The following is a 55,701-nucleotide window of genomic DNA, read 5'->3' as shown; positions in this document are numbered from 1 at the left end:
AGCCGCGCTGCTCGTTCATTTTCCCGTCGATCATCGATCGCTCGCCGCTGGTGGTGGCCGTATCGTCCAGCGGCCAGGCGCCGGTGCTGGCGCGACTGCTGCGCGAAAAGCTGGAGGCGTTATTGCCCGCCAGTTTGGGGCAGATGGCGCAGGTAGCGGGCCGCTGGCGCGGCCAGGTCAAACAGCGGTTGGCTTCGATCGGCGAACGTCGCCGTTTCTGGGAGAAAACCTTAGGCGGCCGTTTCGCCACGCTGGTGGCCAACGGCCAGACGGCGCAGGCGGAACGGCAGCTGGAGCAGGATTTACACCGCTTCGCCGCAGGCGATGAAGGCGCACAGGGCGAGATCGCCCTGGTGGGCGCCGGGCCGGGCGACGTGGGGCTGTTGACCCTGCGCGGGCTGCAGCTGATGCAGCAGGCGGACGTGGTGCTGTATGACCATCTGGTCAGCGGCGAGATCCTCGATCTGGTGCGGCGCGACGCCGAGCGCATCTGCGTGGGCAAGCGCGCCGGCGCGCACTCGGTGATCCAGGAAGAGACCAACCGGCTGCTGGTGGAGCTGGCGCAGCAGGGCAAACGGGTGGTGCGCCTCAAGGGCGGCGATCCATTCATCTTTGGCCGCGGCGGCGAAGAGCTGCAGGTGGCCGCCGCCGCCGGCATTCCGTTCCAGGTGGTGCCGGGCGTCACGGCCGCCGCGGGGGCGACCGCCTACGCCGGCATTCCGCTGACGCATCGCGACCATGCGCAGAGCGTGACTTTTATCACCGGCCACTGCCGCCCGGACGGCGATGGCCTGGACTGGGCCTATCTGGCCCGGGCGCGGCAAACGCTGGCTATCTACATGGGCACCATGAAGGCGGCGGACATCAGCCAGCGGCTGATCGCCCACGGCCGCGACGCTGCGACGCCGGTGGCGGTGATCAGCCGCGGCACGCGCGCCGATCAGCAGGTGCAGATCGGCACGCTGGAACAACTGGAATATCTGGCCCAACGGGCGCCGTTACCGGCGCTGCTGGTGATCGGCGAAGTGGTGGAACTGCACCACCAAATCGCCTGGTTCGGGCATCAATCGCAGACGGAAGGGGCCGTGCGCCCGGCCGTCGTGAATTTGGCATAGGCAAGGCTTTTAAGGACCTGTTATGGACGAAAAACGACTCACTCATTTGCGGCAATTGGAGGCGGAGAGTATCCATATCATCCGTGAAGTCGCCGCTGAATTCGCCAACCCGGTAATGCTGTATTCCATTGGCAAGGACTCTTCCGTGATGCTGCATTTGGCGCGCAAGGCGTTCTTCCCCGGCACGCTGCCGTTCCCGCTGCTGCACGTCGATACCGGCTGGAAGTTCCGTGAAATGTACGAATTCCGCGATCGCACTGCGAAGGAGTACGGCTTTGAGCTGCTGGTGCATAAAAACCCGGAAGGGGTGGCGATGGGCATCAACCCGTTCGTGCACGGCAGCGCCAAGCATACCGACATCATGAAGACCGAGGGCCTGAAACAGGCGTTGAACAAGTACGGTTTTGACGCCGCCTTCGGCGGTGCGCGGCGCGATGAGGAGAAATCACGCGCCAAAGAGCGCATCTACTCGTTCCGCGATCGCTTCCACCGCTGGGATCCGAAAAATCAGCGGCCGGAGCTGTGGCACAACTACAACGGCCAGATCAACAAAGGGGAGAGCATCCGCGTCTTCCCGCTGTCGAACTGGACCGAGCTGGATATCTGGCAGTACATCTTCCTGGAGAAGATCGACATCGTGCCGCTGTACCTGGCGAAACCGCGCCCGGTGGTGGAGCGCGACGGCATGCTGATGATGGTGGACGACGATCGCATCGATCTGCAGCCGGGTGAAGTGATCAGCCAGCGCATGGTGCGTTTCCGCACTCTGGGGTGCTGGCCGCTGACCGGCGCGGTGGATTCGCAGGCGCAAACCCTGCCGGAGATCATCGAAGAGATGCTGGTCTCCACCACCAGCGAACGCCAGGGGCGGATGATCGATCGCGATCAGTCCGGCTCGATGGAGCTGAAAAAGCGTCAAGGGTATTTCTAAGGAGCCGCCGGATGAACAACGCAATTGCACAACAAATCGCTGACCAGGGCGGCGTCGAGTCCTATCTGCACGCGCAGCAGCACAAGAGCCTGCTGCGCTTTCTGACCTGCGGCAGCGTCGACGACGGCAAAAGCACCCTGATCGGCCGCCTGCTGCACGATACCCGCCAGATCTACGAGGATCAGCTGTCAACGCTGCACAGCGACAGCAAACGCATCGGTACTCAGGGCGAAAAGCTCGATCTGGCGCTGCTGGTGGACGGCCTGCAGGCCGAGCGCGAGCAGGGCATCACCATCGACGTGGCCTATCGCTATTTCTCGACCGAAAAACGTAAATTTATCATCGCCGATACCCCGGGGCACGAGCAGTACACCCGCAACATGGCCACCGGCGCCTCGACCTGCGATCTGGCGATCCTGTTGATCGACGCGCGCAAAGGGGTGTTGGATCAGACTCGCCGCCACAGCTTTATCGCGACCCTGCTGGGCATTCGTCATCTGGTGGTTGCGGTAAACAAAATGGATCTGGTGGACTATCAGGAAGCGGTGTTCGAGCAGTTCAAACAGGATTACCTGACCTTCGCCCAGCAGCTGCCTGGCGATCTGGACATCAAGTTCGTGCCGCTGTCGGCGCTTGACGGCGACAACGTGGCGAGCGAAAGCGCCCATATGCCGTGGTACAGCGGCCCGACGCTGCTGGAAGTGCTGGAGAGCGTCGACGTGATCAGCGAGCGAGAAAACCAGCCGCTGCGCTTCCCGGTGCAGTACGTCAACCGCCCGAACCTCGATTTCCGCGGCTATGCCGGCACGCTGTCCGCCGGCGTAGTGCGGGTGGGGCAACGCATCAAAGTGCTGCCTTCCGGCGTGGAGTCCAGCGTGGCGCGTATCGTGACCTTCGACGGCGATCTGCAAGAAGCGGTGCCGGGCGAGGCGATTACGCTGGTGCTGAAAGATGAAGTGGACATCAGCCGCGGCGATTTGCTGGTCGACGCCGGCGAAAGTCTGCAGGCGGCGCAGAGCGCGCGGGTGGACGTGGTATGGATGGCCGAGCAGCCGCTGGTGCCGGGCCAGAGCTACGACATCAAGATCGCCGGCAAAAAGACCCGCGCCCGCGTGGAGAGCATTCGCCATCAGGTGGAGATAAACACGCTGGCGCAACACCCGGCCGACACATTGCCGCTCAACGGCATCGGGTTGGTGGAGCTGACCTTCGACGAACCGCTGGTGCTGGACAGCTATCAGAGCAATCACGACACCGGCGGGCTGATCTTCATCGATCGCATGAGCAACGTGACGGTTGGCGCCGGTCTGGTGCGTGAAACGCTGCAGGATGCCTCGGTGGCGCGCGGCGAATTCAGCGCCTTCGAGCTGGAGCTGAATGCGCTGGTGCGCAAGCACTTCCCGCATTGGGGCGCACGCGATCTGCTCGGTGGCCGATAAGGTGGCCGCTGAACTGAGGGCGACCGGGCCGGACGATGAGAACGTGGTTTGGCATCCGCATGCGGTGACGCGTGCGGATCGCGAAGCGCGCAACGGCCACCGCGGCGCGGTGCTGTGGTTTACCGGGCTGTCCGGCTCGGGCAAATCCACCGTCGCCGGCGCGCTGGAGCAGGCGCTGCATGGGCTTGGCGTCAGCACCTATCTGCTGGACGGCGATAACGTGCGCCACGGTCTGTGCCGCGATCTCGGTTTTTCCGACGAGGATCGGCGCGAGAACATCCGCCGGGTGGGGGAAGTGGCCAAGCTGATGGTGGATGCCGGGCTGGTGGTGCTGACCGCATTCATTTCGCCGCACCGCGCCGAGCGGCAAATGGTGCGCGAGATGCTCGGCGACGATCGCTTTATCGAGGTGTTCGTCGACACGCCGTTGGCGATCTGCGAGGCGCGCGATCCGAAAGGGTTGTATAAAAAAGCGCGTGCCGGCGAGCTGCGCAATTTCACCGGTATCGACGCGGTTTATGAGGCGCCGCAGCAGCCGGAAATCCACCTCGACGGCCAACAATTGGTAACAAATTTGATTGCGCAATTGTTAGACGTGTTGCGTGGTCAGGCTATTATCAAACCCTGAATTCAAAAAAAGCGTGTGGCGTTTTTCGCCATGCGCTTTTTACTCTAAGCCGCCGCAGAGCGAGCCGAATAACCAGGGATCACTATGCAAAATGTCACGCCTATCTTGATCGACTCCAAGCAGTCAAAACAGGAGAGAGAGGAGCCTTCTTATTCTTTCCTGGGCGGCGTCAGCGGCTTTGTTTTCTACTGGCTGGCGTTCGCGTTGCCGTTTCTGGTTTACGGTTCCAACACGCTGTTTTTCCTGCTCTATACCTGGCCGTTCTTCCTGGCGCTGATGCCGCTGTCGGTGCTGATCGGCATCACCCTCAGCATGCTGTTGCGCGGCCGTCTGATCCTGACGCTGCTGCTGACCGGCGCGATCGTGCTGTGCCTGTTCTGGCTGGTGTTCAGCTTTCTGACCGGGTGGTGAGAGAGCGGGCACCGATGCCGGCGCCCGAAGGATTGCAAAGCCGTGTCGAAGGTTACAAAACTTTGCTCAGAAACGCCTGAGTGCGCGGATTGGCCGGCTGGCTGAAGATCTGCTGCGGCGCACCATCCTCCTGAATGATCCCCTGATCGATAAACAGCACCCGGTCGGCCACCTCGCGGGCAAAGCCCATCTCATGCGTCACCACCACCATGGTCATGCCCTCGTGGGCCAGTGATTTCATCACCGCCAACACTTCGCCCACCAGCTCAGGATCGAGCGCGGAGGTCGGCTCGTCGAACAGCATGATCTTCGGCTCCATCGCCAGCGCGCGGGCGATCGCTACCCGCTGCTGCTGGCCGCCGGACAGGCTGTTGGGGTAGGCGTCGATCTTGTCGAGCAGGCCGACCTTGAGCAGCAGCTGTTCTGCTTGCGCGATGGCTTCGGCGCGCGGCTGTTTCTTCACGCTCATTGGCGCCATGATGATATTTTCCAACACCGTCATGTGCGGGAACAGATTGAAACGCTGGAACACCATGCCCACGCTTTCCCGCATCTTATTCAGGTCGGTTTTTTGATCGTGGACGGCGAAACCGTTGACCTCGATCTCGCCGCCGGAGAGCGTTTCCAGCGCATTGATGCAGCGCAGGAAGGTGCTTTTGCCCGAGCCGGAAGGGCCGATGACGCACACCACTTCGTTGGCGGCGATCTGGCAAGAAATGCCGCGCAGCACGTGGCTTTCGCCGAACTGTTTTTGCAGGTTATGTACGCGAATCACTTTTACCGAACCTCTTTTCCATATGCTGCACCAGCAGCGAGAGCAGGAAGGTGATGACCCAATAGACCAGCGAAATGGTCAGATAGGGCTCCCAGTAGGTGGCGTAGGCGCCGGAGACGGTACGGGCGGCATAGGCCAGATCCGCCAGGCCGATGGCGGAGGCCAGCGACGAATCCTTGACGATGGCGATGGCGTTGTTGCCCAGCGGTGGCAGCATGCGGCGGAAGGCCTGCGGCAGGATCACCTGGCGCATGGTCTTGCCAAAGCTCATGCCCAGCGAGCGTGAGGCTTCCATCTGGCCACGGTCGATAGACTGGATCCCGGCGCGGAAGATTTCCGACACATAGGCACCGGCGTTGAGTGTGATCGCCACCACGCAGGAGAGAAAGGCGCCGTAGTCGGCGCGCAGCGCGCGAGCGAAATCGACGCTCATCAGACCGCTGGTGACCAGCAGGCCGTCGCGCGGATTGATGAACAACGGCACCAGCGCGAAGTGCACCACCATGATCTGCACGAACAGTGGCGTGCCGCGAAAGGCGCTGATGTAGATGCGTACCGGCCACTGAACGCCGTAATGCAGGATGGGTTTCCAGATGCCGTGCGGCGCCTGCGCCAAACGGCCCAGCCCGAGGATCAAGCCCCAGGTGGTGCCCAGCAGCACGCAGATAATGGTGCATTTGATGGTCATCCAGGCGCCTTCCATAAACAGCGGCGCGTATTCCTGGATGATCTCCCAGCGGAAGTTCAAGGGGTATTCCTTCTTGGTAGGCTGAACGGTGGTGCGCCGGCGGCCTGGTGGGCGCCGGCGACAGGGGATTATTCCGCCGGCAGCGTCGGTACGTTGCTGTCGAACCAGGTTTGGTAGATCTTGGCGTAGGTGCCGTCGGCGACGATTTTCTTCAGGCCGGCGTTGATCTTGTTGCGCAGCTCATCGTTGCCTTTGGCGACGGCGATGCCGAAATACTGGCGCTCGAACTTGGCGTCGGGCACCAGCTTGAAGGCTTTCTCAGGGTGGGTCTTGATATAGAACTTGGCCACGCCGACGTCGCCGACCGCCGCGCCGATGCCGTCTTCATACAGCTCCTGCAGCATCAGCGGGGTATTGTCGAAGCGCTTGATGGCGGTGCTGTTCTTGCCCAGCACGTCGGACACCACGATGTCGCCGGTGCTGGAGTTCACCACGCCGACCTTCAGCGCTTTCAGCGCGGCGATGGAGTCCACCTTCGAGTCTTGCGGCACCACGATGGCCTGCTCAGCCGGGAAGTAAGGCGCAGAGAAATCAACCATCTGCTTGCGCTTATCGGTGATGGTAATGCCGGAAATGATGATATCGCGATCGCCGGAGTTCAGCGTGGCGAAGATCCCTTCCCACGGCGTATTGATCAGTTTGATTTGGAAGCCTTCGGCCTTGGCCACTGCCTTGATGATGTCGATGTCGAAGCCTTCCAGCTGCTTTTGGCTGTTTTCAAATTCGAATGGCCGATAGGTGCCGCCGGAGCCGACGACGTAGGTTGGTTCAGCCGCCAACGCAGCGATGGAGAAGGTGGCGGCCAGGCAGGCGCCGATCAGAACTAAACGTTTTAACATCGCGATCCCCGATAATGAATGGTTATATATTGGAATTATTTATGCAATATGAGTGCATAAAAATAAGCCTCAATGAATGAAAGTGCAACCGCTGTATGACGATTATTCTCTCTATGGTGTTAAATATTCACTTTTTGCTTTGCTGTGGCGTAAGCGATGTGTCAGGAAGCGGTGATGCAGTGATTCTTGCTGCATAATGGAGGTAGGATAGAGTGTGTCTCATTGGAAAACGCGGCGCGTGCGCCGAACCAAAGGGGCGTTTTTTGCCGCTTTCGCAGTGGAATTAGGCGATAAACACGGGAACCCTTCATCCGTATTCTGAATTTGGCGTTGAAATGCCGCTCTCAGTGTGGAGTCCAACGAGAAGTTGTGGGATGATTGGTCGGTTTTTCAGGGGGCGGAGATGGGAAAACTTACGCTGCTATTGCTGGCATTGCTCGGTTGGTTACAGTATTCACTGTGGCTGGGCAAAAATGGTATTCACGATTACGTGCGGGTCAATGAAGACGTTGCGGTCCAGCAGGGCAACAACGCCAAGTTGAAAGCGCGTAACGATCAGCTGTTTGCCGAAATCGATGATTTGAACGGCGGACAGGAAGCGATCGAAGAGCGTGCGCGTAATGAGCTGGGCATGATCAAGCCCGGTGAGACTTTCTATCGTCTGGTTCCTGACCAATCCAGGCGCAACGCGGCGTCTTCTTCGCAAAACAACGCACAAAAATAACGCATGAATCACTCCGCAGGTACCTTTCCCTCGGTGATTGCCGTCCTGCCCGCTGCCGGTATCGGCAGCCGCATGCAGGCGGAATGCCCGAAGCAATATTTAACCATCGGCCGGCACAGCATCGTCGAACACGCTATCCATGCCCTGTTGCGCCACCCGCGCATTGAACGGGTGATCGTGGCGATCGGCCCGGAAGATCGTCAGTTCGAACGGCTGCCCATCGCTCAGGATCCGCGGGTGACCGTCACCGAGGGCGGCAAACAGCGCGCCGATTCGGTGATGGCCGGGTTGAAACTGGCGGGTGATGCGGACTGGGTGTTGGTGCACGACGCCGCGCGCCCCTGCCTGCACGCCGACGATCTCGAGCGCCTGCTGGCGATCACCGCACACAGCAAGGTGGGCGGCATTCTCGCCGCGCCGGTGCGCGACACCATGAAGCGCGCCGAACCCGGCCGCGACACCATCGCCCACACCGTTGAACGGCAGGATCTGTGGCATGCGCTGACGCCGCAGCTGTTTCCGCTGCCGCTGCTCAAGCAGTGCCTGCAGCGCGCGCTGGATGAAGGCGCGAACGTCACCGACGAAGCCTCGGCGCTGGAACATTGCGGCTATCATCCGCAGCTGATCGCCGGCCGGGCGGACAACATTAAAGTAACGCGGCCGGAGGATTTGGCGCTGGCGGCGTTCTATTTGACCCAGTTAGACAATTAAGGAGCGCATCATGCGTATCGGTCACGGTTTTGATGTACATAAATTCGGCGGCGAAGGCCCGTTGGTGATCGGCGGTGTTCGCATCCCTTACGACAAAGGCTTGCTGGCCCACTCCGACGGTGACGTCGCGCTGCATGCCGCCACCGACGCCCTGCTGGGGGCGGCGGCGCTGGGCGATATCGGCAAACTGTTCCCCGATACCGATCCGGCCTTCAAAGGCGCCGACAGCCGCGAGCTGCTGCGCGAAGCCTGGAAACGCATCCGCGCCAAAGGTTACCGCCTCGGTAACCTCGATATCACCATCATCGCTCAGGCGCCGAAAATGGCGCCGCACATCCCGCAGATGCGCGTCTTCCTGGCGGAAGACCTGCAGTGCCATATGGATGACGTCAACGTGAAGGCCACCACCACCGAACAGCTCGGTTTCACCGGGCGCGGCGAGGGCATCGCCTGCGAAGCGGTCGCCTTGCTGATCAAGGAATAACCGCATGGATATGGCGAATCTGACCTGGCTGCATGGCCGGCCGCAGAGTTCCGGGGTGTTGAAAGCCAATCCGGAAGATTTTGTGGTGGTCGAAGATCTGGGCTTTGCGCCGGACGGTGAAGGTGAGCACGTGCTGGTAAATATCCGTAAAAACGGCTGCAATACCCAGTTCGTGGCCGACTATCTGGCGCGCTTCGCCGGTATTCACGCCCGTTCTGTCAGCTATGCCGGTTTGAAGGATCGCCACGCGGTGACCGAACAGTGGTTCTGCCTGCATATGCCGGGTAAGGACACGCCGGATTTCTCCCGATTTACGCTGGAAGGCTGCGAGGTGCTCTCGTTCGCCCGCCACCTGCGCAAAATGCGCATCGGCAATCTGAAGGGCAACCACTTTACGCTGGTGCTGCGCCAGATTTCCGATCGGCAGGACGTGGAACGTCGCCTGCAGGCCATCGCCGCGCAGGGCGTGCCAAACTATTTCGGCAGCCAACGCTTCGGCCGCGGCGGCAACAACCTGGTGATGGCGTGCCGCTGGGCGAACGACGAAATTCGTGTCAAAGAGCGCAGTAAGCGCAGCTTCTACCTGTCCGCCAGCCGCAGCGCGCTGTTCAATCTGATCGCGAGCCAACGCCTGGCTGACGGGCTGCAGCGCACCGTGCTGGAAGGGGATGCCCTGCAGCTGAGTGGGCGCGGCAGCTGGTTCGTCGCCAAAGCCGATGAGCTGGAGACGCTTCAACAGCGTTTGGATGCCGGTGAACTGGTTGTCACCGCGGCATTGCCGGGCGACGGCGAACCGGGCACTGTCGGCGACGCGTTGGCGTTTGAACAACGATGCCTGGCGGAGCAGCCGGAATTGATTACGCTTTTAAAGCGCGAGCGTGTTGAACCCGCTCGTCGGGCCCTGCTGTTGCAGCCGCAAAATTTGCAGTGGAACTGGTGGGATGACGTTACCGTGGAACTGCGCTTCTGGCTGCCGGCGGGCAGCTTTGCTACCAGCGTGGTTCGCGAGATCATGCAGCAGGATAACAGTGATGCGGATATTGCTGAGTAACGATGACGGCGTCAGCGCCCCGGGCATTCAGGTGCTGGCGGCGGCGCTGCGGGAATTCGCCGAAGTGCAGGTCGTGGCGCCGGATCGTAACCGCAGCGGCTCTTCCAATGCTTTAACGCTGGAGTCGCCGTTGCGCACGCAGACGCTGGCCAACGGGGATATTGCGGTGTTGCAAGGGACGCCGACCGACTGCGTTTACCTTGGCGTCAACGCATTGATGCGCCCGGCACCCGATATCGTGGTATCCGGCATTAACGCCGGGCCGAATTTGGGCGATGACGTTATCTATTCCGGCACCGTCGCGGCGGCGATGGAGGGCCGGCACCTGGGGTTGCCTGCCTTGGCGGTGTCGCTGAACGGCCACCGGCACTACGCGACCGCCGCCGCCATTACCTGCCGCATCCTGCGCGCGCTGCAGCGCGAACCGCTACGTACCGGAAAAATTCTGAATATTAACGTGCCGGATCTGCCGCTGGCTGAGATCAAAGGCCTGCGCGTTACCCGCTGCGGCAGCCGCCATCCCGCCGACAAGGTCTTCTGCCAGCAGGATCCGCGCGGACAAAATATCTACTGGATCGGGCCGCCTGGTGATAAATTTGATGCCGGGCCGGATACCGACTTTGCGGCGGTGGAACAAGGCTATGTGGCGATAACGCCGCTGCAGGTGGATTTAACCGCCTACGCGGCGCAAGAAGTCGTGAAAACATGGTTAACCAAGGCAGAGGTTAGCGGGGAATGGTGAATAAGCGCATGCAAACATTGCTGACGCAGCTGCGGCAGCAGGGGATCCGAGACGAAAAGCTGCTGCGGGCGATCGAAGCGGTGCCGCGCGAGCGTTTTGTCGATGAAGCGCTGGATCATAAGGCCTACGAAAACACCGCATTGCCGATCGGTTCCGGTCAGACCATTTCCCAGCCTTATATGGTGGCGCGGATGACCGAGCTGCTGAATCTGAAACCTACCTCAAGGGTGCTGGAGATCGGTACTGGTTCCGGTTATCAAACCGCTATCCTGGCGCACCTGGTGCAACACGTTTGTTCCGTCGAACGCATCAAGGGGCTGCAGTGGCAGGCCAAGCGCCGCCTGAAACAGCTCGATCTTCACAATGTTTCCACCCGCCATGGCGACGGCTGGCTGGGTTGGGCGTCGCGCGGCCCGTTCGATGCGATCATCGTCACTGCCGCGCCGCCGGAGATCCCGCAGGCACTGGTGGAGCAGCTGGACGACGGCGGCATTTTGGTGTTGCCGGTGGGCGAGCAGGCCCAAACCCTCAAACGCATTCAGCGTCATGGCAACGATTTCGTTGTCGATGCGGTAGAGGCGGTGCGCTTTGTGCCGTTGGTGAAAGGCGAATTGGCCTAGCGATTGTCTGAATTTTCGACCGTCTGCAAAATCTGTTGCACTTTCATCATGGCCGGATAAGGTTTTCTCGTTCCAATCAGGCTAATTTTCACTAGAATTGGCCTTTCTACGTAGTTGTCTTATGGTGCGGCAACGCCAATGTGGTTAGCATTGGCGCGCGTTTTGATGCTCCGGCGCGAGATGACCTGGCGTTCAGGGATCGGCCGGCGGCGCCTTTACATCGCAGAAACTGGGAAGTGGCAAAAGCTCGGCTACGATGTAAAGGGTATTTTGGATATATCACTGATATTGCTGTCATGGGGGAAGCATGAGCACGGGAAGCCCAATGATTACGTTACGCCGGGTAGCGGTGTGTACGATGGTAAGTTTGTGGTTGGCGGGTTGTACGAATACGGCCTCGACGTCGGCTCCTATCAGCAGCGTGGGGGGCGGCGGTGCCGCTCCATCCGGCAATAATAATGGCGGAGTGCAGCAGGCCAGCCCAGAGGGCCGCATTGTCTATAACCGCAGTTATAACGCCATCCCTAAAGGGAGCTACAGCGGCGGCGAAACTTATACGGTCAAGCGCGGCGACACGCTGTTTTATATCGCCTGGATCACCGGCAATGATTTCCGCGATCTGGCGCAGCGCAACAATATTCCCGAGCCATACAGCCTGAATGTTGGCCAAACCATTCAGCTTGGTAATGGTTCTGCCAACGGCGGCGGCGGCATGTTGGCGACGACAGATGCGACCAAAGGCGGTGTTCCGAAGCCACCTTCCAGCTCCCAGATCCAGACGGCAACGGTTGATTCTCAATCAACTAACGCGTATTCTGAAAACTCGGGTAAACAGAATGTAGGTAAGATGTTACCTGCAGCAGGTGCCGCAGCGGTTGGGACCGCGACTGCGCCTGTTACCGCGCCGGAAGCCGCTCCACCTGTGAGCAGCACCGTCAGCAACAGCGCTCCGGTCAGTACCTGGAGATGGCCGACTGACGGTAAGGTTATTGATAACTTTTCCTCATCAGAAGGTGGGAATAAGGGTGTCGATATCGCCGGTTCCCGTGGGCAGCCTATCTTCGCTACCGCCGATGGCCGCGTAGTGTATGCAGGCAACGCTTTACGGGGTTACGGTAATCTAATCATCATCAAACATAATGATGATTACCTGAGCGCCTACGCTCATAACGACACAATGCTGGTCCGGGAACAACAAGAAGTGAAGGCGGGTCAAAAAATAGCCACCATGGGTAGCACCGGTACCAGTTCAGTACGTTTGCATTTTGAAATTCGTTACAAGGGGAAATCCGTAAACCCGCTGCGTTATCTTCCGCAGCGATAGATTGGGCAGAATACGCTGAGATTCTGCTCGCGGTATCACGGGTAGGAGCAGCATATGAGCCAAAATACGCTGAAAGTTAACGAGTTACATGATGATGCGGATTTCGACGAGAATGGAGCTGAGGCCGAGTCGTTTGATGAAAAAGCGCTGGTAGAAGAAGAGACCAGCGAGAACGATTTAGCGGAAGAAGAGCTGTTGTTTCAAGGCGTTACGCAACGCGTATTGGATGCGACGCAGCTCTATCTGGGTGAGATCGGTTATTCACCTCTGCTGACCGCAGAGGAAGAAGTCTATTTTGCGCGGCGTGCTCTGCGCGGTGATGTGCCGTCCCGCCGCCGCATGATTGAAAGCAACCTGCGGCTGGTGGTGAAAATCGCCCGCCGCTACAGCAACCGCGGTCTGGCGCTGCTGGATCTGATCGAAGAGGGTAACCTCGGTCTGATTCGCGCAGTGGAAAAATTCGACCCGGAACGCGGCTTCCGCTTCTCCACTTATGCAACCTGGTGGATCCGTCAGACGATTGAACGGGCGATCATGAACCAAACCCGTACCATTCGTTTGCCTATCCATATCGTCAAAGAACTGAATGTCTATCTGCGCACCGCGCGCGAGCTTTCCCACAAGCTGGATCATGAACCGAGCGCTGAAGAAATTGCCGAGCAACTCGACAAGCCGGTGGATGACGTCAGCCGCATGCTGCGCCTGAATGAGCGCATCACCTCGGTGGATACGCCGCTGGGCGGGGATTCGGAGAAAGCGCTGCTGGACATTCTGGCCGACGAGAAGGACAACGGGCCTGAAGACACCACGCAAGATGACGATATGAAGCAAAGCATCGTCAAATGGTTGTTCGAACTGAACGCCAAACAGCGTGAAGTGTTGGCGCGTCGTTTCGGCCTGCTGGGCTATGAAGCGGCGACGCTGGAAGACGTAGGCCGGGAGATTGGCCTGACGCGCGAGCGCGTCCGTCAGATTCAGGTAGAAGGTCTGCGCCGTCTGCGTGAGATTTTGCAGATGCAGGGCCTGAGCATTGAGGCGCTGTTCCGCGAATAACACCGGTTGTTGAACCGCATCAAATAAAAACGGTGAGCATGATGCTCACCGTTTTTTTATGCCCGCGTTTGGCGCCAGACTACACCATATTTTTCAGCCGGTAGATCCATTCCAGCGCCTGTCGCGGCGACAGGGAATCCGGATCAAGCGCCTCCAGGGCTTCTACCGCCGGCGAGGTCTCTTCCTGCAGCAGCGTCATCTGGGTGGCATCGACGCTGCCCGATGCGGTGTGGCTGGAAATAGACTCCAGCTCGCGCAGTTTCTGACGGGCGCGTTTGATGACGTCGCGCGGCACGCCGGCCAGTGCGGCGACCGCCAGGCCATAGCTTTTGCTGGCGGCACCGTCTTGTACGCTGTGCATGAAGGCGATGGTGTCGCCGTGTTCAAGCGCATCCAGATGCACGTTGACCACGCCTTCCATCTTCTCCGGCAGGGTCGTCAGCTCGAAGTAGTGGGTGGCGAACAGCGTCATCGCCTTGATGCGGTTGGCCAGGTTCTCGGCGCAGGCCCAGGCCAGCGACAGGCCGTCGTAGGTGGAGGTGCCGCGGCCGATTTCATCCATCAACACCAGGCTGTGCTCGGTGGCGTTGTGCAGAATGTTGGCGGTTTCGGTCATCTCCACCATGAAGGTGGAGCGGCCGGAAGCCAGATCGTCCGCCGCGCCGACGCGGGTGAAGATGCGATCCACCGGGCCGATGGTGGCCTTGGTGGCCGGCACGTAGCTGCCGATGTGCGCCATCAGCACGATCAGCGCCGTTTGCCGCATATAGGTGCTTTTACCGCCCATGTTCGGACCGGTTATGATCAACATGCGGCGCTGCGGCGACAGGGTGAGCGGGTTGGAGATAAACGGCTCGCTCAGCACCTGCTCCACCACCGGATGGCGGCCTTCGGTAATGCGGATCCCCGGCTGCTCGCTCATGGTCGGGCAAGCGTAGTTCAGGGTATCGGCGCGCTCGGCCAGGTTGGCCAGCACGTCCAGCTCGGCCAGCGCGGCGGCGCTTTGTTGCAGTTCCGCCAGGTGCGGCAGCAGCAGATCGAACAGCTCGTCGTACAGGCTTTTCTCGATCGCCAGCGCCTTACCCTTGGAGGTGAGCACTTTGTCTTCGTACTCTTTCAGTTCCGGGATGATGTAGCGCTCGGCATTTTTCAGCGTCTGACGGCGTACATAGTGGATCGGCACCAGGTGGCTTTGACCGCGGCTGACCTGAATGTAATAGCCGTGTACGCCGTTGAAGCCGACCTTGAGCGTATCCAGACCCAGCTTTTCACGCTCGCGAATCTCCAGCCGATCGAGGTAGTCGCTGGCGCCGTCGGCCAGTGCCCGCCACTCATCCAGTTCGCTGTTGTAACCGGGGGCGATCACGCCGCCGTCGCGCACCAGCACCGGTGGTGATTCAATGACCGCGCGTTCCAGCAGCTCGCGCAGTTCGTCAAACTGGCCCACCTGCGACAGCAGCTGCTGCACGTGCGGCGTTTTCACATCCTGCAGCAGCGCGCGGATGTCCGGCAGTTGCTGGAAAGCATGGCGCATGCGCGCCAGATCGCGCGGCCGGGCGGTGCGCAGCGCCAAACGCGCCAAAATACGTTCCTGATCGCCTACCTGACGCAGCGAAGGCTGCAGATCCGCGAACAGTTCCTGCAATGCGCCGATCGCCTGTTGGCGGGCGGTCAGCACCTTGATGTCGCGGGTCGGCATGTGCAGCCAGCGTTTCAGCATGCGGCTGCCCATCGGCGTGACCGTACGGTCGAGGATCGCCGCCAGCGTGTTGTCGCTGCCGCCAGACAGGCTCTGCGTCAGCTCCAGGTTGCGGCGGGTGGCGGCATCCATGATGATGCCGTCCTGCTGGCGTTCCATGGTGATGCCGCGAATGTGCGGCAGCGAAGTGCGTTGGGTATCTTTGACGTACTGCAGCAGACAGCCGGCGGCGCGTAGCGCCTGGTGCGCCTGTTCGACGCCGAAGCCGGTCAAGTCGCGGGTGCCGAACTGCAGGTTGAGCTGTTGGCGTGCGGTCTCAAGCTCGAATTCCCACAGCGGGCGGCGGCGCAGGCCGTGGCGCTGTTCGATCAGCGCCATGTGTTCGAAGGTTTCCGGATAGAGCAGCTCGGCCGGATTGGTGCGCTGCAGCTCGGCGGCCATGGTTTCCAGATCCTGCGGCTCGGCGACGCGGAAGCGGCCGGAGCTGACGTCCAGCGTGGCGTAGCCGAAGCCGCGCGCGTCCTGCCAGATCGCCGCCAGCAGGTTGTCCTGGCGTTCTTGCAGCAGCGCTTCGTCGGTGATGGTGCCGGGGGTGACGATACGCACCACTTTGCGTTCGACCGGCCCTTTGCTGGTGGCCGGATCGCCGATCTGCTCGCAGATGGCGACGGACTCGCCGAGCTGCACCAGCTTGGCCAGGTAGTTCTCCACTGCGTGGTGTGGCACGCCGGCCATTGGGATCGGTTCGCCCGCCGAGGCGCCGCGTTTGGTCAGCGAGATATCCAGCAGTTGGGAAGCGCGCTTGGCGTCGTCGTAAAATAGCTCGTAGAAGTCGCCCATGCGGTAGAACAGCAGGATTTCAGGATGCTGGGCCTTGAGGCGCAGGTACTGCTGCATCATCGGCGTGTGCGAATCGAGTTTATCGGTGCTATTCATGCGATTATTTTTCCAATCCATTGAATGTAAAGGTCACTGTGATTTTCATTGTCGTCATTCGCTATCACATTGTTTCAGCAGGCGTCGCCCCATTCAGCGCTTGGCGGGCGGCGCAAATCAAGTCATCAAAACGCCAAACGGCGTGTTCAAACCCAAGGTTTGCACAGACGCTTATACTAGCCCAGCGGGCAATCGGCTGTCACAGGTAAAAATGGGAAGCGCTGCGCAAGGCCGGTTTGCAACGAAGCGAGATTGTCGTTCGCCTGCGGGCAACAACGCAAGTGTCGCCGCCCGCTGAGGCGGCGTAGAGGTTATTGCGCGGCGGTGAGAGGCAAGGGCAGTTGATAGATGCGGAAGCTGTCGGGCACTTCGGTTTCATGGCCGGGCAGCAGGCGGTGGCGGATGCGCGACTCGCTGACGAAGGCGCAGCCTTGTGGGGTGATAGTCAGGTTGACCGGCGACTCCATGCCTTCGCGCAAGACCTCAATCCGATGCATGCCGGTCGCTTTTGGCAACGCGATCCGCAGGATCCGCCCTTGGCCGCTCTGGATCCCGTTCTCCAGCACGATCAATGCGCCGTCCGGCGCCAATCCCATCCCGTCCGGGTTTTCAATCAGACGCGGCAGCTGCATTTCCGCCAGCTGCGGCTTTGGATCGTGATAGCTGAGAGTGTAAAGCTTACCGGTGCCGAAATTGGCGACAGCCATCAGCCGATCGTCGAGCAGCACGATCCCGGCGGCGCCCAACCCGCTGGGGGCCGCCAACCGCGCATCCTGAAACAGCGTACTGAATGCCGCTTCGCCCGGCCGCAGGCGCAGGATGCCGCCGCCTCGGGTTTCTGTCACGTACACCGTACCGTGTGTGCCGAGCACTATATCGTTGCCCATTTCCCCCGTCGGCAGCGCCAAGCTGCGGTTGAGCGTGCCATCGGCGACGTTCAGCGCATAGATGCGGTTGGCGCGCGATTTGGCGCCGGAAAGGAAGTCCGGCGAATTGCCCCACAGCAACCCGCGCCGTTCGTCCAGCCGCAGCGCGTTTGAGGCGAACACAGTGTCAGCGCCAGGGAAAAAGGTTTCCCACGCTTTACCCGGCCGCTTGCGCAGCACGTTGCCGCTGGTGATCAGGCCGACATACAGCGTGCCGTCCGCCGCGCGGGCGATGCCGTTGGGATAAAGCGCGCCGGGCGGCAGCGTCATGCTGCTTTCGGCGCAGTGGGTATTGGCGGCGGCCTGCGCCGGAGTGGTCAGGGGGAGTGCGGCGGCGAGAGTGAACAACGCTGCTCGCGCGGTAAGCACATATGACATGTCTTCTCTCCTGGAATGACGGAAAAGGGGCTACCAGCGATCGGGGCGGGCAGCGTGCGCCATCGGCGCCTCCAGCGCGGCCACGTCTTGCGGCGATAAGCTGAGATTAAGCGCCGCCAGCGCATCCTGCAGATGGTGCGGCTTGGACATGCCCACCAGCGGCGACGCCACGCCGGGTTTGGCCAGCAGCCAGGCCAGCGCGATCTGCGCCGGTGGAACGCCGCGCGTGGCCGCCACCTCCGCTACCGCCGCGACGGTGCGTTCCACTTCGTTTCTGCCGCCGTACCAACGGGGCGCCTGTTCGTCGGTGGCGGCGCGCAGCGTGCCGGCGTTGCCGGAACCGGCCAGCACGCCGCGGGCCAGCGGCGACCAGGGCGTCAGGCTGAGTCCCTCCTCCAGACACAGCGGGATCAGCTCCTCTTCATCTTCACGCGTCACCAGGTTGTATTGGCTTTGCAGCGAAATAAACGGCGCCAGGCGGTGCTGACGTTGAAAGGCCAGCATTTTCATCAGGCGCCAGGCGTGCAGCGAGGAGGCGCCGAGGTAGCGGATCTTGCCCGCCCGCACCAGGCCGTCGAGGGTATCGGCGGTTTCTTCGATCGGCGTTTCGGTGTCGAAGCGGTGCAGCACAAACAGATCGAGGTAATCCGTCCCCAACCGCTGCAAAGAGGCGTCGACGCTGTGCAGCAGGTGCTTGCGCGACAGCCCTCGGCTGTTCGGCTGCGCGTCCATCGGAAAGTAGGCCTTGGTGGCGATCACCACGTCTTCGCGGAGGGCGAACGCCTTCAGGGCGCGGCCGAGAATGCGCTCGCTTTCTCCGCCGGAGTAAATGTTGGCGGTATCGAAAAAATTGATGCCCGCTTCCAGCGCTTCGCGGATAAAGGGGCGCGCTTCATCTTCCTTCAGCACCCAGGGGCGCCAGGCCGGATCGCCATAGGTCATGCAGCCCAGGCAGAGGCGGGACACCTTCAGGCCGCTGTCGCCAAGCCGAACGTAGTTCATGGCCTCGTCTCCTCAGCGCATGCCGGCGATGGTGTAACCGCCGTCCACCAGCAGGCTTTGGCCGGTGATGAAGCGGGCCTCGTCCGTCGCCAACCACAACGCCACATCGCCGATGTCTTCCGATTCGCCCAGGCGGCCGGCGGGCGTATGGGCGATAAAGGGTGCGAACGCCGCGCTGTCGGCCACGCTGCCGCGCGCCATCGGCGTGTCGATGATGCCGGGGTTGATGTTGTTGACGCGGATGCCCTGGCCGCTGTATTCGAGCGCCACCGCGCGGATCATCGCATCGAGCGCGCCCTTGCTGGCGGAGTAGCTGGATGAGCCGGCCAGCGCGCCGTGGGTCAGCCAAGAGGAGGTGTTGATGATCACGCCGCCCGAGCGCTGAGCCAGGAAGGTTTCAATCTCATATTTCATCGCCAGCCAGACGCCCCTGAGGTTAATGGCGATAACCCGGTCAAAATCCTCGCTGGTCTGCTCGGTGATGGGGGCGAAGTTGCCGATGATGCCGGCGTTGTTGAAGGCGACGTCGAGCCGGCCGTAATGGGCGGTCACCGTGGCGATCAGTTGGCGGATATCGCCTTCCTGAGAGACGTCGGCCACGATGGGCAGGGCGTCGCCGCCGGCCAGCGCGATGTCGCGCGCCGTGGCTTCGATTTCCGCCGCGCGTCGGCCGGCCAGCGCGACTTTGGCGCCTTCGCGGGCATAGGCCAGCGCGGCGGCGCGGCCGATGCCGGTGCCGCCGCCGCTCACCAGTACAACTTTGTCCGCCAGACGGCGCGGCGTTTCATGAGTTGGAGCTGTAGCATTAATCATCGTATCGATACCTGGTAATGGGGTCGATCGCAATGCTATGTTGTTAGATGACGGATAACTATCCGCTAAAAATTCATCTCACTATTAGATAATTTATATCAATAGCATGAAAAAACCTGAACTGTCCGGCCTGGCGGCCTTCGTGGCTATCGCCAGTGAACGCAGCTTCCGCCGCGCCGCCGCCCGGTTGGGCGTGACGCCGCCGACGCTGACCCACACCCTGCGCGAATTGGAAGCGCAGGTGGGCATTCGCCTGCTAAACCGCACCACCCGCAACGTCTCGCCGACGGAGGCCGGTGAGCATCTGCTGGCACAGCTGGTGCCCGCTTTTACCGGCATCGACGCCGCGCTGGAGAGCCTGAATGTGTTTCGCGAAGGGCCGCGCGGCCTGGTGCGCATCAACGCGCCGCGTTCGGCCATCGATCTTGCCATCGTGCCGCATCTGGAGCGGTTGGCCTGCGAGTACCCCGGCATTACGCTGGAAGTGGTGGCGGACGAGGGGTTTGCCAACATTGTCGAACAGGGCTTTGACGCCGGTATTAGGCTCGGCGAGGATCTGCACAACGATATGCGCGCGGTGCGTCTGACGCCGGATCTGCGTTTCGCCATCGTCGCCACGCCGGACTATTTTCAACGGTACGGCGAACCGACGCATCCGCAGGATTTGTTGCAGCACCGCTGCATCGGTTGGCGCAAGGCCTCTTCGGGCGAGCGCTACAAATGGTCATTTCAGCAGGGCGAGCAGCGGTTTTCCGTGGCGGTTAACAGCCCGTTGATACTCGATGACGGCAGGATGATGGTGCAGGCGGCGCTGGCGCACGTCGGCATCGCTTTCGCCATCGAACAAGAGGTAGAAGAACACCTGGCGAGCGGGCGGCTGCGGCGGGTGTTGGCCGACTGGTGCGCGCCGTTTACCGGTTTTTACCTCTATTACCCCAACCGCAGGAATCATTCCGTGGCGCTGAGCACGGTGATCGAGTTGCTGCGTCTGCCCACCTAATCCTCTTCACCGGCTATCGCGTTCGGATGGCTGTAGGTGAATCAAGCTTGAACTATTTTTATTCCCTTTTCGTTTGTTCAGGCGCAAATAAACCCTTAAATTCTCGGTGAGTTTGTAACTTGCTGTTTATAATTGTTATTTGAATATTTATTACGAATATTCCGAGTTTTTATCGGTTATTTGAGAGCCCGGTCACACTATTTTTTTGTGCGAAATGTGAAGGGGGTCAATCCGTCAGGTCAATGAGAGACGGTTATGTCTCCTCCTGGCTTACCGATCCGTTTTTCATGCTCCGTATACTGTCCGTAACCAGGGCAACGTGACGGAAATTTTCATAAGGAATGTGCGTGAAGCAATCGTGATTGCATCTGGCATACAAATAACACGGGGTTTTTTTGATTATCTGAGGTGCTTGGTATGGAAAAGAAAAAATCTATCTGTTTTGTTCTGCCGGTATGTCCACTTCCCTGTTGGTATCAAAAATGAAGGCGCAGGCCGAGAAATATGAAGTGCCGGTGATCATCGCCGCCTATCCGGAAGCGCTGGCTGCGGAGAAAGGCGTTGAGGCGGATCTGATCCTGCTGGGGCCGCAGATCGCCTACACCTTGCCGGAAGTGCAAAAACAGCTGCCCAATAAACCCGTTGAGGTTATCGATCCGCTGCTGTACGGCAAGGTCGATGGGCTGGGCGTGCTGAAGGCCGCGGTGGCCGCTATCAAGAAAGCCAATCAATAACAGGAGGCCGCCGTGAATACCCTCATTGCCTCGCTCGAGAAGGTTATCCTGCCTTTCGCCGTAAAAATCGGTAAGCAGCCCCACGTCAACGCCATCAAGAATGGCTTTATCCGCCTGATGCCGCTGACCTTGACCGGGGCGATGTTCGTGTTGATCAACAACGTGTTCCTGAGCTTCGGCGAAGGATCGTTCTTCTATTCGCTGGGCGTAAGATTGGATGCCTCTACCATCGAGACGCTAAATAGTCTGAAGAGCATCGGCGGCAGCGTTTACAACGGCACGCTGGGGATCATGTCCCTGATGACGCCGTTCTTTATCAGCATGGCGTTGGCGGAAGAGCGAAAGGTCGATCCGCTCGCTTCGGCGCTGCTGGCGGTGGCGGCCTTTATGACCGTCACACCGTTCAATGTCGGCGAGGCCTATGCGGTGGGAGCCAACTGGTTGGGCGGCGCCAACATCATTTCCGGTATGGTGATTGGGCTGGTGGTGGCCGAGATGTTTGCCTTCATCGTGCGGCGCAACTGGGTGATTAGCCTGCCGGACAGCGTGCCGGCTTCGGTGTCGCGTTCCTTCTCGGCGCTGATCCCCGGTTTCATCATCCTCTCCATCATGGGGCTGGTGGCGTTCGCGCTGGCGCACTGGGGCACCAACTTCCACCAGATCATCATGGACGGCATTTCGGCGCCGCTGGCCAAGATGGGCAGCGTGGTGGGCTGGGTGTACGTACTGTTCTCCTCGCTGCTGTGGTTCTTTGGGGTGCACGGTTCCATGGCGCTGGCGGCCCTGGACAGCGGCATCATGACGCCTTTCGCGCTGGAAAACGTGGAGCTGTACAACAAATACGGTTCGGTTGAAGCGGCGGTGGCCGCCGGAAAAGAGTTCCACATGTGGGCGAAACCGTTCGTCGACTCCTACATCTACCTCGGCGGCACCGGCTCGACGCTGGGCTTGATCATCGCCATCTTCATCGCCTCGCGCCGCGAAGATTACCGCCAGGTCGCCAAACTGGCGACGCCATCCGGCATCTTCCAGATCAACGAACCGATACTGTTCGGCCTGCCGGTGATCATGAACCCGGTGATGTTCATTCCGTTCATCCTGGTGCAGCCGGTGCTGACCATTATCACCTCCCTGGCCTACTACTCCGGGCTGATCCCGCCGATCACCAACATCGCGCCCTGGACCATGCCGGTCGGCCTGGGGGCGTTCTTTAACACCAACGGCAGCATCATGGCCATGTTGCTGAGCCTGTTCAACCTGGCGGTCGCCACCGTGATCTATCTGCCTTTCGTGGCGATCTCCAACAAGGCGCAGAGCCAGATCGACGCGGCGACGGAAAGCGAAGAAGACATCGCCAAGGCGCTGAAATTCTAACTGTGGAACGGGGCGGTGTGGCCGCCCCGCGAGGGACGCGAGTATGGAATATCAATTTGCCGACGGGTTCTGGTGGGGCAGCGCCACCTCCGCGCCACAGTCTGAAGGGGCGGCCGCGCGGGACGGCAAGAGCCGCAACATCTTCGACTATTGGTACGAGATCGCGCCCGAGCGCTTTCACGAGCGGGTGGGCCCGACCGAAGCCTCGACCTTTTACGACCATTTCCGCACCGATATCGGGCTGCTCAAAACGCTGGGCCACAATACCTTTAGAACGTCGATCTCGTGGTCGCGGCTGATCCCGGACGGCGACGGTGAAGTGAACCCGCAGGCGGTGGCGTTCTATAACGCGATGATCGACGAGCTGCTGGCGCAGGGCATCACCCCGTTTATCAATCTCTATCACTTCGATATGCCGCTGTGCATGCAACAGCGCGGCGGTTGGGAAAGCCGGGCGGTGGTCGAAGCCTATGCGCGTTACGCCGATACCTGTTTCGGCCTGTTTGGCGATCGGGTCACCCACTGGTTCACCTTCAACGAGCCGATCGTGCCGGTGGAAGCCGGTTACCTGAATGACCTGCACTACCCTTGCGTGGTGGACTTCAAACGGGCGGTCACCGTGGCGTATCACAGCGTACTGGCGCACGCCATGGCGGTGCAGCGTTTCAGAGCGCGGAGGCTGCCGGGGAGCATCGGCATCATTCTGAATCTGAGCCCAACCTATCCGCGCTCCGACGCGCCGGAGGATCGGCAGGCGGCACACGACGCCGATCTGCTGCTCAATCGCAGTTTCCTCGATCCGGTCGCCAAAGGGCGTTACCCGGCCGCATTGTTGCACCTGCTGGAGCGGCATGGGCTGATGCCCTACTGCGAACCGCAGGACGCGCAGCTGATCGAAGGCGGCGTGGTGGATATCCTTGGCGTCAACTATTACCAGCCGCGCAGGGTGCAGGCGAAAGAGGGACGGCGCGCCGAGGGGCCGATCGCATCGCCGGAGGATTTGTTCAGTTACTATGCAATGCCGGGCCGCAAAATCAATCCGCACCGCGGCTGGGAGATCTACGAGAAGGGGCTGTACGACATCCTGATGGATCTGAAAGAGAACTACGGCAATCTGCCCTGTTATATTTCGGAAAACGGCATGGGCGTCGAGGGCGAAGAAGCGTTTATCGGCGCCGATGGGCGGGTGGAGGACGATTACCGCATCGACTTTATTCGCGAGCACCTGAAGTGGCTGCACCGCGCGCTGGCGGAAGGCTCGCAGTGCAAGGGTTATCATCTGTGGACCTTTATCGATTGCTGGTCCTGGCTGAATGCCTACAAGAATCGTTATGGGCTGGTGCGGCTGGATCGGGCGGATCAGCGGCGCACCATCAAAAAAAGCGGTTACTGGTTTGCCGAGGCGGCCAGACGCAACGGATTTGACTAACGGGAGGCCGGCGCCGTGTCCGATAACCGAATTTCGCTGAGTGCCAACGACGTGAAGCTGATTCGCGAGCAGGATTTCTTTAACTGCAAAGACTTTCACCTGTTCATCTACAACAAGGTGGAAAGCGCCACCGGGCTGCATCAGCACGACTATTACGAGTTCACCATCGTGCTGAGCGGCAAATGCTATCAGGAGATCAACGGCAAGCGGGTGCTGCTGGAACGCGGGGATTTCGTCTTTATCCCTATCGGTTCCTACCACCAGAGCTTTTACGAGTTCGGCGCGACGAAAATCTTCAACGTGGCGGTCAGCAAAGCGTTCTTTGAAGAACATTACTTGCAACAGCTGCCGCGTTGCTTTGTCGCCTCGCAGGCCTACAGCCTGAGAAGCGAGTTTTTGGCCTATATCGAATCGGTGGTGAGTTCGCCGCAGTTTCGCGAGGATGACTTCGCCGAATTTCTCGAAACATTGACCTTCTACGTGATCAGCCGCATCCGACATTATAAAGAAGAAAACGACGGCGGTGATGATATCCCGCAGTGGCTGAAGAACACCCTGGCCGGCATGCATGACAAGACGATGTTCGGCGAAAGGGCGTTGGCGAACATGGTGGCGCTGTCGGGGAAAACCCAGGAGTACCTGACCCGGGCGATGCGGCGCTACTACCAGAAGACGCCGATGCAGGTGATCAATGAGATCCGCATCAACTTCGCCAAGACGCAGCTGGAGGTCACCAACTATTCGGTCTCTGACATCGCCTTCGATTCCGGCTATGGCGACGTCAGCTTGTTCATTAAAAACTTCAAGCGGCTCACCGACGTGACCCCAGGCAACTACCGAAAAAAGTGTTACGGCCCTCTTTAGGGCCGCTCCCGATCAGTATCAACGCCGATATGCCGATGAGCTTCAGGGCGCCAGTCGGTTAATCATTTGATTTTACCTTAACGAGGGGGAATACCGCGCCGAGCGGTCGGCCTTCCCTTGCCAAAAATCCATCCCGCGGGAGCCTCTATGGAAAAACTACTGATCGTGAATGCCGATGATTTCGGCCTGAGCAAAGGGCAGAACTATGGCGTCATCGAGGCGTATCAGCATGGCGTCGTTTCCTCCACCACGGCGATGGTGAACGGCGGCGGCGCGCAGCATGCTGCAGCGCTCAGCCGGCAATATCCGGGGTTGCCGATTGGGCTGCATTTCGTTTTGACCCATGGCAAGCCGCTGGGCGCCATGCCTTCGCTGGTCAACGAACATGGCGAACTGGGCAAATGGCTGTGGCGCCGCGCCGAGGCCGGCGAGCTGCCGCTGGACGAAATTCACGAGGAGCTGCAGCGCCAGTTCGCGCGCTTCGTGACGCTGTTCGGCCGGCCGCCGACGCATATCGACAGCCACCACCATGTGCATATGCAGCCGCAAATTTATCCGCTGGTGGAGGCGTTCGCGCAAGCGCAGGGTCTGCCGCTGCGTCTCGATCGCGAAGAGGCGAAACGGCGTGGCATCACGCTGCATGCCCCCTATAGCACTGACGCTTTCGACGCGGGATTCTACGGTGAGACGATTTCCGAAACGTTGTTCCTGCAAAGGTTGGCGCGCGCCGACGGGCAGGGCGCAGAATCATTGGAAATGATGTGCCACCCGGCGTTCCTCGACGCGACGATCCTGCAGAGCCAATACTGCCATCCGCGCCTCGTCGAGCTGGATGTGTTGACCGCGCCGACGCTGAAAGCGGCGATCGCCGAACGCGGTTTTCTGTTGGGCTCCTTCCAGGATCTGTAACGCCGCCGTTTACAGCATGGCGTGCGCCTTTTTCAGGCCGGTGTCTTCTTCCGGATCGGCGCCCTGAGGCAAGGGCTCCGCCTCTTGTGCTTCGGGCTGCGGCTCGTCGACCTCGGGCGCCGCTTCCGGCGGCGGCATGGTGTCGTGAATGATCTGTTCATCGAAGGTCGGATTGAGCGCCGGCGACAGCGGCGAGCTGGTGAGGCTGTCCGGCAGCGGAATGTGCGGCACCGGCGCGTCCTGCGCCAACTGCGGTTCCTCCGCTTTCGCCGTGCGGCTGAGGGCCGCCAGCAGCACGCCGCACAGGGCGAAAAAGGCGTACAGGATATTGCCGCCCAGCGGCTCGATCAGCGCGCCGACCGCCAATGGCCCGATGCTGGCGCCGACGCCGAACGCCATCAGCAGACAGGCGGCCAGCGAGACGCGGCGTTCCGGCTCGATCAGATCGTTGGCCAGCGCCACCGCCAACGGGTAGAGCGTAAATTGCAACATGCTGACGACGAACCCGACCGCCAGCAGCAGCGGGAAATCGATGTGCGGCAGCAGCGCCAGCGGCAGCGCCGCCACGATCAGAAAAATGGCGTTGAGGCGCATCAGCAACGGGCGATTATAGCGATCCGACAGCCAACTGAGCGGGAACTGCGCCACCAGCCCGGCGAAGATGGCCAGCGCCATGAACAGGCCGGTTTGCTGAGTGGTTAAGGATTGCAGGCTGGCGTAGACCGGCGCCAGGCCGTAAAACGAGCCCACCACCATGCCGATCACCAGCGTGGTAGCCAGCACCTTGGGAATGGCGCCGACAAAGTAACGCAGCTCCATCGGGGCCGGCGACATGTGGCGCGCATTGGTGCGGGTGGTGAGAGCGATGGGCACCAGACAAAGCGCGAAGCACAGCGCGATCACCAGCAGCGTGCTGATGCCCAGGTTGCTTTGCAGCATCAGCACTATCTGACCCAGCGACATGCCGAGATAGGTCGCCGCCATATAGAAGCCGAACACCATGCCGCGCTGGTTGGATTCCGCCTGGTCGTTCAGCCAGCTTTCCAGCACCATATACTGGCACATCATGCACAGCCCGATCACCAGACGCAGCGCGACCCAGGCGGGAATGAACGCCGTCAGACCGTGCCCCAGCACCGCAGCGGTGATGATGCCGGCGCAGGCCACGTAGGCGCGGATATGCCCGACGCGGGCGATGAGAAAGTGGCCAACCTTGCCGCCGATCACCAACCCGATGTAGTTGGCGGCGATGATGGCGCCGATCAGCGCGCTGCTGACGTGGATGGAGGCCAGCCGCAGCGAGACATAGGTGGTGAGCAGGCCTGAGCCCAACAGCAGCAACAGGGTGGTGGTGTACAACGGCAAGAATACGCCCAACGTTTTTTTCACGCTATCATCCTAATCTCTTCTGGTGCGCCCTGAGGCCGCCGCCGCAGCGCGCCGCCTCCGTGATGTTCCTTGTGCTGGTGCGCCGCCGCTCAATGGGGCGCTTCTTTTGATACTAGCAGCTTGGCCGGGCGCTTAAAACCGCACCTCCTGCGAGGCGCTGCGCATTTCTGCGCGCCGGCCGCCGTGTCGCCTTGATAAATGCTACTATCGGGCGCATATACCTGAATTCGCGAGGGAGGGGTTATGAGTGAAAACCAACTGCGCCGGCTCAGCGTGCTGGCGGGGGAAAAACTGAAGGCTCAGGGCCGCTGGATCACCTGCGCGGAATCCTGCACCGGCGGCGGCATCGCCAAGGCCATCACCGATATCGCCGGCAGCTCCGCCTATTTCGATCGCGGTTTCGTCACCTACAGCAATGCGGCGAAACATGATCTGCTGGGGGTGAGCGAAGCGACGTTGATGGCGCACGGCGCGGTCAGCGAAGAGGTGGTGCGCGAGATGGCGATAGGGGCGCTGCGGGCGGCGCAGGCCGATCTGGCGCTGTCGGTGAGCGGCATCGCCGGCCCGGACGGCGGCAGCGTGGAAAAGCCGGTCGGCACCGTGTGGTTCGGCTTTGCCAGCAGCGATGGCCGGGGGCTTTCGCGCAAGATGCAATTCGAGGGCGACCGCGATGCGGTGCGGCTGCAGGCGACGATTTTCGCGCTGCAAACCGCCATCGACGAATTTTTGTAAATTAGGCTTGATACTGTATGACCATACAGTATAATTAGTGACATTTCCTGCACAACATACATTCAGTGGCAGTGTGGGGTAACACCGGCATTGCGAAACGAAGGAGCAAAAATGGCTATTGATGAGAACAAGCAAAAGGCGTTAGCTGCGGCACTGGGCCAGATTGAGAAACAGTTCGGCAAAGGCTCCATCATGCGCCTGGGTGAAGACCGCTCCATGGACGTGGAAACGATCTCCACCGGCTCACTGTCACTCGATATCGCCCTGGGCGCCGGCGGCCTGCCGATGGGCCGCATCGTAGAAATCTACGGCCCGGAATCGTCCGGTAAAACCACTTTGACGCTGCAGGTGATCGCCGCTGCGCAGCGCGAAGGCAAAACCTGTGCGTTCATCGACGCCGAACACGCGCTGGATCCTATCTATGCGAAAAAGCTGGGCGTCGATATCGACAACCTGCTGTGCTCCCAGCCGGATACCGGCGAGCAGGCGCTGGAAATCTGTGATGCGCTGACCCGCTCCGGCGCGGTTGATGTCATCATCGTCGACTCCGTGGCGGCGCTGACGCCGAAGGCGGAAATCGAAGGTGAAATCGGCGATTCGCACATGGGCCTGGCGGCGCGCATGATGAGCCAGGCGATGCGTAAACTGGCCGGCAACCTGAAAAACGCCAATACCCTGCTGATCTTCATCAACCAGATCCGTATGAAAATTGGTGTGATGTTCGGCAACCCGGAAACCACGACCGGCGGTAACGCCCTGAAGTTCTATGCTTCGGTGCGTCTGGATATCCGTCGTATCGGCGCCATCAAAGAAGGCGACGAAGTGGTGGGCAGCGAAACCCGCGTGAAAGTGGTGAAGAACAAAATCGCTGCGCCGTTCAAACAGGCTGAGTTCCAAATCATGTACGGCGAAGGCATCAACAGCCGCGGCGAACTGGTCGATCTGGGCGTGAAGCACAAGATGATCGAAAAAGCCGGCGCCTGGTACAGCTATAACGGCGAGAAGATTGGTCAGGGCAAGGCGAACGCCTGTAACTTCCTGAAAGAAAACCCGGCTATCGCCGCCGAGCTGGACAAGAAGCTGCGCGACCTGCTGCTGCACAGCGGCGGTGAGCTGGTGGCTGCTTCCGGTGACGACTTCGAAGACGACGAAGCGGAAACCAGCGAGCAGTTCTAATCGCTGAGATGTGCGCCGCCGTATATGTGGCGCATATCCTCTGAATTCAGGCTTGAATGATGAATGACTTGCTAAGCCGCGCCATGCGCCTGCTGTCGCAACGCGATCATAGTGAAGCTGAACTGCGCCGCAAACTTGCGGCGCAGCCGTTTGTGGCGAAAGCCCGGTTTGGCGGTAAGGGGCCACAAGCGCCGACATCGCCGCCGGTGGCCGAAGAGCCGGTGGATCCTGCGCTGATCGATCAGGTTATCGCCTACTGTTACCAGCACAACTGGCTGGACGATCAGCGTTTCGCCCACAGCTACATCGGCAGCCGCAGCCGCAAGGGTTATGGCGCGCAGCGCATCCGCAGCGAACTGATGCAAAAGGGCGTGGATAAAGCGCTGGTGCAGGACGCGTTGGCGGAATGCGATATCGACTGGTGCGAACAGGCGAAACAGGTGGCGCAGCGAAAATTTGGCGATGCGTTGCCAACCGACTGGAAAGAGAAAGCCAAAGTGCAGCGTTATCTGCTCTATCGCGGCTTCTTCCAGGAAGAAATTCAGTCAATTTACCGTGATTTTGCGCAATGAGCGCACACGGGGTTTTACTTCCCTCTGAAGAAAATTTATCTTATCCCCACTTTTTGTTCGTGAGCTGGTTGTCATCGTCGGGATGACGCGCCACCGGCTCACGTGTCGTTATTCTAGCCTTTCCAGGAAAATTATGAGCAAGAGCACCGCTGAGATCCGTCAAGCGTTTCTCGATTTCTTTCATAGTAAGGGTCATCAGGTTGTAGCAAGCAGCTCCCTGGTGCCTAACAATGATCCGACATTGCTGTTTACCAATGCCGGCATGAACCAATTTAAGGATGTTTTCCTGGGGCTCGACAAACGCGCCTATTCCCGCGCCACCACCTCGCAGCGCTGCGTGCGCGCAGGCGGCAAGCATAACGACCTGGAAAACGTCGGTTATACCGCTCGTCACCACACCTTCTTTGAAATGCTGGGTAACTTCAGCTTCGGCGATTACTTCAAGCACGACGCGATCAGCTACGCGTGGGAACTGCTGACCGGTGAAAACTGGTTCAACCTGCCGAAAGAGAGACTGTGGGTCACCGTGTATGAAACCGATGACGAAGCATTCGACATCTGGCAGAAGCAAATCGGCGTACCGGCCGAGCGCATTATCCGCATCGGCGATAACAAGGGCGCGCCTTTCGCTTCAGATAACTTCTGGCAGATGGGTGATACCGGCCCATGCGGCCCGTGCACCGAGATTTTCTACGATCACGGCGATCACATCTGGGGCGGCCCTCCGGGCAGCCCGGAAGAAGACGGCGACCGCTACATCGAGATCTGGAACATCGTTTTCATGCAGTTCAACCGTCAGTCCGACGGCACCATGCTGCCGCTGCCGAAACCTTCGGTGGATACCGGCATGGGTCTGGAGCGCATCGCGGCGGTGTTGCAGCATGTGAACTCCAACTATGAGATCGACCTGTTCCGTACCCTGATCGCCGCCGTAGCGAAAGTGACCGGCGCGACCGATCTGGATAACAAATCCCTGCGCGTTATCGCCGACCACATTCGTTCCTGCGCCTTCCTGGTGTCTGACGGCGTGATCCCGTCTAACGAAAACCGCGGCTACGTGCTGCGTCGTATCATTCGCCGCGCGATCCGTCATGGCAACATGCTGGGCGCGAAAGATACCTTCTTCTACAAGCTGGTAGCGCCACTGATCGAAGTGATGGGCCCGGCGGCCGACGAGCTGAAACGCCAGCAATCGCTGGTGGAGCAGGTGCTGAAAACCGAAGAGGAGCAGTTTGCCCGCACGCTGGAGCGTGGTCTGGCGTTGTTGGACGAAGAACTGGCCAAGCTGCAGGGCGATACTCTGGACGGCGAAACCGCTTTCCGTCTGTACGATACCTACGGTTTCCCGGTCGATCTGACCGCTGACGTCTGCCGCGAGCGCGGTCTGAAAGTCGACGAAGCGGGCTTTGAAGAAGCGATGGAAGCGCAGCGCCGCCGCGCGCGCGAATCCAGCGGCTTCGGCGCCGACTACAACAGCCTGATCCGCGTGGATGGTAGCAGCCAGTTCAGCGGCTACGATCACGACGAGCAGCAGGCGACGGTGATCGCGCTGTTCCGTGACGGCCAGCCGGTCGAGCAGATCAACGCCGGCGAAGAGGCGGTGGTGGTGCTGGACGAGACGCCGTTCTACGGTGAATCCGGCGGCCAGGTCGGCGATAAAGGCGTGCTGAAAGCCGCCGGCGCCGAGTTTGTGGTTAATGACACCCAGAAATACGGTCAGGCTATCGGCCACCAAGGCAAACTGGCGCAGGGCTCGCTGAAGCTGAACGATCGCGTGGATGCGCAGATCGACGCCGAGCGCCGCAACAGCATCCGCCTGAACCACTCCGCGACTCACCTGCTGCACGCCGCGCTGCGCCAAACGCTGGGCGATCACGTTGCGCAGAAAGGCTCGCTGGTTAACGACAAATACCTGCGTTTCGACTTCTCGCACTTCGAAGCGATGAAGCCGGAACAAATCCGCGCGGTGGAAGATCTGGTGAACCAGCAGGTGCGTCGTAACCTGCCGGTGCAGACTGAGCTGATGGCGTTGGAAGACGCCAAAGAGAAGGGCGCAATGGCGCTGTTCGGTGAGAAGTACGACGACAACGTGCGCGTGCTGACCATGGGCGACTTCTCCACCGAGCTGTGCGGCGGCACCCACGCCAGCCGCACCGGCGATATCGGCCTGTTCCGCATTCTGAGCGAGTCGGGCACCGCGGCGGGCATCCGCCGTATTGAAGCGGTGACCGGCGCAGGCGCTATCGCCACGCTGCACCAGCAAAGCGATTTGTTGCAAGACGTTGCGCAGTTGGTGAAGGGTGACAGCAACAACCTGACCGATAAAGTGCGCTCGGTGCTCGATCGCACCCGCGCGCTGGAAAAAGAACTGCAGCAACTGAAAGATCAGCAGGCGGCGCAGGAAAGCGCGTCGCTGTCCAGCCAGGCGAAACTGGTTAACGGCGTGAAGCTGTTGGTCAGCCAGTTGGACAATGTCGAAGCCAAAATGCTGCGCACCATGGTGGATGACCTGAAAAATCAATTGGGTTCGGCCATTATCGTGTTGGCGACGACGGCTGATGACAAAGTCAGCCTGGTCGCGGGCGTGACCAAGGATCTGACTGACCGCGTGAAAGCCGGCGAGTTGATCGGCAACGTGGCGCAGCAGGTCGGCGGCAAGGGCGGTGGTCGCCCGGATATGGCGATGGCGGGGGGGACGGATATCAACGCTCTGCCAGCGGCGTTAAACAGCGTAGAAGCCTGGGTGGCCTCAAAGCTGTGAACATAAATAAATAGCACGGACAAACGCCATAATACTTTGTTGATTATGGCGTTTTCATACTGTGCTAACACAATTTAGTTACAATTGCGGGAACAAAGTTTTTCTGGTCGGCTAAACTTACCATTATCTGAGGTGGGACCAAGTCTGCTTACACTTATTGTGGATTGCGCGGCTTACGTTTTCACCACATATGATGGATAATGACGGGGAAACTGAGAGACCCGACTCTTTTAATCTTTCAAGGAGCAAAGAATGTTAATTCTGACTCGTCGAGTTGGTGAAACCCTCATGATTGGCGATGAGGTTACGGTCACTGTGCTAGGGGTAAAAGGCAACCAGGTGCGTATTGGTGTGAACGCCCCCAAAGAGGTTTCAGTTCACCGTGAAGAAATCTATCAGCGCATTCAGGCAGAGAAGTCTCAGCAGACGACTTACTGATTCCGAAGCAGCGTCTCGTTGCCAGACGAGACGCTACTGCATCGTTTTACCCACTTCTTTCGTTCTCCCCTCTCTTTTTCGTGATTATTTTCCCGGTGAGTTTCCTGCTTTATTGCTGCAGACGTTGCGGTTGCCTGTTGATTAAACGCCCTTTTTGCCGTGAAATCGCCCATGTTGGGTGCGAATTGTGCAAACGCGCATGAGTTGGGAAAAATTGTTTGACTTAAAAGTCGGAGAAAGTAATATGTGCGCCACGCAGTGCCGATGAGCTTCTCCAAAGCAAGTTAGGCACAATTCGAAAGAAGCGTATGGTGAGGTGGCCGAGAGGCTGAAGGCGCTCCCCTGCTAAGGGAGTATGCGGTCAAAAGCTGCATCCGGGGTTCGAATCCCCGCCTCACCGCCATTTGCATCCGTAGCTCAGCTGGATAGAGTACTCGGCTACGAACCGAGCGGTCGGAGGTTCGAATCCTCCCGGATGCACCATATTTTGCAGTATGGTGGGGTAGTAACAACGTACCATACGGTATCAAAAAAGAATTCCTGTGCATCCGTAGCTCAGCTGGATAGAGTACTCGGCTACGAACCGAGCGGTCGGAGGTTCGAATCCTCCCGGATGCACCATTCTTAAAGCCTGGCTTTATTAGCAAAGCCGGCACGCGGTAAAAATAGTAAATGCATCCGTAGCTCAGCTGGATAGAGTACTCGGCTACGAACCGAGCGGTCGGAGGTTCGAATCCTCCCGGATGCACCATCTAAAAGAAGCCCGCCTTAGCGGGTTTTTGCTTTTCTGTTATTCGTGAAACAGACAAGCGGCAAAAACAGTCATGCATCCGTAGCTCAGCTGGATAGAGTACTCGGCTACGAACCGAGCGGTCGGAGGTTCGAATCCTCCCGGATGCACCATGTTTAACCTCCCGTATCGCGAAGAGAAATCGTCATGCGGGTGGTAAAAAGAAAGTGTCCTTGGGGAGGATAACGTTGCTTTAGCAACGGCCCGCAGGGTGAGGCGTTGGCGCCGAATCATCCTCCCGGATACACCATCTAAGAGAAACCCGCCCTGGCGGGTTTTTCGCTTTTCAGCATTTAGCCATTCTCTCTTCCCCCTTTCCTGCTTTGTACCCGATCGATCACAGCACATTCCGCTATGACGCAGTCAGCGACAACCCAACGGCTTTACGCTAAAGTAGTTTTCTTTCCTCAACGATCATGGAGTAACGATGTACGACCGCTATCAGGGTCTTATTTTCGACATGGACGGCACGATTCTGGACACCGAGCCAACGCACCGCAAAGCGTGGAGTGAAGTGCTGTCACGTTATGGCATGACGTTTGATGAAGCGGCTATGGTGGCGCTGAGCGGTTCACCGACCTGGCGCATCGCTCAGGCGATTATCGCCAGCCACCAGGCCGATCTCGATCCCCATCACTTGGCCGCGGAGAAAACCCGCGCGGTGGAGGCGATGCTGTTGGACAGCGTGCGTCCATTGCCATTGATCGAGGTGGTAAAATCCTATCACGGTCGCCGTCCGATGGCGGTCGGTACCGGCAGCGAGCACCGCATGGCGGAAATGCTGCTGCGTCATCTCGGCCTGTTCAACTGCTTCGACGCGATCGTCGGTGCGGACGACGTACAGCGCCATAAACCGGAGCCGGACACCTTCCTGCGTTGCGCCGAACTTATCGGCGTGCCGCCGGAAAAGTGCGTGGTGTTTGAAGACGCCGAGTTCGGCATTCAGGCGGCAAAAAGCGCCGGTATGGACGTGGTAGACGTTCGCACGCTGTGAGTAGTACGCTAGCCGTAATATCGTTATTTGGCAGCAGCTTCCTCAGTGCGACGCTGCTGCCGGGAAATTCAGAAATCGTTCTGGTCGCTTTGCTGACCCAGAGTCGCGTCTCGCCGGAATTGCTGGTGCTGGCCGCGACCCTGGGCAACACGCTGGGCGGCTTGACCAATGTCATTATCGGGCGCCTGTTACCGGCGTTGAAACCACAGCGGGGGCTGGCAACGGCGCTCGGGTGGCTGCAACGCTTCGGCCCGGCTGCGCTGTTGCTCAGCTGGGTGCCGGTGGTGGGCGATTTGTTGTGCGTGTTGGCAGGTTGGCTGCGCATGCCCTGGGGCTCTGTCGCGCTGTTTCTGTGTATCGGAAAGGCGCTGCGTTACATCGTTTTGGCTATGATAACGGTACAGGGCATCGCCTGGTGGCAGTAACCAAGTGAATATAACTCAATATTCTCTCGGGTGCGGATTCAGTATGCTTACGAGTTATTGTTTTTAGAAGCGGGAGGTCAATTTGATCCCGGACGTATCACAGGCGCTTTCTTGGTTGGAAGCCCATCCTCAGGCATTAAAAGGCATTCGTCGCGGCATCGAGCGTGAAACGCTGCGAGTCACGCCGAACGGCACCTTGGCGACTACCGGGCATCCGGAAAAGCTGGGGGCGGCATTGACGCATCACTGGATCACCACGGATTTCGCCGAGGCGCTGTTAGAGTTCATTACGCCGGTTGATGACAATATCGATCACCTGCTGACGTTCCTGCGCGATATTCATCGCTACGTGGCGCGCAACATTGGCGATGAGCGCATGTGGCCGCTCAGCATGCCGTGCTTTATCGAAGCCGAGCAGGATATTGAGCTGGCGCAGTTCGGTTCTTCGAACATCGGCCGCATGAAGACGCTGTACCGCGAAGGGTTGAAGAATCGCTATGGCGCGCTGATGCAGACCATTTCCGGCGTGCACTACAACTTCTCGCTGCCGCTGGAGTTTTGGCAGGCCTGGGCTGGCGTGCAGGACGCAGAAAGCGGTAAAGAGCAGATCTCGGCGGGGTATTTCCGTCTGATCCGCAACTACTACCGTTTCGGTTGGGTGATCCCGTATCTGTTCGGTGCATCGCCGGCCATTTGTTCTTCGTTCCTCAAAGGACGCGAGACCACTCTGCCGTTCGAACGCACCGAGCAGGGGATGTGCTACCTGCCGTACGCCACCTCGCTGCGTCTGAGCGACCTGGGTTATACCAACAAGTCGCAAAGTAATCTGGGCATCACCTTCAACGATCTGCACAGCTATGTGGCCGGTTTGAAGCGGGCGATCGTTACGCCTTCCGAAGAGTTCGCCAAGCTGGGCGTGAAAGAGGGCGATCGCTACCTGCAGTTGAACAGCAACGTGCTGCAAATCGAGAACGAGCTGTATGCGCCGATCCGGCCGAAGCGCGTGACCCAAAGCGGCGAGACGCCGTCGGACGCGCTGCTGCGCGGCGGTATCGAATACATTGAAGTGCGTTCGTTGGATATCAACCCGTTCTCGCCGATCGGCGTGGATGCGGTGCAGGCGCGTTTCCTGGATCTGTTCCTGGTGTGGTGCGCGCTGGCCGATGCGCCGGAGATGAGCAGCGATGAACTGCTGTGCACGCGCAAGAACTGGAACCGGGTGATTCTGGAAGGGCGCAAACCGGGTCAGACCATCGGCATCGGCTGTGGCGCCAGCCATGAACCGCTGGAAAAAGTGGGCAAGGCGCTGTTCGCCGATCTCCGTCGGGTAGCAGAAGTGTTGGACGGCGAAGCCGGCAACCGTCAATACCAGCAGGTGTGCGATGAGCTGGTCGCCGCGTTTGACGATCCTGAGCTGACTTTCTCCGCGCGCATTCTCAAGGCGATGAAGGCGGAAGGCACCGGACGCGTCGGTCTGCAGCTGGCGGAGCAGTATCGCCAGACATTGCTGGAAGAACCGTTGGAAATCCTGAACGAAGCCGAGCTGGATAAAGAGCGGGAAGCCTCTTGGCAGCGTCAACGCGACATAGAAGCCAATGATACGCTAAGCTTTGAAGCGTTCCTGAAGCAAAACGGCGGAAGCTGAAAAAGAAAAAGGCCACATCAATGTGGCCAAATATGCATCTCTGATGACAGGGATGATGATAACAAATGCGCGTCTTTCACATACTCAGACTCGCAGGGTTGGAAAAGGTTTCCCGGTTAGGAAAAAAAGTTTCGAAATAAATGCTCTTTTACGAGGAGGTAGCGAAATGCCATTGCTGGATAGCTTTACCGTCGATCATACCCGTATGGCAGCCCCGGCTGTCCGCGTTGCGAAAACCATGAAAACGCCTCATGGCGATACCATCACGGTATTTGATCTGCGCTTTTGCCGCCCGAACCTGGAAGTGATGCCCGAACGCGGCATTCACACGCTGGAACACCTGTTCGCCGGCTTTATGCGCGACCACCTGAACGGCCAGGGCGTGGAGATTATCGACATCTCCCCAATGGGCTGTCGCACCGGTTTCTACATGAGCCTGATCGGCGTGCCGGAAGAGCAGCGCGTTGCCGATGCCTGGAAAGCGGCGATGGCAGACGTGCTGAAAGTGACCGACCAGCGCAAGATCCCTGAGCTGAACGAGTACCAGTGTGGTACCTACCACATGCACTCGCTGGAAGAAGCGCAGGAAATCGCCAAGCACATTCTGGATAACGGCGTGGTGGTGAACCACAACGACGAACTGGCGCTGCCGAAAGAGAAGCTGCAGGAGCTGCATATCTAACCGTACGTTTCCCGCAGAGACAAAAAAGACGCGATTTCGCGTCTTTTTTACGTTCTGGCGGAGGGTTAGTGATGGCCGATGCTGGACTGCAGCGAGGTGATCGGCGTGACCCGCACCTGTTTGATCATATTGCCCTGCACGTCGAGAATGTCGATATCGTAATGGCCGATACGCACCCGGGTGCCGATTTCGGGTATCTCTTCCAGTTCTTCCAGCAGCATGCCGTTGACGGTGCGAGCTTCATTGGCGGGTAAAGTCCAGTTAAAGGCCTTGTTCAGCTCCCGCACGTTGGCGGTACCGTCGATCAAGACCGAGCCGTCGCTCTGCGGCGTGACTTCTTCCGCCAGCGTCGGCGACATCGAGGTGGTGAAGTCGCCGACGATCTCCTCGAGGATGTCTTCCACCGTAACCAGGCCCTGAATGTCGCCGTACTCGTCGACCACGATGCCGACCTTCTCTTTGTTGCGCTGGAATTTCACCAGCTGCACGTTGAGCGGCGTGCCTTCCGGTACGAAGTAGATCTCATCGGCGGCGCGTAGCAGGTTCTCTTTGTTGAACTCTTTTTTCTCGGTCATCAGGCGATAGGCTTCGCGCACGCGCAGCATGCCGATCGCGTCGTCCAGCGAGCTGCGATACAGCACGATGCGGCCGTGCGGCGAGTGGGTCAGCTGGCGCATGATCGACTTCCAGTCGTCGTTGACGTCGATGCCGACGATCTCGGTGCGCGGCACCATGATGTCGTTGACCGTCACCTTTTCCAGGTCCAGCACCGAGATCAGCATGTCCTGATTGCGGCGGGAGATCTGCGACTGGGATTCACGCACGATGGTGCGCAGCTCATCCTTGCTGACGGCGTCGCTGATGCGCACGTTGGTGCGGATACCGAACAGGCGCAAGGTCAGGCTGGTGATGCCGTTGAGCAGCCAGACCAGCGGGAACATCACCTTTTGCAACGGGGCCAGCAGGACGCTGCTGGGGAAGGCGATGCGTTCCGGATAGAGCGCGGCGAAGGTTTTCGGCAGCACTTCAGCGAACAGCAGCACGGCGAAGGTCAGCACGCCGGTCGCAATCGCCACGCCGAGATCGCCATACAGCCGCATGCCGACGATGGTCGCCAGCGCCGAGGCGAGGATGTTGACCAGGTTGTTGCCGATCAGCACCAGGCCGATCAGCCGATCCGGTTTTTGCAGCAGCTTCTCCACCCGGCGCGCCGAACGGTTACCCTGCTTGGACAGGTGGCGCAGGCGATAACGGTTGAGCGTCATCATGCCGGTTTCGGAGGCGGAGAAGTAAGCGGAGACCACGATCATGATCACCAGGATAATGATGAGGGTCCCCGTCGACACATGCTCCAATGCAGTATTCCTTATAGAGAGGGAAAGTTGAACCGGGCTGGCTCAGCGCACCATCACCTGTTGAATCAGACGGCTGCCGAAGTAGGCGAGCGTCAGCAGGAAGGCGCCGGCGAAGCTGAACCAGACGACGCGGCGGCCGCGCCAGCCTTCATGGTAATGGCCCCACAGCAACACGATATACACGAACCAGGCCATGATCGACAACACGGCTTTATGCACGTTCTCTTTGCTGAACAGATTATCCATGTACAGCAGGCCGGTGCACAGGGTGAGCGTCAGCAGCACCACGCCGATCTGGGTGATATGGAACATCTTGCGCTCGATGCTCATCAGCGGCGGCATGTCGGCGCTGAAGGTCAGCTTTTTGTTTTTCAACAGGTAGTCGAGCCAGGCGAGCTGTAAGGCGTAGAGCGCGGCGATGATAAGGGTGGCGTAAGAGAACAGCGCCAGGCCGATATGCACCATCAATTCCGGGCTGGCTTCCAGGTGAGTGATGAACTCGCCGGGCATGAAGCTGGCGAAGGCCAGATTGATCATAGCGAAGCTGTAGACGATTGGCAGCAGGAACCAGCCGCGATCGCGTGAAGCGACGAAGGTCATCACCGAACAGATGATCAGGCTGACGATAGAACCAATGTTCAGCAGGCTGAGATTCTGCCCGGTGCTGACGTCAAAGATGCGCTGCTGCAGCGCGATGGCGTGGCAAATCAACGCCACCACCGCCGAGACGAGGGCGAGCCGACGGTATGCGCTGTTCTTCCGCAACAAGCTGGGAATGATCAGTCCAAGGCTGAGCAGGTAGGCCATCAAAGCCACAATGGAGAAAACTGGCATAACGTTTAATTTTGCTTCGGCGTGGTTAATTGGAGTGTCAGTATAGCGTTGCGCGCGTTTCACTCCAACCTATCTCCAACGCTGAGGCAGAGATCCTGCGCGCTTCGTGTTATCATCGGCGCAATTGTGTCGCCGGAGCGGCCTGTCATTACACGTTGAGCATGAGACGATGTTTGAAAATTTAACCGATCGATTGTCGCGCACGTTGCGCAATATCAGCGGCCGCGGGCGGCTGACCGAAGAGAATATCAAGGAAACCCTGCGTGAAGTGCGTATGGCATTGCTGGAAGCGGACGTTGCGCTACCGGTGGTGCGCGACTTCATCAACCGCGTCAAAGAGAGCGCGGTTGGCCATGAAGTCAACAAAAGCCTGACGCCGGGGCAGGAGTTCGTCAAGATCGTCAAGGGCGAGCTGATCGCCGCGATGGGCGAAGTCAACACCGAGCTGAATCTGGCGGCCCAGCCGCCGGCGGTGGTGCTGATGGCGGGTCTGCAGGGCGCCGGTAAAACGACCAGCGTCGGTAAGCTCGGCAAGTTCCTGAAAGAAAAACAGAAGAAGAAAGTGTTGGTGGTTTCCGCGGACGTTTATCGCCCGGCGGCGATCAAACAGCTGGAAACCTTGGCGGAAGGCGTCGGCATCGACTTCTTCCCGTCTGACGTCAAAGAAAAACCGATCGACATCGTCAATCGCGCGCTGCAACAGGCCAAGCTGAAGTTCTACGATGTCCTTATTGTCGATACCGCCGGCCGCTTGCACGTTGACGAAGCGATGATGGACGAGATCAAACAGGTGCACGCGGCGATCAAGCCGGTGGAAACCCTGTTCGTGGTCGACGCCATGACCGGCCAGGACGCCGCCAATACCGCCAAGGCGTTTAACGAAGCGCTGCCGCTGACCGGCGTGGTGCTGACCAAGGTCGACGGCGATGCGCGCGGCGGTGCCGCGTTGTCCATCCGCCATATCACCGGCAAGCCGATCAAGTTCCTCGGCGTCGGCGAGAAGACCGAAGCGCTGGAGCCGTTTTACCCGGATCGCGTGGCATCGCGCATCCTGGGCATGGGCGACGTGCTGTCGCTGATCGAAGATATCGAAAGCAAGGTCGACCGCGAGCAGGCAGAGAAGCTGGCCAACAAGCTGAAGAAGGGCGACGGTTTCGATCTGACCGACTTCCTGGAGCAGCTCAAGCAGATGCGCAACATGGGCGGCATGGCCAATATGCTGAGCAAGCTGCCGGGCGCCGGCCAACTGCCGGACAACGTCAAGTCGCAGATGGACGACAAAGTGCTGGTGCGCATGGAGGCGATCATCAACTCGATGACGCTGAAAGAGCGCGCCAAACCGGAAATCATCAAGGGCTCGCGCAAGCGCCGCATCGCGATGGGGGCCGGCATGCAGGTGCAGGACGTCAACCGCTTGCTGAAGCAGTTCGACGAAATGCAGCGTATGATGAAGAAGATGAAAAAAGGCGGTATGGCGAAGATGATGCGCGGCATGAAAGGTATGATGCCGCCGGGCTTCCCAGGCCGCTGACGGGCCTCCGCACGCCGAGTGCGGGCGCTTTCAGCATTCGCCGTTCGCGGTGAAAACCGCCCGAAATTTGACAGGCTGCAAAAGTTGTCCCCTGCGATCGACGCTTTAGATTGCTTTTTGCGCCAAAATGAGTAAAATTTTCGGGCTTTTTATATTGCAACCGGGCCCCGTCCCTCAATGGGGCCCGGCTGTTTTATTAACTAAAGAGGATGTTATGGTAACAATTCGTTTGGCACGTGGCGGCGCTAAAAAGCGTCCGTTCTATCAAGTAGTAGTGACCGACAGCCGCAACGCTCGTGATGGTCGTTTCATCGAGCGCGTAGGCTTCTTCAACCCGATCGCTTCCGGTCAGGCTGAAGCACTGCGTCTGGACCTGGACCGCATCGAGCACTGGGTTGGTCTGGGTGCAACCGTTTCTGATCGCGTTCACGCGCTGATCAAAGACGCTAAGAAAGCAGCTTAATCTGTCGCGGTGGTGGCAATGAGCAAGCAACTCAAACCGGTAGCGCCTAAGCAGCCGATTGTACTCGGTAAAATGGGGTCCGCTTACGGCATTCGTGGTTGGCTCAGAGTGTTTTCATCCACCGAGAACGCCGAAAGCATTTTTGACTATCAGCCGTGGTTTATCCAGCAGGCGGGTCAGTGGCAGCATATCGAGTTGGAAGACTGGAAGCGCCACAGTCAGGATCTGATCATCAAAGTCAAAGGCATTGACGATCGGGACGCGGCGAATCTGCTGACCAATCGCGAGATTATGGTGGATTCTGAGCAACTTCCTCCGCTGGAGGGTGACGATTACTACTGGAAAGACCTGATGGGCTGCCAGGTAGTCACCACCGCCGGCTACGAGCTGGGTAAAGTCATCGATATGATGGAAACCGGCTCGAACGATGTGATGGTTGTGAAAGCGAACCTGAAAGATGCGTTCGGCATGAAGGAGCGGTTGATTCCGTTTCTTCATGGGCAGGTTATCAAGAAAGTCGATCTCACTGCTCGCGTGATTGAGGCAGATTGGGATCCTGGTTTTTGACCCCCGGATCAAACGGTCGAAGCAAGTGGAATAACGGTAAGGGGATTGGCTTGTGTTCATCGGTATTGTAAGCCTGTTTCCTGAGATGTTCCGCGCTATCACCGATTACGGGGTGACTGGCCGGGCAGTAAAAAATGGCCTGCTGAGCGTGCAGTGTTGGAGTCCGCGCGACTTCACCTACGACCGGCATCGTACCGTGGACGATCGCCCTTACGGCGGCGGCCCGGGAATGCTGATGATGGTGCAACCTTTACGGGAAGCCATTCATGCGGCGAAAGCAGCGGCAGGCGAGGGAGCAAAGGTGATTTATCTGTCACCTCAGGGGCGCAAGCTGGATCAAACCGGCGTGTGCGAACTGGCGGCCAATCAGAAGATGATTCTGGTGTGCGGCCGTTACGAAGGGATAGACGAGCGCGTAATCCAAACCGAAATTGACGAAGAATGGTCAATCGGCGATTACGTTCTCAGCGGCGGGGAACTGCCGGCGATGACCCTGATTGATTCAGTCGCCCGTTTCATACCGGGTGTGCTGGGCCATCAGGCCTCAGCGGAGGAAGACTCCTTCGCCGACGGATTGCTGGACTGCCCGCACTATACCCGCCCCGAGGTGTTGGAAGGGATGGAGGTACCGCCGGTTCTGCTGTCGGGCAACCATGCCGAGATACGTCGCTGGCGCTTAAAGCAGTCGCTGGGCCGAACCTGGCTTAGAAGACCTGAACTTCTAGAAAGCCTAGCTCTGACTGACGAGCAAGCGGTGTTGCTGGCTGAGTTCCAACGGGAACATCAGGCCAGGCAACAGGACTATGAAGGAAACGTCTGACATCAGACGGGACCGATATATCAGTTTACCTAGGGTAAGAGACATATTATGAGCAACATTATTAAGCAACTTGAACAAGAGCAGATGAAACAAGACGTACCTGCATTCCGTCCGGGTGATTCCGTGGAAGTGAAGGTATGGGTCGTTGAAGGTAGCAAAAAACGTCTGCAGGCATTCGAGGGCGTGGTTATCGCTATCCGTAACCGCGGTCTGCACTCTGCATTCACTGTTCGTAAGATTTCCAACGGCGAAGGTGTTGAGCGCGTATTCCAGACTCACTCCCCAGTAATCGACAGCATTACTGTTAAACGTCGTGGTGCCGTTCGTAAAGCTAAACTGTACTACCTGCGTGAACGTACTGGTAAGGCTGCTCGTATCAAAGAGCGTCTGAACCGCGTTAACTAACGCTGCATCCAAAAGTTAATAGTTATCAGGGGTTGGCCTATGCCAACCCCTTTTTTATCTGAAAATCCGGCTGCGTTGCATTTGCGAGATTTGGCCACGTTGTAGCGACATTAAAAAGCCTGCATCAGCAGGCTTTTAGCATTACAGCGCTGCGGCGCTGTGTTTCTGCTGACTCTCCGGCGGGTGAGGCTGAGCCGGGATAATGTCATCGCCAGGTTTGACGATCACCCGCGCGACGGACTCGTGCGTGGCGAATGTGCAGCTGCAATTGATGTTGCGGCATTGATGGTAACGCTCTTTGGTCGACTCGCTCAGATAGCGGCTGGAGCGAGTGTGGGCCACGTGACCGCATAGTGGACAGTGCATCATAAGAACCCCCTTGAACAAATTAAGTGAAATTGGTGTGGCATCACCTTTGGCGAGCGAACTCGTCATCATGAGGCAATGCCCTGCAAGCACAGTGCGCGTTCCATGGCGCGTCGCTGTTCCAGCCCTTTGTTTTTCTTTCCGTTTACGTAAACCCAGCGTGGCAGCTGATCGCAGGCCTGCCGCCACTGGCGCTGTTGCAGCAGCGCGACCAGCGTAGAGTGGCAGGCTGCGCTGACGCCCACATTGAAGGCGAAGGCGATCGCCGCATCATAGGTTTGTTGCGAGAGCGTATCCGGCAGGCAGGCGGCCATGCCGCGCTCGGTGCGGCGAACATCGTCGACCAAATCCATCGCGGCTTTGTGTTCATCAATCGCTTTACCAGGGATGACGCCAGCGGTGTGCCCAATGCCCTGCGTCCACACCCCGGCGCTGCACTGGTACGGCGACAGGCGGCAACCTTCGAGATCGGCGATCAGCCTGAGGCCGGCTTCTGAGGTTTGCAGCTCGCCAAATGACGGCAACAGCACGGCGATGGCCAAAACGGCGGCGACGCTGCAGCGCTTAACGGTTGCACTCATCGTAAATTTTCCTCCGCGATGTCGCATTGCGCTCAATGGCCTTCAAGATCTGCAGGCTTTTACGTCGGTAGTACCAGTTCACCAGAAACGTGCCGATGCCTACCGCCGCACCGACTAAAAAGGCAATGTCCTGCGGAGACAGCTTGCCGAGCCAGGCGAGAAACAGCGCCATGGCGTAGGTGATGAATGAGGTTATTTTCTCCATAGCATTATGCTCGCTTCGTTTACAGAATCTCGGGAGCCGGAGGCATCAATGTGAGACAGCTTGCTATCGATATCCATCATGCTCCTGGTCTGTATGATAATTACTGTATATACATACAGTATTAAGCTATTTGCTAAAGTCGTCAATGGGTGAGGTGAATATTTTTAGCAGATTGTGCAAAAGAGGGAGGGGGCGGCATAAAAAAAGCCCATCGATGATGGGCTTCGAGAAATAATGGGGGGAGATTACAGGCCGTAGACCAGCGTGACCGAGGTGGTGGTATCTGTGTTCTTCGGCGCTGAGGCCGGCGGTTTGCTGTTGTAGGTCACGGTGTAAGCAACGCGCAATGAGAAGCGATCGTTGATCGCCACGTTCAACGCGCTTTCCGAGTTCAGCGTGGTTTCTTCGTTCGCCAGCGCGGAAACGCCCTGAATGAACTTGGTGTTGTCGGTCAACTGATAGGAATAGTTGGCCGCACCATAGGCCAGCCCCTTGGTCGAGCGGCCGCCGCCATGGTATTCGTCATGGCGCACGCCGGGACCGAATTCCACCCGCAGGTCACTGAGCGGCCCGTTAAGGAGTTGACGGCCGTAGCCGCCGGTCAGCGTGGAGCGTGAATCGTAACCGTTGAAACGGTCACTCAGCCAGCTGGCCTGACCGAACAGGTAGTTGCGATCGGTCAGGTTATAGCGCGTACGGCCACCGGCCTGGTATTTTTCGGACGAGCGCACGTTGGAGGAGGTGGTGTTGTTGGCCGCCCCCCACAGGCTGTACGCCGCGTCGCTGTTGAACCAGGTCATGTTGGTGTTGGCCAACAGGGTGGAGCTCTGCGAGTTGCCTGACTGGGCGTTGTAGCCCGCCTGCACGTTGCCTTCGAACGGTTTCTTGGCGGTGGCCGGATCGTCCATCGCGGTGAAAAGCGTATTGTCGGCAAGGGCTGAAACACTGGTGAAAGTCGTTAAGCAGCAAATATACAGCGGAAAAGCGCGACGAGCGCGAGAAGAGAGCATCTTGGATCCAGTTGTTAAGGGGAGTTATTGTTGATGACGGTCACATTATATCGGTTCATTTCGGCGACAAAAATAGCCGCCATTAGCTTAAGTTTTTAATTTTTATCCCTCATTTATTCGCTTTTCTTCTACTTAAAATCATCGCTTTTGGCGGCATTTCGTGCTGATCCTGCTTCGCACTGGCGTCGGTGCCGAGATCGGCGGCGTATTTTCGCTGTAAAACTAGATGTACATATTTATTTACGAATGTTCGTTTTTCTTAGACCGGGTGGCTAATGTGGGGGGATGGGCTTTTTGATTCATTAATATCATGTATTTATTGTGTTTTAATTGTTTTTTATAAGCCTTTTTCAGATGTGATTTAATCGGGATGATTACGGTAATTTTTATTTACGGTAAATGGATTGAAAACTTTACATATCGTGATAGGGTAGAGCCCTGAAACGCTCAATGTTCCATTTCAACGCATAACGCCAAACGACAGGAATAGCATCATGCAAAAAGACGCGCTCAATAACGTACACATCAGTGCAGAACAGGTTCTCATCACGCCGGAGGAGCTGAAAAACCAGTTCCCGCTCAGCGCCGACGACGAAAATGAGATCGCCACTGCGCGCAACACTATCGCCAACATTTTGCAGGGGCGCGATCATCGCCTGTTGGTGGTGTGCGGGCCTTGTTCGATCCACGATCCGGACGCGGCGCTGGACTATGCCCGTCGTTTGAAAAACCTGGCGGCTGACTTGAGCGATCAGCTGTATATCGTTATGCGCGTCTACTTTGAAAAACCCAGAACCACTGTCGGCTGGAAAGGTTTGATCAACGATCCGTACATGGACGGTTCGTTTGACGTTGAGGCAGGCTTGCATATCGCGCGTCGCCTGTTGCTGGATCTGGTGGGCATGGGCTTGCCGTTGGCTACCGAAGCGTTGGATCCGAACAGCCCGCAGTACCTGGGGGACTTGTTCAGCTGGTCGGCGATCGGTGCGCGCACCACCGAATCTCAGACCCACCGAGAAATGGCCTCCGGCCTGTCGATGCCGGTCGGCTTCAAAAACGGCACCGACGGCAGCTTGGGTACCGCCATCAACGCCATGCGCGCCGCCGCTATGCCGCACCGCTTCGTCGGCATCAACCAGGCAGGCCAGGTTTGCCTGCTGCAGACGCAGGGCAACCCGGACGGACATGTGATCCTGCGCGGCGGCAAAACTCCGAACTACAGTGCTGAGCACGTCGCGGCCTGTGAAAAACAGATGCTTGAGGCGGGACTCCACCCGTCCTTGATGATAGATTGCAGCCATGGCAACTCGAATAAAGACTATCGCCGTCAGCCGGCGGTGGCCGAGTCCGTGGTAGAGCAGATCAAAGCGGGTAACCGCTCAATCACCGGCATTATGCTGGAGAGCCATCTGCATGAGGGCAACCAGTCTTCCGAACAGCCGCGTGCAGACATGCGTTACGGTGTGTCCGTCACCGACGCCTGCATCAACTGGGAGAGCACGGAAACCCTGCTGCGCCATATGCATCAGGAACTCGGCGCTGCGCTGGCGGCCCGCACGGGAGAAAAGTAAGTTATGGTGGCAGAACTGACCGCGCTGCGCGATCAAATCGATGAGGTGGATAAAGCGCTGCTGGGTCTGCTGGCGAAACGCCTGCATCTGGTAGCAGAAGTGGGCGAAGTCAAAAGCCGTCATGGCCTGCCGGTTTACGTACCGGAGCGCGAAGCCGCGATGCTGGCCTCGCGTCGCCAGGAGGCGGAAAACCTCGGGGTGCCGCCGGATTTGATCGAGGACGTTTTGCGCCGCGTGATGCGCGAATCCTACGTCAGCGAGAACGATAAAGGCTTTAAAACTTTGTGTCCGCAGCTGCGGCCGATCGTCATCATCGGCGGCAACGGCCAGATGGGAAGGCTGTTCAACCGCTTGCTGACGCTGTCGGGTTATCAGGTCAGGGTACTGGATCAGGAAGATTGGCCGCAGGCGGAACAGCTGCTGGCAGACGCCGGCATGGTGATCGTCAGCGTGCCGATCCACGTGACCGAGCAGGTGATAAGCCGCCTGCCGACGCTGCCTGCCGACTGTATTCTGGTGGATTTGGCGTCGGTGAAGAACCGCCCGCTGCATGCGATGTTGGCGGCGCACAGCGGCCCAGTGGTAGGGCTGCACCCGATGTTCGGCCCGGACGTGGGCAGCGTGGCGAAGCAGGTGGTGGTTTACTGCGACGGCCGCCAGCCGGAGGCTTACCAGTGGCTGCTTGAACAGCTGCAGGTGTGGGGCGCGCGGCTGCATCGCATCAGCGCGGTCGAACACGATCAGAACATGGCGTTTATTCAGGCGCTGCGCCACTTCGCCACCTTCGCCTACGGGTTGCATCTGGCGGAAGAGAACGTGCAGCTGGAGCAGTTGCTGGCGCTCTCCTCGCCGATCTACCGGCTGGAGCTGGCGATGGTTGGCCGCCTGTTTGCGCAGGATCCGCAGCTTTACGCCGATATCATCATGTCGTCGGAGGAAAACGTGGCGCTGATTAAACGTTACTACCAGCGCTTCGGCGAGGCGATAACGCTGTTGGAGCATGGCGACAAACAGGCGTTTATCGACAGTTTCCGCAAGGTGGAGCACTGGTTCGGCGATTACGCCCAGCGCTTCCTGGTGGAGAGCCGCACGCTGTTGCGGCAGGCTAACGACAGCCGGCAGTAAAACGCGGGCGGTAAACGTAAAAGGTTCGGCTTGGCCGAACCTTTTTTTATGGTTTCAGGATGGGTTGACCGGCACCACGGTGTCGCTCGGGTAGCAGCCCAGGACCTTCAGCGAGCGGGTGATTGGCGCCAGATCGCGCAGCGCTTTTTGCATCGCGTCGGCACGCAGATTGGCCTGCACATCGATATAAAACATCTCTTCCCACGGATTGCCGTTGATCGGGCGTGATTCCAGTTTGGTCATGATGATGCCGTTGTCGCGCAGAACCAGCAGCGCTTCGACCAGCGCGCCGGATTGTTGGCCGGTCGCCATGATCAGCGTGGTTTTGGCCGGCACCTGTTCAGATACGTCGATCGCTTTGCGCGCCAGGACGATGAAGCGAGTGATGTTCTGCTGCTGGTTGGCGAGGTTGTGTTCCAGCACCTGCAGCCCGTACAACGCGCCGCCGGCCTCACTGCCCAGCGCCGCCACCTTCGGCGAATTCAGCTTGGCGACTTTCTCCATCGCCGCGGCGGTGCTTTCGGTGTACTCGATTTTCCAGTGCGGGAAGCGGTTAAGGAACTGGCTGCACTGTTGGAACGGCTGCGGGTGGCTGTAGACGGTTTCAATCTGGCTCAGGTCGCTGTCGCCGGCCACCAGAACACAGTGGTCGATCGGGTTGGTCAGTTCGCCGACGATCGACAGGCTGGTGTGTTGCAGCAGATCGTACACCTCGTTAATCGAGCCGGAGCTGGTGTTCTCGATCGGCAGAATGGCATAGTCCGCCTGACCAGTTTCCACCTGGGCGAAGATATCCTGAAACTTCTGGCAGCCGCATTCGATCAGCCGATCGAAATGGCGGGCGGCGTATTGGCGTGCCGCCAGATGCGAATAAGAGCCTTTCGGGCCGAGAAAGGCGATGCGGGCGGAGTGTTGGCTGACGGGGTTGAGCTGGTGCTGCAGCAGCGCCTGCTGGGTCAGGACGGAATCTTCGATAATCAGTTGAAACAGACGGGTGACGTAGAAGCCGTCCAGGTCGTAAGGTTTGGCGGCGGCGATCAGCGCATCCAGCAGATCGCGTTCGCGCTCTTTGTCGCGGATCGGGCGGTGAGAGTGCAGCTTGGTCTTGCCGACTTCGATCGCCAGCTCACGGCGTTCCGCCAGCAGGGCCAACAGTTTCAAGTCCAGTGCGCTGATGCGCTCGCGCAGCACCAATAACGGGTTGTCAGTCATAATCAGCTTCCGCCTTCTGTTCTTATTCGTTGTAAAACAGCCATAAAAAAAGCCCCCTGTCTCCAGGAGGCCTTGTTGTTCGTCTTCGCATTCTTTCTCACACGACGAAACGCCTCCCAGTCAGGGGAAGGTAAAAAAGAATGCGAAGAAAAACGGTGTGCGTGGCATGGTCTACCTAAGGTTAATGTGAACAGGTTTTAAAGTAACCGCTGGCCTTTAGCCCGTCAACAAAAATACCCGACAAAAAACGCGCCCTCGGGCGCGTTTGATGCGGCAATCGCTGTCGGACGGTTATTCCTGCTCTTGCGTGACTTCCGGCACGATGTCTTTCACGCTGGCGTTGCAGCGGCGCGCTTCGCCTTTGTGCTGCACTTTGTTCAGCTGGCGCTCCAGCTTGGCGATCAGCTCATTAACGGCGGTATACATGTCATCATGTTTGGCGCTGGCGACCAGCGGGCCGTTAGGCGTGGTAATGGTAGCATCGGCGACAAACCCCTGCGGTTCTTTGGATAAGACGATATGCGGGTTAATCAGCTGGGTCTGCCATTTTTCCAGTTTGGTGAGACGGTCTTCGACGTGATTGCGGATTGCGGGAGTGATATCCATTTGTTTGCTGGTAATGTTCAATGTCATATAACTTACCTCTCTGTCTTTCCGTCTTGGTGAATCCAGCATACCCCGCTTTTTGTTTAAATGCGTGATGTAAATCACGATTTTTTGTCACTTTTTGCAAAGTTAGTTCAATCTGTGATTCAGCATTTGAATTGGCTATCTAATGCTTGAGAGTTGCCGCCGGATGGCGCATTATCGATGAGTTGACCGGTGAGGAGTACTAGCTAACACCGTGTTTTTACTTGTGTATTTTTCCGGTGAAAACCAGGTCGACGCCAATGAAAACGGCAGCCTCGGCTGCCGTTTGGTTTTTCTGCCGTTGCCGACGCGCGCTTATTGCGGGTTGGCGGCGATCACTTTGGCCACTTTGTCAGCCTGGCCGTTCAGCTGCAGCTGCTTGTAGGCATTTTCCATCAGCGGCAACACGTCGTGCGTCGCTTTGGTATCCGGGAATTCACGCAACATCTGCTCGGCGCGATTAACGACCGCGACGTAAGCACCGCGTTTAGTGTAGTATTCCGCCACCGAAAGCTCATACTTGGCCAAACGGTCTTTCAGATACACCAAACGCTTGTTGGCGTCGGTCGCGTATTGGCTGTTCGGGTATTGCTGAATCAACTGGCTGAAGTCGCGGAACGCAGCGCGAGCGTGCTGAGGATCGCGGTCCGAACGGTCAACCCCGAAGAAGCCCTGCAGCGCGCTGTCATCGAGCGCCATGTCGGTCAGGCCGCGCATGTACATCACGTAATCGATGTTCGGGTGCGTCGGGTTCAGACGCATGAAGCGATCGATGGATGCCTGAGCCATCGGCAAGTCGGCGGCCTTATAGTAGGCGTAAATCAAATCCAGCTGGACCTGCTGGGAATACGGCCCGAAAGGATAGCGGTTATCTAACGCTTCGAGTTGCGTAATCGCGCCCTTGAAGTTACCGTCCTGCAGTTTTTGCTGCGCGGTAGCATAGATTTCCGAAGGTGGGTTGTCGGGAACCGCATCCTTGGATGTGGAGCAACCTGCCAGCGCCAGGCTCAACGTGGCTGCCGCCACCAGATATTTCATACGCGTCATGACGTTTTGATTATCCTCAGGGTGTTATTCCGGGAGACTGTCCGTTAAGCTCCCGACAAAGACCAGGTACAATAGCACATTATATTAAACGGCATCGCCGTGAAAACCCAACGTTAACGAAGAAGCTGCATATGGCACAACAAGTACAACTCACCGCAACGGTGGCCGAATCTCAACTCGGACAACGTTTAGATCAGGCTTTGGCCGAATTGTTCCCTGATTATTCACGATCTCGCATAAAAGAGTGGATCCTGGGCGATCGGGTGAAGGTCAATGGCAAAACGTCAAACAAACCGAAAGAGAAGGTGCTGGGCGGAGAGACCGTCGCCATCGATGCACAGATTGAAGAAGAGGCGCGTTGGGAGCCACAGGATATCGCGCTGGATATCGTCTATGAAGACAGCGACATCCTGGTGATCAACAAACCGCGCGATTTGGTGGTGCACCCTGGCGCCGGTAACCCGGACGGCACGGTGCTCAATGCGCTGCTGCATCACTACCCGGAAATTGCCGACGTGCCGCGTGCCGGCATCGTGCACCGTCTGGACAAAGACACCACCGGCCTGATGGTGGTGGCGAAAACCGTGCCGGCGCAAACCCGGCTGGTGGAAGCGCTGCAGGCGCGTGAAATCACCCGTGAATACGAAGCGGTGGCGATCGGCACCATGACCGCCGGCGGCACGGTAGAAGAGCCTATCGCGCGTCATTCCACCAAGCGTACCCATATGGCGGTGCACCCGATGGGTAAACCGGCGGTAACGCACTACCGCATCATGGAACACTTCCGCGCGCACACCCGCCTGCGCCTGCGCCTGGAAACCGGCCGTACTCACCAGATCCGTGTGCACATGGCTTACATCAGCCATCCGCTGGTGGGCGATCCGCTGTACGGCGGCCGTCCGCGTCCACCAAAGGGCGCTTCGGAAGCCTTCATCAACACGCTGCGCGGCTTTGACCGCCAGGCGCTGCACGCCACCATGCTGCGTTTGTATCATCCGATCAGCGGCATCCAGATGGAGTGGCATGCGCCGCTGCCGCAGGACATGGTCGATCTGATCAACGCGCTGAAGGCGGACACCGAAGAATTCAAAGATCAGATGGACTGGTAATGAGCTCGCTCATTCTGCCTGACTGGCCGTTGCCTACCGGCATTAAGGCCTGCAGCACCACGCGTGGCGGCGGCGTTAGCCTGCCGCCTTATGACTCGCTGAACCTCGGCACCCACGTCGGTGATGAGGCGCAAGCGGTGACACGCAATCGGGAACGTTTGGTTACCGCTGCCGGTTTGCCGCAGATGCCGGTGTGGCTCGAGCAGGTGCACGGCACTCGCGTGGTGACGTTGACGGGGAAAGCGCCCGCCGATCTGCGGGCGGATGCGGTGTACAGCAATGTGCCGGGGCAGGTGTGCGCCGTGATGACGGCGGATTGTCTGCCGGTGCTATTCTGCTCGCAGCACGGTGACGAAGTGGCTGCCGCCCACGCCGGCTGGCGCGGGTTATGCCACGGCGTGCTGGAGCAAACCGTGGCGGCGTTCAGCGCCGCGCCGGGTCAGATCAGCACCTGGTTGGGGCCGGCGATCGGCCCACAGCAGTTTGAGGTCGGGCCGGAAGTGCGCGCCGCTTTCATGGCGGAAGACGCCGACGCCGCGGCGGCGTTTACGCCGCACGGCGATAAGTTTTTGGCTAATATCTATTTGCTGGCTCGCCAACGTTTGTTGCGAGCGGGCGTGCAGGCCATCTATGGCGGCGACCGCTGTACGGTTAACGAAACGAGTCATTTTTTCTCCTATCGGCGCGATGGAATAACCGGACGTATGGCAAGTTTAATCTGGCTGATATAACCTATTGAATTAGGACGATCCAACGACGCATGGCGTTGTACCGAAAATTTAGCGTCGAGATAACCTTGAAAATTTGAGGGATGACCTCATTTAATCTCCAGTAGCAATTTCGACCCATCTTGGAGGTGTTATGCGTCTGGATCGTCTTACCAACAAATTCCAGCTTGCCCTCGCCGATGCCCAGTCACTAGCCCTTGGGCACGACAACCAGTTTATTGAACCGCTACATCTGATGAGCGCCCTGCTCAATCAGGAAGGGGGCACGGTTCGTCCACTATTAACTTCCGCAGGTATCGATGCCGGGCGCGTGCGCACCGAAATCGAACAGGCTCTGTCCCGTTTACCGCAGGTAGAAGGCACCGGTGGCGACGTTCAACCGTCCCACGAGCTGGTGCGCGTCCTGAACCTGTGCGACAAGCTGGCGCAGAAGCGCGCGGACAAATTCATTTCTTCCGAGCTGTTTGTGCTTGCGGTGCTGGAAGACCGCGGCTCGTTGACCGACTTGTTGAAAGCGGCCGGCGCAACGGCCGACAAAATCAGCAAAGCCATTGAACAAATGAGAGGCGGTGACAGCGTGGAAGACCAAGGCGCCGAAGACCAACGGCAAGCATTGAAGAAATATACCATCGATCTGACCGAACGTGCCGAGCAGGGCAAACTTGACCCGGTGATTGGCCGTGACGAAGAGATCCGCCGCACCATTCAGGTGCTGCAACGCCGCACCAAAAACAACCCGGTACTTATCGGCGAACCTGGCGTGGGTAAAACCGCCATCGTCGAAGGCCTGGCGCAGCGCATCATCAACGGCGAAGTGCCGGAAGGGTTGAAGCACAAGCGCGTATTGTCCCTCGATATGGGCGCTTTGATCGCCGGCGCCAAATATCGCGGCGAGTTTGAAGAGCGTCTGAAAGGCGTGCTCAACGATCTGGCCAAGCAGGAAGGCAGCGTGATCCTGTTTATCGACGAACTGCACACCATGGTCGGCGCCGGTAAGGCGGATGGCGCAATGGATGCGGGCAACATGCTCAAACCGGCGCTGGCGCGCGGCGAGCTGCACTGCGTCGGTGCCACCACGCTGGATGAGTATCGTCAATATATAGAGAAGGATGCGGCCCTCGAACGTCGTTTCCAGAAAGTGTATGTGGCGGAGCCGAGCGTGGAAGACACTATCGCTATTCTGCGCGGCCTGAAAGAGCGTTACGAACTGCACCACCACGTGCAGATCACCGATCCGGCCATCGTGGCGGCGGCAACGCTTTCGCACCGTTATATCGCCGATCGTCAATTGCCGGACAAGGCTATTGACCTTATCGACGAAGCGGCGTCCAGCATTCGCATGCAGATGGACTCCAAGCCTGAATCGCTCGACAGGCTTGAGCGCCGCATCATTCAGTTGAAGCTGGAACAGCAGGCGCTGAATAAAGAGTCGGACGACGCCAGTAAGAAACGCCTGGAAATGCTCAGCGATGAGTTGGGGCAGAAAGAACGCGAATATTCGGAGCTGGAAGAAGAGTGGAAAGCGGAAAAAGCGTCACTCTCCGGTACTCAGAACATCAAGGCGGAACTCGAGCAGGCCAGAATCACCCTGGAGCAGGCGCGCCGCGTCGGCGATTTGGGGCGGATGTCGGAACTGCAGTACGGCAAGATCCCTGAGCTGGAGAAACAGCTCGCCGCTGCCACGCAGGCCGAAGGCAAGAGCATGAAGCTGCTGCGCAACCGGGTAACCGATGCGGAGATTGCCGAAGTGCTGGCGCGCGCGACCGGGATACCGGTGGCCAGGATGCTGGAAGGCGAGCGCGACAAGCTGCTGCGCCTGGAGCAAGAGCTGCATTCGCGGGTGATCGGCCAGGACGAAGCGGTCAGCGCGGTTTCTAATGCTATCCGCCGCAGCCGCGCCGGGTTGTCCGATCCCAACCGGCCGATCGGTTCATTCCTGTTCCTCGGCCCGACCGGGGTGGGGAAAACCGAGCTCTGCAAGGCGTTGGCTTCGTTCCTGTTCGACAGCGACGACGCTATGGTGCGTATCGACATGTCCGAGTTTATGGAAAAACACTCCGTTTCTCGTCTGGTCGGCGCGCCTCCGGGCTATGTCGGTTATGAAGAGGGCGGCTACCTGACGGAAGCCGTACGTCGTCGGCCTTATTCGGTGATCCTGCTGGATGAAGTCGAGAAAGCGCACCCGGACGTGTTTAACATCCTGCTGCAGGTGTTGGATGACGGCCGCCTGACCGATGGCCAGGGCCGTACCGTCGATTTCCGCAATACCGTGGTGATCATGACGTCCAACCTGGGTTCGGATCTGATCCAGGAGCATTTCGGTCAGATGAACTACGCGCAGATGAAAGAGTCGGTGATGGAGATGGTGAGTCACCACTTCCGTCCGGAATTCATCAACCGTATCGATGAAGTGGTGGTGTTCCATCCGCTGGGCGAGAAACACATTGCTGCGATCGCCAAGATTCAGCTGTCGCGTCTGTACAAGCGTTTGGAAGAGCGCGGTTACGAAGTAACCATGACCGAGCCTGCTCTGGCATTGTTGAGCAAAACCGGTTACGACCCTGTGTATGGTGCGCGTCCGTTGAAACGCGCTATTCAGCAGGAGATCGAGAACCCGTTGGCGCAGCAAATCCTGTCCGGCAAGCTGATCCCCGGCAAGCTGGTGACGCTGGATGTGGAAAACGACCATATCGTTGCACGCCAATAACGGCAATTAAGCCTATTAAAGATGAAAGGGAGCGGGTGACCGCTCCCTTTTCTTTATCTTCTTCTTTATCTTCGTTTGTCCCTATTTACAGAGGTTGCCGCTATTACTGTGCTAAAACCGGTGTTTTTCGACTAATAAATATCCTAAAAAGGCGTTTTTGGTGATTATTTGA

The 55,701-nt window shown here is 58.7% G+C and carries 57 protein-coding genes, 5 tRNA genes and 1 other annotated feature (1 of these 63 only partly in view); of the genes, 43 read left to right on the top strand and 19 right to left on the bottom strand.

All coding sequences use genetic code 11. The annotated features are described in order from the left end of the window. The 5 genes from cysG to L085_RS00280 all read left to right on the top strand — a co-directional run. Window positions 1-1,115: the 3' portion of a siroheme synthase CysG gene (cysG, locus tag L085_RS00300; RefSeq protein WP_044029663.1), read on the top strand. 316 nt of this gene lie to the left of the window's left edge; the window shows 1,115 of its 1,431 coding nt (coding positions 317-1,431); its start codon lies beyond the left edge, outside the window; its stop codon occupies window positions 1,113-1,115. Window positions 1,116-1,137: 22 nt separating this feature from the next. Beyond that, on the top strand, window positions 1,138-2,046 hold the full coding sequence (gene cysD / locus L085_RS00295) for a sulfate adenylyltransferase subunit CysD (protein ID WP_004932620.1): 909 nt from the start codon (window positions 1,138-1,140) through the stop codon (window positions 2,044-2,046). 11 nt (window positions 2,047-2,057) lie between these two features. Continuing rightward, complete coding sequence (cysN, locus tag L085_RS00290) at window positions 2,058-3,485, top strand: sulfate adenylyltransferase subunit CysN (protein ID WP_044029662.1); 1,428 nt, start codon at window positions 2,058-2,060, stop codon at window positions 3,483-3,485. Further along, window positions 3,424-4,113 (top strand): adenylyl-sulfate kinase, encoded by a 690-nt coding sequence (gene cysC, locus L085_RS00285; protein ID WP_015376685.1) that lies wholly within the window; start codon window positions 3,424-3,426, stop codon window positions 4,111-4,113. The genes cysN and cysC overlap by 62 nt, the downstream gene beginning before the upstream one ends. An 84-nt stretch (window positions 4,114-4,197) precedes the next feature. Further along, window positions 4,198-4,524, top strand: a complete 327-nt coding sequence (locus L085_RS00280; protein ID WP_004932611.1) for a DUF3561 family protein — start codon at window positions 4,198-4,200, stop codon at window positions 4,522-4,524. Window positions 4,525-4,576: 52 nt separating this feature from the next. Here L085_RS00280 and L085_RS00275 read toward each other — a convergent pair whose 3' ends face one another. The 3 genes from L085_RS00275 to L085_RS00265 form a co-directional block, all read right to left on the bottom strand. Then, complete coding sequence (locus L085_RS00275) at window positions 4,577-5,299, bottom strand: amino acid ABC transporter ATP-binding protein (RefSeq protein WP_044029661.1); 723 nt, start codon at window positions 5,297-5,299, stop codon at window positions 4,577-4,579. Next, window positions 5,283-6,002 carry an amino acid ABC transporter permease gene (locus L085_RS00270; protein WP_049870701.1) on the bottom strand — a complete coding sequence of 240 codons (720 nt, stop codon included), beginning with the start codon at window positions 6,000-6,002 and terminating at the stop codon, window positions 5,283-5,285. Before L085_RS00270 ends, L085_RS00275 begins: the two co-directional genes overlap by 17 nt. Window positions 6,003-6,115: 113 nt before the next feature. After that, window positions 6,116-6,886, bottom strand: coding sequence for a basic amino acid ABC transporter substrate-binding protein (locus tag L085_RS00265; RefSeq protein WP_044029659.1), 771 nt, complete (start codon window positions 6,884-6,886; stop codon window positions 6,116-6,118). 403 nt (window positions 6,887-7,289) lie between these two features. On the opposite strand from L085_RS00265, the gene ftsB reads away from it, so the two are divergent. The 8 genes from ftsB (at window position 7,290) to rpoS (ending at window position 13,595) form a co-directional block, all read left to right on the top strand. Beyond that, the gene (gene ftsB, locus L085_RS00260; RefSeq protein WP_016929043.1) at window positions 7,290-7,610 is read left to right on the top strand and encodes a cell division protein FtsB; all 321 of its coding nucleotides are present in this window, start codon (window positions 7,290-7,292) and stop codon (window positions 7,608-7,610) included. A gap of 3 nt (window positions 7,611-7,613) precedes the next feature. Then, a complete protein-coding gene (ispD, locus tag L085_RS00255) occupies window positions 7,614-8,321 on the top strand; it encodes a 2-C-methyl-D-erythritol 4-phosphate cytidylyltransferase (protein ID WP_015376689.1) in 708 nt (235 codons plus the stop codon). A 10-nt stretch (window positions 8,322-8,331) separates the two neighbouring features. Continuing rightward, the gene (ispF, locus tag L085_RS00250) at window positions 8,332-8,805 is read left to right on the top strand and encodes a 2-C-methyl-D-erythritol 2,4-cyclodiphosphate synthase (RefSeq protein WP_004932594.1); all 474 of its coding nucleotides are present in this window, start codon (window positions 8,332-8,334) and stop codon (window positions 8,803-8,805) included. 4 nt (window positions 8,806-8,809) lie between these two features. Further along, window positions 8,810-9,856 carry a tRNA pseudouridine(13) synthase TruD gene (truD, locus tag L085_RS00245; RefSeq protein ID WP_044029656.1) on the top strand — a complete coding sequence of 349 codons (1,047 nt, stop codon included), beginning with the start codon at window positions 8,810-8,812 and terminating at the stop codon, window positions 9,854-9,856. Continuing rightward, a complete protein-coding gene (gene surE, locus L085_RS00240) occupies window positions 9,837-10,598 on the top strand; it encodes a 5'/3'-nucleotidase SurE (RefSeq protein WP_033631815.1) in 762 nt (253 codons plus the stop codon). The genes truD and surE overlap by 20 nt, the downstream gene beginning before the upstream one ends. Further along, window positions 10,592-11,218 carry a protein-L-isoaspartate(D-aspartate) O-methyltransferase gene (locus tag L085_RS00235; protein ID WP_044029655.1) on the top strand — a complete coding sequence of 209 codons (627 nt, stop codon included), beginning with the start codon at window positions 10,592-10,594 and terminating at the stop codon, window positions 11,216-11,218. Before surE ends, L085_RS00235 begins: the two co-directional genes overlap by 7 nt. A gap of 325 nt (window positions 11,219-11,543) precedes the next feature. Then, window positions 11,544-12,542, top strand: coding sequence for a murein hydrolase activator NlpD (gene nlpD / locus L085_RS00230; protein ID WP_015376692.1), 999 nt, complete (start codon window positions 11,544-11,546; stop codon window positions 12,540-12,542). Between the two features lie 54 nt (window positions 12,543-12,596). Further along, window positions 12,597-13,595 (top strand): RNA polymerase sigma factor RpoS, encoded by a 999-nt coding sequence (gene rpoS / locus L085_RS00225; RefSeq protein ID WP_044029654.1) that lies wholly within the window; start codon window positions 12,597-12,599, stop codon window positions 13,593-13,595. Window positions 13,596-13,674: 79 nt separating this feature from the next. Here rpoS and mutS read toward each other — a convergent pair whose 3' ends face one another. The 4 genes from mutS to L085_RS00205 all read right to left on the bottom strand — a co-directional run bounded on the left by mutS (window position 13,675) and on the right by L085_RS00205 (window position 19,349). Then, complete coding sequence (mutS, locus tag L085_RS00220) at window positions 13,675-16,230, bottom strand: DNA mismatch repair protein MutS (protein WP_004932577.1); 2,556 nt, start codon at window positions 16,228-16,230, stop codon at window positions 13,675-13,677. 311 nt (window positions 16,231-16,541) lie between these two features. Continuing rightward, the gene (locus tag L085_RS00215; RefSeq protein WP_226988561.1) at window positions 16,542-17,534 is read right to left on the bottom strand and encodes a hypothetical protein; all 993 of its coding nucleotides are present in this window, start codon (window positions 17,532-17,534) and stop codon (window positions 16,542-16,544) included. A 30-nt stretch (window positions 17,535-17,564) separates the two neighbouring features. Beyond that, window positions 17,565-18,536 carry an aldo/keto reductase gene (locus L085_RS00210; protein ID WP_044029653.1) on the bottom strand — a complete coding sequence of 324 codons (972 nt, stop codon included), beginning with the start codon at window positions 18,534-18,536 and terminating at the stop codon, window positions 17,565-17,567. Between the two features lie 12 nt (window positions 18,537-18,548). Further along, window positions 18,549-19,349, bottom strand: a complete 801-nt coding sequence (locus L085_RS00205) for a glucose 1-dehydrogenase (protein WP_015376694.1) — start codon at window positions 19,347-19,349, stop codon at window positions 18,549-18,551. A 106-nt stretch (window positions 19,350-19,455) separates the two neighbouring features. Here L085_RS00205 and L085_RS00200 point away from each other — a divergent pair, with 106 nt between their 5' ends. The 6 genes from L085_RS00200 (at window position 19,456) to chbG (ending at window position 25,659) form a co-directional block, all read left to right on the top strand. Next, window positions 19,456-20,349, top strand: a complete 894-nt coding sequence (locus tag L085_RS00200) for a LysR family transcriptional regulator (protein WP_044029652.1) — start codon at window positions 19,456-19,458, stop codon at window positions 20,347-20,349. 455 nt (window positions 20,350-20,804) lie between these two features. Next, on the top strand, window positions 20,805-21,083 hold the full coding sequence (locus L085_RS00195; RefSeq protein WP_049870628.1) for a PTS sugar transporter subunit IIB: 279 nt from the start codon (window positions 20,805-20,807) through the stop codon (window positions 21,081-21,083). Window positions 21,084-21,095: 12 nt separating this feature from the next. After that, complete coding sequence (gene chbC / locus L085_RS00190) at window positions 21,096-22,457, top strand: PTS N,N'-diacetylchitobiose transporter subunit IIC (RefSeq protein ID WP_004932557.1); 1,362 nt, start codon at window positions 21,096-21,098, stop codon at window positions 22,455-22,457. A gap of 43 nt (window positions 22,458-22,500) precedes the next feature. Continuing rightward, on the top strand, window positions 22,501-23,886 hold the full coding sequence (locus L085_RS00185; protein ID WP_044029649.1) for a glycoside hydrolase family 1 protein: 1,386 nt from the start codon (window positions 22,501-22,503) through the stop codon (window positions 23,884-23,886). A 15-nt stretch (window positions 23,887-23,901) separates the two neighbouring features. Further along, a complete protein-coding gene (chbR, locus tag L085_RS00180) occupies window positions 23,902-24,750 on the top strand; it encodes a transcriptional regulator ChbR (RefSeq protein WP_044029648.1) in 849 nt (282 codons plus the stop codon). Window positions 24,751-24,897: 147 nt separating this feature from the next. Next, complete coding sequence (gene chbG / locus L085_RS00175; protein WP_044029647.1) at window positions 24,898-25,659, top strand: chitin disaccharide deacetylase; 762 nt, start codon at window positions 24,898-24,900, stop codon at window positions 25,657-25,659. Between the two features lie 9 nt (window positions 25,660-25,668). Here the strand turns inward: chbG and L085_RS00170 are convergent, their stop codons facing one another. After that, complete coding sequence (locus tag L085_RS00170) at window positions 25,669-27,048, bottom strand: MFS transporter (RefSeq protein WP_015376699.1); 1,380 nt, start codon at window positions 27,046-27,048, stop codon at window positions 25,669-25,671. A 243-nt stretch (window positions 27,049-27,291) separates the two neighbouring features. On the opposite strand from L085_RS00170, the gene pncC reads away from it, so the two are divergent. The 3 genes from pncC to recX all read left to right on the top strand — a co-directional run bounded on the left by pncC (window position 27,292) and on the right by recX (window position 29,528). Continuing rightward, window positions 27,292-27,780 (top strand): nicotinamide-nucleotide amidase, encoded by a 489-nt coding sequence (gene pncC, locus L085_RS00165; protein ID WP_015376700.1) that lies wholly within the window; start codon window positions 27,292-27,294, stop codon window positions 27,778-27,780. Between the two features lie 111 nt (window positions 27,781-27,891). Beyond that, window positions 27,892-28,956, top strand: a complete 1,065-nt coding sequence (gene recA, locus L085_RS00160) for a recombinase RecA (RefSeq protein ID WP_004932541.1) — start codon at window positions 27,892-27,894, stop codon at window positions 28,954-28,956. 59 nt (window positions 28,957-29,015) lie between these two features. Continuing rightward, entirely contained in the window at window positions 29,016-29,528 is a 513-nt protein-coding gene (gene recX / locus L085_RS00155; RefSeq protein ID WP_044029646.1) for a recombination regulator RecX, read from the top strand. Window positions 29,529-29,568: 40 nt separating this feature from the next. Here recX and L085_RS25535 read toward each other — a convergent pair whose 3' ends face one another. Continuing rightward, the gene (locus L085_RS25535; protein ID WP_162180460.1) at window positions 29,569-29,712 is read right to left on the bottom strand and encodes a hypothetical protein; all 144 of its coding nucleotides are present in this window, start codon (window positions 29,710-29,712) and stop codon (window positions 29,569-29,571) included. Between L085_RS25535 and alaS the strand changes: the two genes are divergently transcribed. The 11 genes from alaS (at window position 29,662) to luxS (ending at window position 37,263) form a co-directional block, all read left to right on the top strand. Beyond that, entirely contained in the window at window positions 29,662-32,289 is a 2,628-nt protein-coding gene (gene alaS / locus L085_RS00150; RefSeq protein ID WP_004932534.1) for an alanine--tRNA ligase, read from the top strand. The genes L085_RS25535 and alaS overlap by 51 nt on opposite strands. Before the next feature lie 252 nt (window positions 32,290-32,541). After that, the gene (gene csrA, locus L085_RS00145; RefSeq protein WP_004091602.1) at window positions 32,542-32,727 is read left to right on the top strand and encodes a carbon storage regulator CsrA; all 186 of its coding nucleotides are present in this window, start codon (window positions 32,542-32,544) and stop codon (window positions 32,725-32,727) included. Between the two features lie 310 nt (window positions 32,728-33,037). Next, window positions 33,038-33,130, top strand: a tRNA-Ser gene (locus L085_RS00140). 3 nt (window positions 33,131-33,133) lie between these two features. Continuing rightward, window positions 33,134-33,210 (top strand) — tRNA-Arg (locus L085_RS00135). Between the two features lie 61 nt (window positions 33,211-33,271). Next, window positions 33,272-33,348, top strand: a tRNA-Arg gene (locus L085_RS00130). Window positions 33,349-33,401: 53 nt separating this feature from the next. Then, window positions 33,402-33,478: transfer RNA gene (locus L085_RS00125), tRNA-Arg, on the top strand. Window positions 33,479-33,553: 75 nt separating this feature from the next. Beyond that, window positions 33,554-33,630, top strand: a tRNA-Arg gene (locus L085_RS00120). A gap of 314 nt (window positions 33,631-33,944) precedes the next feature. Then, window positions 33,945-34,511, top strand: a complete 567-nt coding sequence (gene yqaB, locus L085_RS00115) for a fructose-1-phosphate/6-phosphogluconate phosphatase (RefSeq protein ID WP_004932523.1) — start codon at window positions 33,945-33,947, stop codon at window positions 34,509-34,511. Continuing rightward, complete coding sequence (locus L085_RS00110) at window positions 34,508-34,936, top strand: YqaA family protein (RefSeq protein ID WP_004932520.1); 429 nt, start codon at window positions 34,508-34,510, stop codon at window positions 34,934-34,936. Before yqaB ends, L085_RS00110 begins: the two co-directional genes overlap by 4 nt. Window positions 34,937-35,018: 82 nt before the next feature. Then, a complete protein-coding gene (gene gshA / locus L085_RS00105) occupies window positions 35,019-36,581 on the top strand; it encodes a glutamate--cysteine ligase (RefSeq protein ID WP_044029641.1) in 1,563 nt (520 codons plus the stop codon). A 166-nt stretch (window positions 36,582-36,747) separates the two neighbouring features. Next, complete coding sequence (luxS, locus tag L085_RS00100) at window positions 36,748-37,263, top strand: S-ribosylhomocysteine lyase (RefSeq protein WP_004932513.1); 516 nt, start codon at window positions 36,748-36,750, stop codon at window positions 37,261-37,263. 65 nt (window positions 37,264-37,328) lie between these two features. Here the strand turns inward: luxS and L085_RS00095 are convergent, their stop codons facing one another. Continuing rightward, window positions 37,329-38,618: an HlyC/CorC family transporter gene (locus tag L085_RS00095; RefSeq protein ID WP_015376704.1), complete on the bottom strand. Its 1,290-nt coding sequence runs from the start codon at window positions 38,616-38,618 to the stop codon at window positions 37,329-37,331. Between the two features lie 42 nt (window positions 38,619-38,660). After that, window positions 38,661-39,452, bottom strand: coding sequence for an inner membrane protein YpjD (locus L085_RS00090; protein WP_044029639.1), 792 nt, complete (start codon window positions 39,450-39,452; stop codon window positions 38,661-38,663). Window positions 39,453-39,621: 169 nt separating this feature from the next. On the opposite strand from L085_RS00090, the gene ffh reads away from it, so the two are divergent. From ffh to rplS, 5 genes are all read left to right on the top strand, one after another. Further along, window positions 39,622-40,983: a signal recognition particle protein gene (gene ffh / locus L085_RS00085; RefSeq protein ID WP_004932504.1), complete on the top strand. Its 1,362-nt coding sequence runs from the start codon at window positions 39,622-39,624 to the stop codon at window positions 40,981-40,983. 214 nt (window positions 40,984-41,197) lie between these two features. After that, window positions 41,198-41,446 (top strand): 30S ribosomal protein S16, encoded by a 249-nt coding sequence (gene rpsP / locus L085_RS00080; RefSeq protein WP_004932501.1) that lies wholly within the window; start codon window positions 41,198-41,200, stop codon window positions 41,444-41,446. Window positions 41,447-41,464: 18 nt separating this feature from the next. Beyond that, window positions 41,465-42,013, top strand: a complete 549-nt coding sequence (rimM, locus tag L085_RS00075) for a ribosome maturation factor RimM (protein WP_019455135.1) — start codon at window positions 41,465-41,467, stop codon at window positions 42,011-42,013. Window positions 42,014-42,065: 52 nt separating this feature from the next. Then, the gene (gene trmD, locus L085_RS00070; RefSeq protein ID WP_004932485.1) at window positions 42,066-42,833 is read left to right on the top strand and encodes a tRNA (guanosine(37)-N1)-methyltransferase TrmD; all 768 of its coding nucleotides are present in this window, start codon (window positions 42,066-42,068) and stop codon (window positions 42,831-42,833) included. Between the two features lie 48 nt (window positions 42,834-42,881). Continuing rightward, entirely contained in the window at window positions 42,882-43,238 is a 357-nt protein-coding gene (gene rplS, locus L085_RS00065) for a 50S ribosomal protein L19 (RefSeq protein ID WP_015376707.1), read from the top strand. Between the two features lie 141 nt (window positions 43,239-43,379). Here rplS and L085_RS00060 read toward each other — a convergent pair whose 3' ends face one another. The 4 genes from L085_RS00060 to L085_RS00045 all read right to left on the bottom strand — a co-directional run bounded on the left by L085_RS00060 (window position 43,380) and on the right by L085_RS00045 (window position 45,400). Beyond that, complete coding sequence (locus tag L085_RS00060; RefSeq protein ID WP_021505301.1) at window positions 43,380-43,607, bottom strand: ogr/Delta-like zinc finger family protein; 228 nt, start codon at window positions 43,605-43,607, stop codon at window positions 43,380-43,382. A 65-nt stretch (window positions 43,608-43,672) separates the two neighbouring features. Further along, window positions 43,673-44,185 (bottom strand): lysozyme, encoded by a 513-nt coding sequence (locus tag L085_RS00055; protein WP_015376709.1) that lies wholly within the window; start codon window positions 44,183-44,185, stop codon window positions 43,673-43,675. Beyond that, on the bottom strand, window positions 44,169-44,390 hold the full coding sequence (locus L085_RS00050; protein WP_004932472.1) for a holin: 222 nt from the start codon (window positions 44,388-44,390) through the stop codon (window positions 44,169-44,171). The genes L085_RS00055 and L085_RS00050 overlap by 17 nt, the downstream gene beginning before the upstream one ends. 245 nt (window positions 44,391-44,635) lie before the next feature. Then, window positions 44,636-45,400, bottom strand: coding sequence for a DUF481 domain-containing protein (locus tag L085_RS00045; RefSeq protein ID WP_004932469.1), 765 nt, complete (start codon window positions 45,398-45,400; stop codon window positions 44,636-44,638). Between the two features lie 494 nt (window positions 45,401-45,894). Between L085_RS00045 and L085_RS00040 the strand changes: the two genes are divergently transcribed. Both L085_RS00040 and tyrA read left to right on the top strand, forming a co-directional pair. Continuing rightward, the gene (locus tag L085_RS00040; RefSeq protein WP_044029634.1) at window positions 45,895-46,971 is read left to right on the top strand and encodes a 3-deoxy-7-phosphoheptulonate synthase; all 1,077 of its coding nucleotides are present in this window, start codon (window positions 45,895-45,897) and stop codon (window positions 46,969-46,971) included. 3 nt (window positions 46,972-46,974) lie between these two features. Further along, window positions 46,975-48,096, top strand: coding sequence for a bifunctional chorismate mutase/prephenate dehydrogenase (gene tyrA / locus L085_RS00035; protein ID WP_004932463.1), 1,122 nt, complete (start codon window positions 46,975-46,977; stop codon window positions 48,094-48,096). Window positions 48,097-48,150: 54 nt separating this feature from the next. On the opposite strand, the gene pheA is transcribed toward tyrA, so the two are convergent. The 4 genes from pheA to bamD all read right to left on the bottom strand — a co-directional run bounded on the left by pheA (window position 48,151) and on the right by bamD (window position 50,985). Further along, on the bottom strand, window positions 48,151-49,308 hold the full coding sequence (gene pheA, locus L085_RS00030) for a bifunctional chorismate mutase/prephenate dehydratase (protein ID WP_033631828.1): 1,158 nt from the start codon (window positions 49,306-49,308) through the stop codon (window positions 48,151-48,153). A gap of 42 nt (window positions 49,309-49,350) precedes the next feature. After that, window positions 49,351-49,477 (bottom strand) — a sequence feature (Phe leader region). Continuing rightward, a complete protein-coding gene (locus tag L085_RS25130; RefSeq protein ID WP_101428074.1) occupies window positions 49,429-49,476 on the bottom strand; it encodes a hypothetical protein in 48 nt (15 codons plus the stop codon). It overlaps the preceding feature by 48 nt. Window positions 49,478-49,599: 122 nt before the next feature. Beyond that, a complete protein-coding gene (raiA, locus tag L085_RS00025; RefSeq protein ID WP_004932457.1) occupies window positions 49,600-49,941 on the bottom strand; it encodes a ribosome-associated translation inhibitor RaiA in 342 nt (113 codons plus the stop codon). A gap of 312 nt (window positions 49,942-50,253) precedes the next feature. Next, window positions 50,254-50,985 (bottom strand): outer membrane protein assembly factor BamD, encoded by a 732-nt coding sequence (gene bamD, locus L085_RS00020; RefSeq protein ID WP_004932456.1) that lies wholly within the window; start codon window positions 50,983-50,985, stop codon window positions 50,254-50,256. 131 nt (window positions 50,986-51,116) lie between these two features. On the opposite strand from bamD, the gene rluD reads away from it, so the two are divergent. From rluD to clpB, 3 genes are all read left to right on the top strand, one after another. Then, window positions 51,117-52,094 carry a 23S rRNA pseudouridine(1911/1915/1917) synthase RluD gene (gene rluD, locus L085_RS00015; protein WP_004932452.1) on the top strand — a complete coding sequence of 326 codons (978 nt, stop codon included), beginning with the start codon at window positions 51,117-51,119 and terminating at the stop codon, window positions 52,092-52,094. Beyond that, a complete protein-coding gene (gene yfiH, locus L085_RS00010) occupies window positions 52,094-52,825 on the top strand; it encodes a purine nucleoside phosphorylase YfiH (protein ID WP_044029633.1) in 732 nt (243 codons plus the stop codon). The genes rluD and yfiH overlap by 1 nt, the downstream gene beginning before the upstream one ends. 130 nt (window positions 52,826-52,955) lie before the next feature. Continuing rightward, window positions 52,956-55,529, top strand: a complete 2,574-nt coding sequence (gene clpB / locus L085_RS00005; protein ID WP_044029632.1) for an ATP-dependent chaperone ClpB — start codon at window positions 52,956-52,958, stop codon at window positions 55,527-55,529. Window positions 55,530-55,701: the final 172 nt, after the last annotated feature.

The organism is Serratia sp. FS14 (assembly GCF_000695995.1).
GTDB lineage: Bacteria > Pseudomonadota > Gammaproteobacteria > Enterobacterales > Enterobacteriaceae > Serratia > Serratia nematodiphila.
Note: the sequence above shows the minus strand (reverse complement) of the source record. Positions and strands in the feature narration are given on the sequence as shown.

What these genes read in the sequence shown, in the direction of transcription:
- cysD (WP_004932620.1), top strand. Translation starts at nt 1,138, where the DNA reads ATGGACGAAAAACGACTCACTCATTTGCGGCAATTGGAGGCGGAGAGT.
- cysN (WP_044029662.1), top strand. Translation starts at nt 2,058, where the DNA reads ATGAACAACGCAATTGCACAACAAATCGCTGACCAGGGCGGCGTCGAG.
- cysC (WP_015376685.1), top strand. Translation starts at nt 3,424, where the DNA reads ATGCGCTGGTGCGCAAGCACTTCCCGCATTGGGGCGCACGCGATCTGC.
- L085_RS00280 (WP_004932611.1), top strand. Translation starts at nt 4,198, where the DNA reads ATGCAAAATGTCACGCCTATCTTGATCGACTCCAAGCAGTCAAAACAG.
- L085_RS00270 (WP_049870701.1), bottom strand. Translation starts at nt 6,002, where the DNA reads ATGGAAGGCGCCTGGATGACCATCAAATGCACCATTATCTGCGTGCTG.
- L085_RS00265 (WP_044029659.1), bottom strand. Translation starts at nt 6,886, where the DNA reads ATGTTAAAACGTTTAGTTCTGATCGGCGCCTGCCTGGCCGCCACCTTC.
- ftsB (WP_016929043.1), top strand. Translation starts at nt 7,290, where the DNA reads ATGGGAAAACTTACGCTGCTATTGCTGGCATTGCTCGGTTGGTTACAG.
- ispD (WP_015376689.1), top strand. Translation starts at nt 7,614, where the DNA reads ATGAATCACTCCGCAGGTACCTTTCCCTCGGTGATTGCCGTCCTGCCC.
- ispF (WP_004932594.1), top strand. Translation starts at nt 8,332, where the DNA reads ATGCGTATCGGTCACGGTTTTGATGTACATAAATTCGGCGGCGAAGGC.
- truD (WP_044029656.1), top strand. Translation starts at nt 8,810, where the DNA reads ATGGATATGGCGAATCTGACCTGGCTGCATGGCCGGCCGCAGAGTTCC.
- surE (WP_033631815.1), top strand. Translation starts at nt 9,837, where the DNA reads ATGCGGATATTGCTGAGTAACGATGACGGCGTCAGCGCCCCGGGCATT.
- L085_RS00235 (WP_044029655.1), top strand. Translation starts at nt 10,592, where the DNA reads ATGGTGAATAAGCGCATGCAAACATTGCTGACGCAGCTGCGGCAGCAG.
- nlpD (WP_015376692.1), top strand. Translation starts at nt 11,544, where the DNA reads ATGATTACGTTACGCCGGGTAGCGGTGTGTACGATGGTAAGTTTGTGG.
- rpoS (WP_044029654.1), top strand. Translation starts at nt 12,597, where the DNA reads ATGAGCCAAAATACGCTGAAAGTTAACGAGTTACATGATGATGCGGAT.
- mutS (WP_004932577.1), bottom strand. Translation starts at nt 16,230, where the DNA reads ATGAATAGCACCGATAAACTCGATTCGCACACGCCGATGATGCAGCAG.
- L085_RS00215 (WP_226988561.1), bottom strand. Translation starts at nt 17,534, where the DNA reads ATGTCATATGTGCTTACCGCGCGAGCAGCGTTGTTCACTCTCGCCGCC.
- L085_RS00210 (WP_044029653.1), bottom strand. Translation starts at nt 18,536, where the DNA reads ATGAACTACGTTCGGCTTGGCGACAGCGGCCTGAAGGTGTCCCGCCTC.
- L085_RS00205 (WP_015376694.1), bottom strand. Translation starts at nt 19,349, where the DNA reads ATGATTAATGCTACAGCTCCAACTCATGAAACGCCGCGCCGTCTGGCG.
- L085_RS00200 (WP_044029652.1), top strand. Translation starts at nt 19,456, where the DNA reads ATGAAAAAACCTGAACTGTCCGGCCTGGCGGCCTTCGTGGCTATCGCC.
- L085_RS00195 (WP_049870628.1), top strand. Translation starts at nt 20,805, where the DNA reads ATGTCCACTTCCCTGTTGGTATCAAAAATGAAGGCGCAGGCCGAGAAA.
- L085_RS00185 (WP_044029649.1), top strand. Translation starts at nt 22,501, where the DNA reads ATGGAATATCAATTTGCCGACGGGTTCTGGTGGGGCAGCGCCACCTCC.
- chbG (WP_044029647.1), top strand. Translation starts at nt 24,898, where the DNA reads ATGGAAAAACTACTGATCGTGAATGCCGATGATTTCGGCCTGAGCAAA.
- pncC (WP_015376700.1), top strand. Translation starts at nt 27,292, where the DNA reads ATGAGTGAAAACCAACTGCGCCGGCTCAGCGTGCTGGCGGGGGAAAAA.
- recA (WP_004932541.1), top strand. Translation starts at nt 27,892, where the DNA reads ATGGCTATTGATGAGAACAAGCAAAAGGCGTTAGCTGCGGCACTGGGC.
- recX (WP_044029646.1), top strand. Translation starts at nt 29,016, where the DNA reads ATGAATGACTTGCTAAGCCGCGCCATGCGCCTGCTGTCGCAACGCGAT.
- alaS (WP_004932534.1), top strand. Translation starts at nt 29,662, where the DNA reads ATGAGCAAGAGCACCGCTGAGATCCGTCAAGCGTTTCTCGATTTCTTT.
- L085_RS25535 (WP_162180460.1), bottom strand. Translation starts at nt 29,712, where the DNA reads ATGAAAGAAATCGAGAAACGCTTGACGGATCTCAGCGGTGCTCTTGCT.
- csrA (WP_004091602.1), top strand. Translation starts at nt 32,542, where the DNA reads ATGTTAATTCTGACTCGTCGAGTTGGTGAAACCCTCATGATTGGCGAT.
- yqaB (WP_004932523.1), top strand. Translation starts at nt 33,945, where the DNA reads ATGTACGACCGCTATCAGGGTCTTATTTTCGACATGGACGGCACGATT.
- luxS (WP_004932513.1), top strand. Translation starts at nt 36,748, where the DNA reads ATGCCATTGCTGGATAGCTTTACCGTCGATCATACCCGTATGGCAGCC.
- L085_RS00090 (WP_044029639.1), bottom strand. Translation starts at nt 39,452, where the DNA reads ATGCCAGTTTTCTCCATTGTGGCTTTGATGGCCTACCTGCTCAGCCTT.
- ffh (WP_004932504.1), top strand. Translation starts at nt 39,622, where the DNA reads ATGTTTGAAAATTTAACCGATCGATTGTCGCGCACGTTGCGCAATATC.
- rpsP (WP_004932501.1), top strand. Translation starts at nt 41,198, where the DNA reads ATGGTAACAATTCGTTTGGCACGTGGCGGCGCTAAAAAGCGTCCGTTC.
- rimM (WP_019455135.1), top strand. Translation starts at nt 41,465, where the DNA reads ATGAGCAAGCAACTCAAACCGGTAGCGCCTAAGCAGCCGATTGTACTC.
- rplS (WP_015376707.1), top strand. Translation starts at nt 42,882, where the DNA reads ATGAGCAACATTATTAAGCAACTTGAACAAGAGCAGATGAAACAAGAC.
- L085_RS00060 (WP_021505301.1), bottom strand. Translation starts at nt 43,607, where the DNA reads ATGATGCACTGTCCACTATGCGGTCACGTGGCCCACACTCGCTCCAGC.
- L085_RS00055 (WP_015376709.1), bottom strand. Translation starts at nt 44,185, where the DNA reads ATGAGTGCAACCGTTAAGCGCTGCAGCGTCGCCGCCGTTTTGGCCATC.
- L085_RS00050 (WP_004932472.1), bottom strand. Translation starts at nt 44,390, where the DNA reads ATGGAGAAAATAACCTCATTCATCACCTACGCCATGGCGCTGTTTCTC.
- L085_RS00045 (WP_004932469.1), bottom strand. Translation starts at nt 45,400, where the DNA reads ATGCTCTCTTCTCGCGCTCGTCGCGCTTTTCCGCTGTATATTTGCTGC.
- L085_RS00040 (WP_044029634.1), top strand. Translation starts at nt 45,895, where the DNA reads ATGCAAAAAGACGCGCTCAATAACGTACACATCAGTGCAGAACAGGTT.
- tyrA (WP_004932463.1), top strand. Translation starts at nt 46,975, where the DNA reads ATGGTGGCAGAACTGACCGCGCTGCGCGATCAAATCGATGAGGTGGAT.
- pheA (WP_033631828.1), bottom strand. Translation starts at nt 49,308, where the DNA reads ATGACTGACAACCCGTTATTGGTGCTGCGCGAGCGCATCAGCGCACTG.
- raiA (WP_004932457.1), bottom strand. Translation starts at nt 49,941, where the DNA reads ATGACATTGAACATTACCAGCAAACAAATGGATATCACTCCCGCAATC.
- bamD (WP_004932456.1), bottom strand. Translation starts at nt 50,985, where the DNA reads ATGACGCGTATGAAATATCTGGTGGCGGCAGCCACGTTGAGCCTGGCG.
- rluD (WP_004932452.1), top strand. Translation starts at nt 51,117, where the DNA reads ATGGCACAACAAGTACAACTCACCGCAACGGTGGCCGAATCTCAACTC.
- yfiH (WP_044029633.1), top strand. Translation starts at nt 52,094, where the DNA reads ATGAGCTCGCTCATTCTGCCTGACTGGCCGTTGCCTACCGGCATTAAG.
- clpB (WP_044029632.1), top strand. Translation starts at nt 52,956, where the DNA reads ATGCGTCTGGATCGTCTTACCAACAAATTCCAGCTTGCCCTCGCCGAT.